Raw genomic sequence first — 57081 nt, 5'->3', positions numbered from 1 at the left:
ATCGAACCGTCCTTCTTCCCACAAATCACGAACAACTGCTGAAACTGATTCATGAAGACGCTGAAGGCCCTGTTTTTGTACTTTGCGCCAGCTTAGTAATCAACGTAATGTCTTGATCGGTTAATCGATCAAGGAAATGTTTGCGTATTGCCTTTGCGACTATGGGCCGGGCATCATCCAGCGCTGATTGTCCGGCGGAAGTGATGCTGACTTGAACACCGCGATCCGTGTCTATTGGTTTTCTCATCACAAGTCCGCGTTTTTCCATCCGCGTCAGATGGTGTGACAATCGGCTCTTATCCCAGTCCATTGAGTCGGCCAATTCCTGTTGGCGAAGGCTGCCGTTCCCCAAAAGGGCTAACCGGTCCAATACCCCGTAATCAGCCTCTGATAGTCCTGTGTGCTCGGACATCTCTTTGACAACGCGGCCGAAGATGCTCTGAAAGGTGCCTTTCCACATATGCCATATTCGCATTTCCTCTTCGTTCAGCTCGTTTTTATCCATAGGAACATAATATCACGGTTGACACGTCAACCACAACATGATACAGTAGGCCTTGGTTGATATGTCAACCAGAAGCTGTATTGCAAAGTTTGCTTGACCGCTTCTTTCAGAAACGGTTTAGCCAATCTCTCGTAAAGAAAGGAACATTTATTATGGATATCAAAGTTAGTGCACCCACTCCAGTCGTCTCGGTAAAACCGGTAGTGCTATCGGCTCCGGGCCGCGGTGAGGATCTGCAAGTGCGAGTGTCCGCGCCTTCGATTGGAAGCGAATTGCCTATTATTGTTTTCTCGCACGGTTTTGGCTGGTCGTTGGACGGTTACAGCCCGTTGGTCGACTTCTGGGCTGCTCACGGCTTCGTGGTCATTCAGCCCACCCATCTCGACTCGAGGACGCTAAACCTTTCTCCTGACGATCCCCGTACACCGCTGATCTGGCGTTTCCGGGTTGAGGGCATGAAACGCATCCTCGACCAGCTTGATCTCATTGAAGCTTCCGTTCCCGGTCTCAGCGGGCGCCTCGATCGAAGCCGCATCGCCGTTGCCGGACACTCCTGGGGCGGCCAGACAGCAAGCATGCTGCTCGGCGCGCGAGTCCTCGATGCCCATGGCGAACCGGGAGAGGACATGTCCGATTCGCGGATCAAGGCAGGCGTGTTGCTTGCCACAACCGGCAAGGGGGGAGCCGACTTGACTCCGTTCGCGGCCGAGCACTTCCCCTTCATGAATCCGAGCTTCGCGGACATGAACACGCCGGCCCTCGTGGTCGCGGGGGACCATGACCAGTCCCAGCTGTCCACTCGGGGGCCGGACTGGTTCGCCGACCCGTACTTCCTGAGCCCGGGCAGCAAGAGCTTGCTTACCCTCTTCGGGGCCGAGCACTCGCTTGGCGGAATTCCCGGGTACAACGTTACGGAAACGACGGACGAGAACCCCGAACGAGTCGCCCTGATCCAGCGGCTCACGTGGGCTTATCTCCGCAACGCGCTCGATCTCGACGATTCCAGCTGGCCGGCAGCTCGCGCGGCTCTGGAAGAGAGCGCCCATCCGCTGGGCCGCATCGAGTCCAAGTAAGGGACTGAGGAATGGTATCAGATTATAATTGACATCATCGTTTTGCTGATATAACATTAATTCTAATATTTAAAATACGTTGAGAAGGAATAGTACGGTTTTCCGAGCGAACAGAGAGCTGTTGGATGGTGTGAAACAGCCGTGGGGGAAATCGGAACTCGCCTTGGAGTTGCTCGCTGAACCCTAAAAGTGCGAGTTCAAAAGGTTGGCTTTTCAGCACCGAGAAGGTTGGATGAAGCTAGGGACTGAGTAGCGGAGCGTACGTTTTGGGTACGTGAGCAACTGAAATGTTTCCGTAGGAAACATTCTTCGGAAGCATATGCTTGGCCCGGCTGAATTCAAGATTCGATGCCGAGTTACTTCTTGATTCACTTCGTGATCAAAAGACGACTTTTTGAACAACCTCTTTAAGTAGGCGGAGCCGGAGCCTGACCGTTATCATCAGGAGGATGCCAGGTTTGTCCGTTTTGGCAAACCCGTATTCGTAGAGGGCATGCCAAAGGGTGGCATGAATTCGGAGTGGTACCGCGTAAGATGTCAAAGTCTTTCGTCTCTGTTAATGGAGATGAAAGGCTTTTTTTGCGCATCCGATCTTGGTTAGATAAGCACGAAAATTGATGAAAGGAAGGATATCTATGAGAAATGTTGAAAAGTACGCCAGAGGCTATTTTATGCCGCCGGAGATGAGCTTGAATTGGACCAAGAAGGAATACATTACAGAGGCGCCGATTTGGTGCAGCGTCGACCTTCGCGACGGGAATCAGGCCTTAATCGTTCCGATGAATTTGGAGGAAAAGCTGGAATACTTCAAAATGCTTGTAGATATCGGTTTCAAGGAGATCGAAGTCGGATTTCCTGCGGCATCGGAGACGGAGTTCACCTTTTTGCGCACATTGATCGAGCAGGATTTGATCCCGGACGATGTAACAATCCAAGTGCTTACCCAATCAAGGGAGCATATTATCCGTAAAACGTTCGAATCGCTGAAAGGCGCCAAAAAAGCCGTAGTCCATTTATACAACTCAACTTCCGTGGCGCAGCGGGAACAGGTATTCCGCAAATCCAAACAGGAAATTATCGACATCGCCGTAAATGGCGCCAAGCTGCTCCAGCAGTGCGCGGAGGAAACGGAAGGGAACTTCCAGTTTCAGTATTCTCCCGAGAGTTTTACGGGGACAGAGATCGAATTTGCGCTGGACATCTGCAACAGCGTCCTCGACGTATGGCAGCCGACGGCGGAGAACCCGGTCATTATCAATCTACCCGCAACGGTATCGATGTCGATGCCTCACGTCTATGCCAGTCAGATCGAGTATATGAGCAATCACCTGAAATTCCGGGAGCATGTGATCTTGTCGCTCCATCCGCATAACGACAGGGGAACGGGTGTGGCTGATGCCGAGTTGGGGATGCTGGCCGGCGCCCAGCGCGTCGAAGGCACTTTGTTCGGAAACGGGGAGAGAACAGGGAACGTGGACATTGTGACGCTGGCTCTGAACATGTATTCCCACGGGGTGGACCCGAAATTGAATTTTGAGAATCTCCCGGCGATTGCCTCCGTTTATGAACGGCTGACCAAAATGAGAGTCAGCGAAAGACATCCGTACGGAGGCGAGCTGGTGTTCACCGCTTTCTCCGGCTCGCATCAGGATGCGATTGCTAAAGGGATGAAATGGCGCGAGGAAAAAGAACCCCGGCATTGGTCGGTCCCTTATCTGCTCATTGATCCCAAGGATATCGGCAGGGAGTACGAAGGCGATATTATCCGCATCAACAGCCAGTCCGGCAAAGGCGGGATCGGATACGTGCTGCAGCTGAAGTACGGACTCGATCTCCCGGCGAAAATGCGCGAAAACTTCGGTTACTTCGTCAAAAACGTATCGGATCAGCAGCAAAAGGAACTGATGCCCGATGAAATCTACGATATTTTCTTGCAGGAATATGTGAACATAAAAACGCCAGTCGAGTTTGTCAAATACGGCATTACGGACAATGAAGATTTTCAAACCATCGTCACGATCCGGGCCGGCCATGAAATCAAGGAAATTGCAGGCACCGGAAACGGAAGACTCGATGCGATCAGCAATGCTCTGCAAACTGAGCTTGGACTGAACTATACCGATTTGATCTATACGGAGCACGCTCTGGAAACAGGCTCTAAATCCCAAGCGGTCTCTTATATCGGCATCACGGCTGCCGACGGCAGCGTATATTGGGGTTGCGGCATTGACGTTGATATTATGACCTCCTCCGTGAAAGCCCTGTTTAGCGCCGTGAATCGATTTAGCAGTAATACCCTGGTATAAGTCTAATCAACCGATTTTAGCCGTACGGATGATCATCCGTACGGCTAAAGGCATGTGCCGCTTTTACTGTTCATTCGAAGGCTTATAAAAAAATGGAACTCCATCGGGGGGTTATTTCGTATAACATCTCGTATACCCATTGCTGTACAAGTCAATATTATTTACGTATGGCTTTGTCGGTTGATAAAACTTATCTTACAAAGGGGAGATGGAGTTAATGTGGTTGGAGTATGCGTGGGCACTACTCATTCTTATCGGTTTGGAAGGATTGTTGTCGGCCGACAATGCGCTCGTGCTTGCGGTCATCGCGAAGCACCTGCCGGACGCACAGAAGAAACGAGCGATCAACTATGGGATCATGATGGCCTTTGTCTTTCGTTTTGCCGCGTTATTTGCGATTTCCTTTATTGCTAACGTCTGGCAGGTGCAGGCGATTGGCGCGGCTTATCTCCTATACTTGGGCTTAAAGCACATCATCCAAGCGCGGTTCGGCAAGAAGAATGAGGATGTGCACAAGGACACGAAACAAGAGTCGGCAGGGAAAGGTTTTTGGCCTACAGTAGGAAAAATTGCGCTGGCAGACCTTGCTTTTGCGATCGATTCCATCTTGGCTGCGGTGGCGCTTGCGCTAGGGCTGCCGGACTCGCCGCTTGGCGATTTCGGGGGGATGGACGCGGGGCAATTTATAGTCGTATTGCTCGGCGGAATTGCGGGCCTGGTCTTAATTAAATTTGCAGCTACTTGGTTTGTAAAACTGCTGGCCCAGCGGCCGGCGCTTGAGACGACGGCTTATGCGATCGTTGCCTGGGTCGGGGTAAAGCTTGCCGTAATAACGCTTGCCCATGAGGATATCGGGGTATTGGATCCTCATTTTCCTCATAGCACGGGCTGGACCCTTGTTTTCTATATTGTCTTGGTGGCGATAGCCCTTGTCGGGTGGTTTGCACCCGGCAACAAACCGTCTAAGGCAGATAATGCCCCGCAGTAATAAGGATGTTTTCAGTTTTAAGAGTTACCGTAGGATTTTAAGTCCTACGGCTTTTCTCTTGTCTTAAACCCTACCCGCAAAGTTGAAATATACATCAATCTGCTACATGGGCTTATTTCGTCCAGCACTCAATCACTTTTACGCTGTCGCCGTCCTCCGCGAAGTGCAGGAACTGCATCACGTCACCGGCAGTCTTCTCGCCGGTCGTTGCGTCCTGATTGGTGATTCTGTAATGAATGGCTGCCCAATCTCCGCTGATTAGCATATTATCAAAGCTAATACGCTTTACATCGGTCGATTCAGCAGTGTTCTTTACGGAAGCCTTGTATTCCTCGAGGGTCATGGTGTCGTCATTCGTATGATACTGCAGGTTGCTGTCATAATAGGTATCTGCCCATACCGTCCAAGCATCGAAGCCCTGATTCCAGTTTTCAAAATCGTTCAATATGGCGTTCTGAATTTTCTTGGCCATATCGGTATCAATCGGCGTGGGATGGGTAACAGGATACTTGGCTTCAAGATCCGTTGTAACAGGGATCGTCGCATTGACGATGGCATCCAATGCAGCCTGCTGTGCCGCTTTCGCATCGTCGGTCTGGAAACTTGTCAAACCGTCAAAATCTGCGCCCTTTGTTCCGGCCCAGCCTTCCACAACCCGAGTGCCCAGTTCATCTCCATAGTCCTTGAAGTGGACAAACTCCATCACGCTTCCGTCCGAAGATTTTTTGGTCTGTCGGTCGGTCGTTGTAATGTCATATCGAATTGCAGCCCAGTCGCCACAGATGATCATATTATTGAAGTTGCCCATCTGAATATCGCTGGACTGCAGCGTCGCATTCATGGAAGACTGATATTCCTTCAAGGTGAGTTTCACGCCGTGGACGTTATATAGGGAATCTTCGGTGTACAGAATGTCGCCCCAGGCTTCCCAGGCATCATAGCCTCTGTTCCAGTTTTCAAACCCGTTCAGCAGTCTATTCTGAATATTCTTTTCCATTTCCGTGTCGATGGGGGTGGGATTGATGATTGGGAAAATAGCCGCAAGTTCTTCCGTGTTATCGTAGGAATCAGAAATACTGACTACGGGTTCAACCGGGCTGGAATTTGCTGCATCTTCGGCAAGGCCTGAATCCGTATTGGCTCCACACCCCGCAGCAATCACCCCGATGGCCAAGGCTGTCATGCTCGCCATCAACATCTTTTTCATATTCTTTTTCATGTTCTCAATCTCCTTCCGTGTTATCGTTGTTAGGATTGCTGTGTTATGAGCATATCTTAATGGGTGAAGGTTGAGCGAAGGTAAAAAGAAATCATAAATAATATGAAAGCAAAAAAGAAGCGCAAACCGAACCGAAGTCCGATTTGCGCATTCTATTGTATTTCATACGTTAGACGGGTAGTGTGATAATAAAGGTGCTACCCTCTTGAGGTTTACTTTCCACGCAAATTTCACCGCCACACAGGGAAATGATGCGGAAAACAATGGAAAGTCCAATGCCGTTGCCCCGCACAGCGGAGGTCGTGTCGTGCTGATAATATTTCTCAAAGATATGCGCGGCGGTTTCTTCGTCCATGCCCACACCGCTGTCGGAAAATTTAAGCGTAAGCTGATCTGATGTGCATTTGGCGGAAATTTTGATTTCCCCGTGTTCAGGGGTGAATTTGATGGCGTTGCTAAGCAGGTTGATCCATACCTGTTCCATCAGTTCCGCATTGCCCACATAAGATATATCGTCTACATCCAGCTCCAGCTCAACCTTCTTCTGTTCGACTTTCGGAAGCAGCAGGATTGCACACCGTTTTATTTGCTCGGATAAATCGTATGCTTCTTTTTCGGTGATGATTTCGCAGGCTTCGACCTTGGAAAGCAGAAGCGTGTTCTGCGACAATGTGGACAAACGAAGGGATTCATCGGCAATGACCCGAAGATACTGAATCCGTTCCGGGCTCTCAATGCCATCTCCTGTGTCAATAAGGTATTGGGCAAATCCGGAGATTGAAGTAATCGGCGTTTTGAATTCATGGGAAAACTCGTTGACAAAGTTTTGCATCTCTGCCTTCGTGTTTTTCAGTTCTGCCGTCATGCGATTAAACCCATCATAGATGGGTGCATATTCTTCCGCCTTTCTGCTGTCTAACCGCACCTCCAGATTGCCGTCGGATACTTCTTTTATTCCAATCAACAGATCACCCATTTTCCGGCGGACGGATCGTAGCGTAAAAAATGTTCCCAAACCGACAGCAATAATCATAAGCGGGATGATAGCCAGCATGGAAAGAGCGTTATCCCTGGTCATGCCCAGCCAGTATGTAGCGATAAGCCCGTAGGCCATCACTGCGCCGACAACTACGATTGCGTCTGCAACAAAAACCCACCGGAATTGAACCAGCTTAAAGGTTGCGTCTAGTTTATACTGTTTCATGGCCGCCTCCCATCTTATGGATGACCGCTTTATATCCAAGTCCCCGAATGGATATCAACTCGAATTCTTTGCACATCGAAAACTTGTTGCGCAGACGGCTGATGTAGGTTTTGATGGTATCGTACTCTGTCTCGGAATCGTAACCCCAAATCTCGTCCATCAACTGCTGTTTGGTGAACACGACATTGGGATAGGAGAGAAACTTGTACAGCAGGTCAAATTCCTTGTTTGTCAGCGGAATTGTTTCTTCGTTATATTGAGCGGAAAAGGTGTTCTGATCCATGGAGAAGCCGCCGATCACAATACGCTTTTCGTTGGCAATCTGTGCTCGCCGCAGCAGGGCCTCAATACGCCAATTAAGTTCCTCATAGTCGATGGGCTTTGTCATGTAATCATCCACGCCCGAGGCAAATCCATCCTTTTTGTGGGAAAAGGTGTTCATGGCCGTCAGCATGATGACAGGCGTCATATCGCCGGCATCCCGCAGGGTGCGCACCAGTTCATAACCGTTCATGTTCGGCATTTGAATATCCACCACGAGCAGATCCATATGTTCGCGATCGAGAACTTCTAACGCTTCTTGGCCATCAGCAGCTTCTTTGATTTTATATAATGGGCTGAGTTTCGCTTTCGTCAAAAGACGCACCATCTGGTCATCTTCAACGATAAGAATTGTAATCATACATTCCCTCCTTTCAGAGTTAGTATAAAGTATATCTGCGAAGGGTTGAACGAAAGTAAATAGAGTAAATCATCAATGAATGTGATGATTTGTGAGCTATGGTTTTAAACGCTTGGGGTATATTTGTCCGCATTTTATTATACCGCATTTTGCACTACCTAAACTGATAAGTCCCTCGTATGATTTGCGGGATAACCATCACAAGCCGTCTCTTATATCAGGATCACGGCTTCGGACGGCTGCGTATATTGGGGTTGCGGCATAGACGTTGATTATAATGACCTCATCCGTAAAAGCTCTGTTTAGCGCCGTGAACCGATTTAGCCGCAATACCCTGGTTTAAGTCTGGTCAGCAGAGATTAGATGAGATTCTTTACAAACTGACGTAGGTCAGATAAAATGTTTCCGTACTCGAAATTGAATCTTGGAGGTAAGTATGGAAACGAAAGTGATAGTTGCCAGCAAGGCATCATTATGGGGGAGATCTTTTCTTTTTATAATGGCTGCGAACGCCCTTTTGTTCATGGTGTTCGAAATGATGCTCCCCACGCTGCCGCTGTTTGTTTCGCATCTGGGCGGCGGGGCTTCGCAAATTGGACTGGTAACGGGGGTCTTCATGTTTTCGGCCATTCTGATTCGGCCGTTTACGGCGAAACTGGCAGCGCGTATTGATAAAAAGTATTTGTTGCTGATCGGGGTGGCCATCTGCGCGGGAACGACAGGCGCATACTACCTTTCGTCAGGTACGGCGATGATTTTGATATTTCGGATTATCCATGGATTGGGTTTTGGTTTGGCAACGACTTACTTCGCTACGCTGGCGGCGGAGAACATTCCAAAGGAACGCCGCGGAGAAGGAATGGGCTATTTTGGAGTGGGGGAGACGGTGGCCGTCTCGGTTGGACCGCTGATCGGGATGAGTGTGCTGGTGAAGCATGACTTTCACGGTCTATTCTTCAGCGGCATGTTCATTCTGCTTTTGGCCCTTCTAATGGCGGCGTTCGTCTCCCGTAAGCCTCAGGTTCCTGATGCGGCTGAGCATACGGAAGTGCCCTTTAAGCTGATCGAGAAAAGAGTGCTTTTTCCTGCGCTGCTCATTATGCTGGTAGGCGTTGCAGCCGGTTCAATTATGTCGTTTATTGCTTTGTATGCTGCCGAAAAAGGATTTACTACGGTAGCTTGGTTCTTCTTCATTGTCGCCTTCGCCAGCTTTGCGGTCCGTCTCGTGTCCGGCAAGATATTCGATCGGCTCGGTCCGGGTTTTGTACTCGTACCTTCGGCCGTGTTCATCGGCGCCGGCATCTGGCTTTTGACATTGGCAGGAAGCGACGTGATGTTTCTCTTTTCGGCGGTCGTGTACGGCTTAGGGTTTGGTGCAGTCTTTCCGGCGATTCAAACCTGGTGCATCAACCTGGTTGGCGAGTATGAACACGAAAACGCTATGGCATCCTTTTTAAATTTCTTTGACCTAGGAATAGGAGGAGGGGCCATGCTACTGGGATTGGTTGCTTCGGCATTCTCCTACGAAGTGGTGTATTATATAGTTATAGCTATCATGGCCGTATACTTGCTTCTGTATGCTGGTTATATGAGAAAAAAGAGGGGCTAATCCACCCTATGGGGGGAAAGAGTTGATTAGAGAGAAAATTAAAGAAATTGCGATTCAGCACTTTAACCGTTACGGGTACGAAGGCACCCGAATGGCGCAAATCGCCGAAGAGACGGGCATCCGGAAGCAGTCGCTTTCTTATCATTTTTCGAGCAAGAAGGAGTTGCTGCTGGAGTTGTATGAAGAAGCGGTTCGGAATGAAATCGAATTTGTACGTCATTATTTTCAAACTGGTGGCGGATTATCCTGGGAAGGTCGGCTGTATGCCTTCCTTATTGAGCATAAGAACCGCTTTTTGACGCACCCCCACGTAAACTTAATGTTTATGTTTTCGTTTATCACGCCGCTTGAAGTTAACGACTTTATTTTGTCTCAATACAGGAAATACCTTGCTGTGTTAAAAGCAGAGCTGACTGCAGTGTTTAACGAGGCTGGACAGTCATCGCCGGAAGAATGTGCGGTAGCTTTCGTTACCCTGCTGGACGGACTTGATGTGCAGTTAGTCTACGAGACACGCCAATCTTATGAACGCACACTGGCGATTGCCTGGAAAGTATTTCTCGATGGAGTTCGGCATGCTTAGCTGAGCGTTGTATTGCTGATGAAACATGGAAATGTTTTATCATTTTTGCAAGAAGCGGCCAGCGGGACGACTAGCCAAAGCGGAGGAAAGCGAACCAGATCGACCTTCGAGGCACCGCCAGGCCTGACATAGGTAACTGTGCACCTTAAACATTTCCAGGGCCAAGCCGATCAGGTGGAAATATAAATATCGTTATAAGGTGAGTTCTATAAGTAAAGCCCGGGCGAATGGCAAAGATTATCTCATTGACAAAATATTTCACAGCGAGTAGTATTGAAAAATATTTAAATCGTTGTAGTTGTTATCAATAATTGAATAACTAGCAAGCTATGATGGCTATGGATCGTACTATAGCAGGAGCAGCTTCTGGAGAGACCGCGGAATTCCACGGCGCCGAAGGGTTCACAATCTCAGGCAAAAGGACAGAAGAGTATTAAATATTTATTTGTTATATTTATTATTCTTATGACCAGGAGATTGGAGCGCATCCAGTCTCTTTTTTTATTGGCGTTAATCATTGTTCATCTTTTCACGTGCTTGAATTTAATTGATTAAGGGGGAGCTAGGCTTGGCACAACAAGAATTGAAGAGAGATTTAGAAAATCGGCATGTTCAACTCATCGCCATTGGCGGTACCATTGGTACCGGATTGTTTTTGGGATCAGGCAAAGCCATTCAACTGGCGGGTCCGTCCATTATCTTTGCTTATTTCATCGTGGGAATCGCCATATTTTTTGTGATGAGGGCGCTAGGGGAACTCCTGTTGTCTAAAACAGGTTATCAATCTTTTACGGATATTGCCGAAGATTATCTTGGACCGCGTGCCGCTTTTGTAACCGGATGGACCTATTGGTTTTGCTGGATCATGACGGCTATGGCCGATGTGATCGCGGTTGGGGTATATGTACAATATTGGTTTGATATCCCGCAATGGGTGCCTGAAATCATCTGCTTAATCATTTTATTAGGACTCAATCTGTTAACTGTAAAAAATTTTGGCGAATTGGAGTTTTGGTTTGCGTTAATTAAGGTAGTGACGATTCTCGCGTTAATTGCCATTGGGGTTGTCCTGCTGGTCATAGGATTCAAAACGGATGCAGGAATGGTCACGGTTCGTAATATTTGGGGACATGGCGGCATATTTCCAAACGGAGTTCCGGGTTTCTTGCTTTCCTTCCAAATGGTTGTGTTTGCCTTTGTTGGTGTAGAGTTAGTGGGGGTATCGGCCGCGGAAACATCCAATCCGGAAAAAAATATCCCCTCGGCGATTAATAAAATTCCTCTTCGAATTTTATTTTTCTACGTTGGCGCCATTATTGCCCTATTGTGCATTAACCCCTGGACGGAACTAAGTCCGGCAGAGAGCCCTTTTGTTAAAACGTTTAGTTTGGTCGGGATTCCGATTGCCGCGGGAATTATTAACTTTGTCGTATTAACTTCAGCCGCTTCCGCTTGTAACAGCGGGATGTTCTCAACAAGTCGAATTTTATACAATTTGAGCAAGAATCGTCAGGCTTCATCCCATTTTGCCAAGCTGAATAAAAACCATGTGCCCAGAAACGGGCTGTTGATCTCTACGCTTGTCCTGTCCGGGGGAGCTCTTTTGAGCAAGCTTATTCCGGAGCAGGCGTTTGGTATCGTGACCACCATCAGTGCCATTTGTTTTATTTGGGTTTGGGGTGTGGTTCTCGTTTGTCATATAAAATATAAGAAGACACAGCCGCAGTTGCAGGCAAAATCGAAATTTAAAGCACCGTTCACCCCCTTTATTAATTATGCAGTTTTAACGTTGTTTGCTATAATTCTTGTAATTATGCTGGTTGCCAAAGAAACACGCTTGGCCTTATTATTGACACCACTATGGTTTATTCTGCTATTTGTTTTGTATTATTCGAATAGAAGAAAAGCGGGTAAATCATCATAAACAGTGTTATTCCAGAATCATTAATAATTGGGGAGAACAATATGAAGACGATCACGGTGCAAAGTCTTGCGGAAAAGTTTCATATGGAAGTGCTTGCTGGGGCGGGGCGTATGGATCGCGTGATTACCCGTCCACGGGCGCACAGACCTGGGTTGGAGTTCGTGGGGTATTTTGATTTTTTTCCGATGGAACGGGTGCAAGTGCTTGGCCGTAAGGAAGTTAACTATCTATTGACATTAACCGTAGAAGAACGCAAGCTGCATATCGGCAACATCGTCAAATATCATCCGCCGTGCTTTATTGTGACGTCAGGACAGCAGGAGATCCCGTATTTGACCTTGTTCTGCGATCAGGAGGGGATTCCGCTGCTAAGGACCGAGGAGACGACAACGGAGTTTATCGCCAAGCTGGACAGCTATCTGGTCAAGGCACTTGCCCCGGAGATCTCGATCCATGGGGTATGTGTGAATGTATCGGGCATAGGCGTCCTGCTCCGCGGTAAATCCGGGATTGGCAAAAGCGAAACCGCCCACACGCTCATCAGAAGGGGCCACCGGTTCGTTGCGGACGATATTGTGGTGTTGAAGAAGCTGGGCCCGGCCACTTTGCTTGGAACGCATAATGAAACCACGCGCGAATTCCTCGCGCTGCGCAGCATCGGCCTGATTAATGTCGTACGCCAATATGGGCGCAGGGCTTTTCAGGATGAGACGCGAATTGTACTCGACATTGAATTGGCTCCATGGAGGGAAGACGCTCTGAATAATGAGCTGGAACTGGAACCTCAGTTCACGGAATATCTAGGCGTCAAGATTCCGCATATCGAAGTCCAGCTCCAGCCGGGGCGGGATGTGGCCGGTCTGATTGAGGCGGCGGCCAACAATTGGTATCTCAAGCAGTTCGGCTACAGTGCCGCCGAAGAGTTCATGCAGCGGATCGAGAACAAAATGCAGTAAGTGGCCACCAAATCGTGAGAATAGATCCATAAAATTCCTTTATTTCACGCAACATGGGGATATCGGCTGAAATAGCGCCCTTTTTTCCCTTTATGTTGTCACCCGAGATCGGCCGCCTCTATTCATTACCATGATACCGCCCTTTGGGTACCACCAACGGGGAGCCCGAAATGGGGTCTTTGATCACCGTGCAGTCGAGCCCGAAAATGTCTTTGACCAATGTGGTTGTAATCACTTGTGACGGCTCACCTTCAGCCACGAGCTTTCCTTGATGAAGCGCAAAAATATGGTCTGCATAACGCGCGGACAAGTTGATATCATGTAGAACCATGACAATCGTAGTTCCATGTTTTCGGTTAAGGTCTGTGAGCAGGTCAAGAATTTCGACTTGATAGGTGATATCTAAAAAGGTTGTCGGTTCATCGAGAAATAAAATGTCGGTTTGTTGCGCCAGAGCCATGGCAATCCAGACGCGCTGCCGTTGACCGCCTGAAAGCTCGTCAATATTGTGATTCGCAAACTCCGTTATGTCCATAATTCGCATCGCTTCAGCAACGGCCTCATAATCCTTTTTAGTCCATCCGCCGAACAATGATTGGTGCGGGAACCTTCCCCGTCCAACCAAATCCGCTACAGAAATGCCCTCCGGAACGATAGGGGATTGCGGCAGCAGCCCGATCACGCGCGCCAGCTGTTTTGGCGGCATTTTGCCGATGGGCTTGCCGTCTATCGTGATTTTGCCCGACGTAGGCTTTAACAGCCTTGCCAGGGTTTTCAGGAGCGTAGACTTTCCGCAGCCATTGGCTCCGATAATAACGCTTATTTTATGACTGGGGATAACAAGGTCTACTCCTTGGATAATCGTCTTATGATCATAGCCGGCTACGAGCTGTTCAGCTTGAAAAAGATGTGTCGGTTTCATTATAGTTCTCCCTTTCGATTCATTCGGATGAGCAGGAAGATGAGATACGGCGCTCCGAGTATTCCGGTCATGATGCCCACAGGGAATCTGTACTCGAAAGCAAACTGTCCGATTAAATCTGCCGCCAAAACCAAATTAACGCCGACAAGACCCGCTGGAATGACGTTCGAGAAGCCGGCTCCGGCCAGTCTTTTCGCGATCGGTCCCGAAAGGAAGGAGACAAAAGCGATGGGGCCCGTGGTAGCGGTAGCAAGCGCAATCATGCAGACTGAACTCAAAATAAGCGCCATTCTGGTCTTGTCCGTGTTCACTCCAAGCGAAGTAGCCGATTGTTCTCCAAGTTCCAATAGACTTAGATGTTTTCCCAGCACGATAACGATAGGCGTAAAGATCAATACCGTTAGGACAAGAGGCGGAAGTTCGTGCATTTGCGAACCGTTCAGGCTGCCGCTAAGCCATCTGAGGGCTGCGGGAATATCTTGTTGCGCACCAGCCAGCAGCAGGTAGGATATCAGGGCGTCAAGCATGGCCTGTATGCCGATTCCGACGAGGATTAACCGCCCGACCGCAAATGACTTCCCCCTGGATAATATATAAATGATGATAACTGTAGCAAGACCGGCAATCACCGAAGCAACGGAAACCACCGCTCTGTTTGAATGAAGTATGGTGATGCAAAAAACAGCCGCCGCACTCGAGCCGGAGGTAATGCCGATGACATTCGGGTTCGCAAGGGGGTTGCGCAGCATAGTCTGGAAGACGTATCCGGCAACACCAAAAGCAAATCCGGCGAAAAGACCTGCCAGCATTCTCGGTAGACGTAGGGTATTCACCGCAAAAGACACGCCTTTAAGCGGCTCGCCCGAAAGCGCCCGGATGACATCTTGAACCGGATAAATGGTGTTTCCCAGTAACAGCATAGCGCAGCAAAGCACGCATGCAAGTACTGCAAGGAAGCCGGTGATCAGTATCCACCGGCGGCGTCTTTGACGTCGGCCCGCCATGATAAACTCTATAGTTTCATTTTTCATAATGAACGCACTTTCGATCTCATCGCTAATATGATTAGGATTGGAGCTCCTATAAACGCTGTAACTACACCGACTTCAAGCTCTCCCGGGCTGCCGATGAGCCTGCCGCATACATCCGCTAACGTCAAAATGATTGCTCCTGCAATAGCCGACATGGGGATAACCAAACGCAGGTCGGGCCCAAGCATGAGACGTATGACGTGCGTGGCCAAAAGCCCGATAAAACCAATCGGGCCTGCGAGGGCCGTAGCCGCCCCGCATAGAACAACACCTGCAAAAGCTGCAACAAACCGCAGTAATCCTGTGCGAACGCCCAGTCCGGTCGCGGCATCGTCCCCCAATGCCAGCGCATTTAGCGCTGGTGCAGTCATTACGGCGATCAGTAAGCCAACGATCAGAAACGGGGTGAACGTAGCCATAGCGCTCCAGGTTGCCGAGCCGACGCTGCCCACTTGCCAAAACCGGAATTGATCCATAACATAGGAGCGCGGAATCATGATGGCGGTGACCAGAGAAGAAAGCGCGGCGCTTGTGGCGGCTCCGGCCAAAACAAGCTTAATGGGCGTGGCGCCGCCACGCCCCATAGAGCCGATTCCAAATACGAACACTGCAGTAATCGCAGCTCCAACTAAAGCTAGCCATATATATTGGTTTGCGGTGCTTATATTCAAAAATGCAATACCGCAAACCACAAACAAGGACGCGCCTGTGTTCACTCCCAGTATACTCGGGTCGGCAATCGGGTTACGGGTGACCGATTGCATCAGCGCTCCGGAAACGCCAAGCGCCGCACCGCAAAACAAACTGAACACGGTTCGGGAAATTCTTTTGCGAACCACGTTAGCCCCGAAGGATTGTACGTCTTGATGAAATAAACCTTCTATCAGTTCATTAAACTTTACCATCCGAGAGCCAAAGACCAGAGATGCAACTACGCACACGCCAAGCAAGACTATACAAATCACCAGAACCGTCGTAAAGTGCTTCGGCATATGCAAGCTTGGCTGTTTGTTTTTTGAAACCGAAGAACTATTCATTGATCTTATCAATAGCTCCTCCTATTAAAGCCAGATATTCATCAATGGTATAAGCTATCGAAAGCGGGTTTGGAGTTCCGGCAGCCACTAAAGGGGTATCGCTGTCGATAAATGCAACAGAACCTCTCTTGATCGCAGGGATTTTGCCAAGTAGTGAATCGGCTTGGAGCGTCTTCAACAATTCGTTATTCCCATATCCAACGATGAGATCGGCATCGTAAAGGGCCTCGACATTCTCAGCACTTAAATTCAAAGAGTAGCTATTAGGGTCCGTAATCTGTTTCGTAACACTTTCAGGATAAACCATGCCCAGTTCATACAAGAAAGCGACGCGAGAGTCTACAGGCGTATAAATATGCAATTGCGACAAATCTTCTGCGGAGAAGTTAACCCAAACCACTTTTTTGCCTTTAATTTGAGGATATTGGCTTAGTTTTTCGTTAACCATATCCTCGGTGTCCTTGATAAGTTGTTCCCCTTCCGCTTTCATGCCCATGCCTTCCGCATTCAACAGGACCTGCTCACGCCATGTGGTCGACCAAGGAGCGGTCGGATAGGCCACAACCGGAGCGATTTGACTAAGAAGATCGTAGTCTTCCTGAGTTATACCGGAGTAAGCGGCAAGAATGACATCCGGGTCCGCATCGGAAATCGCCTCAAAATCAAGGCCGTCCGTATCCTGAAAAACATTAGGATCGCTTACGCCAAGTTCCTTGAGTTTTTCCGCGGTCCAAGGCAAAAGTCCGCTGCCATCCTGAACGCCGAAATTCGCCGCCGAGAAGCCTACAGGAACAACACCGAGAGCGAGGGCAACATCATGATTCGCCCATTGAATGGTAACTACCCGTTCAGGTTTGCTTTCAATGACACTTTCGCCAAAAGCATGCTTGATCACGATTGGATATTCAGAATTCGCATCTTGCGAAGCGGGTGTTTCTGTTTTAGGCGTTTCAGCCGAAGTTGGTGCAGATGTTGAACTTGATTGCTGGCCTGAACAACCAACCAGCGCGATTATAAGCACAACCGGAATAAGCAATGTTCCTAATGAGGCTTTTCGTTTTGCATTCATTGGTATACCCTTTCTTATCATGAACTGTATTTTTAAATAGCGCGGATAGTTGATAATGATTATCAAAGTCAATATACTGTCCCATTGCCGGGTTGTCAATGAAAAATTTGTAAGTGCTTATCTTTTAATTGCTTTGTTATTTTTTATTTTTTGCTTGCACCTTACGTAACGTCATCTTTTATACTTAAGCTACCGGTAAACAGTTAGCGCTAACGAAGGAGTTTCTATGAAACGACATTGGAAGGTGGGGGATCTTGCCAAACTAGCGGGACTCACCGTGCGGACTTTGCGATATTACGATCAGATCGGCTTGTTCTCGCCATCGGGGCAGACGGAGTCCGGTCACAGGCTGTACAATGAATCCGACCTGTCACGCCTGCAGCAGATTTTATCGCTTAAGGAATTGGGCTTGTCTCTGGAGGAGGTCAGGTCCGTCCTAAACGACGAACAGATCAGCCCGTTGGAAATTGTCAACCTGCAAATGGCCCGAATTAAAGAACAAATCAAACAGCAGCAAATGCTCCTTGATCAGCTTTATCATGTATCCAAATCGATGCAGGGGAAGGCGCCCTTAGCGGTTGAAGACTTCACGAAACTCTTGCAAGCGATGAAAAAGAGCCATGAGAAGCTGGTCGTCGAGCGCCGGATGAGCTGGGAGCACCGTCTGGATTTACTGGGCGATTTTCTTGCCGGGGAAGAGAAAAAACCGAAATCTAAGGAGGACTAACATGACCGAACGATTTGTTAAACACGCCACCTTCGTCGTCGAAAAGACTTATGCCGCATCGCCTGCGAAGGTCTACCAAGCTTGGGCCGATCCGGCCGCCAAAGCAAAGTGGTTTTCAAAAGCCGATACTTTCGAATTCCGTGTCGGAGGACGCGAATACAGCAGCGGAGGTCCGCCGGAGGGGCCCGTCTTTACTTTTGATGCTTGCTACCAAGAGATTGTACCGGAGCAGCGCATCGTCTATAGCTACACCTTGGATTCGGATGATGTACGTATCTCCGTTTCGCTCACAACAGTCGAGCTTATCCCGGTCGAGGGCGGCACGAAGCTGGTCTTCACCGAGCAAGGGGCCTTTTTCGACGGGCACGATACGCCGGAAATACGCGAGCATGGCACAAATGAGATGCTTGATGCCCTTGGCAAAACACTTGAATAGGGGGGAGTCCATGACGGCAACCTTCGAGGAGCTGGGCGGCCGAACAAGAGTTATTTTTCGCCAGCTATTTATGAAGACGGCGGAGTTCGAAGACTAAGAAATACTGCACCGAGGGCAATGAACAAAACTTGGATCGGCTGGAAGGTCTGTTGGAGCAAACCAAGGGGCGTCCTTTAGAATAAAGGCATTTGTCGTCCTTCAAAATAGCGGAACTTTATGTTCTTATTATCTGGAACCAGGCATGTTCATCCCCGTTAGTGGAATTTTTTGTACTTATTTTCCTGTGGATGGTTCAGAACGTGGGCATTTCCTTGCGACGAGAGGGAATAGCGACCTAAATTACCTCTATTTCTCTCAAACGGACGGATACCGCCGAGTTAACGACATTTTTTACCCTTATGTGACGCTGGAGTTTCTGCCGCAGTTAACAGGCAATAAAAGGAGCCCGGGAGGACCGGGAGGGGGACTCGTTTTTGTACGGTACCCGGGAAACCCTCCAACTGGGCATGTGGGAAGCGGGGATAGAGGCAAACTCGGTTTATGTCACTTATTTACTGAAATGCCGGCCGATGCGCTTACAATAAACCTGAGGCCAGAGCGGCATGTCTGCCCCATCTGCAGAAAAGCGAGAGGGAAGTCATATATCTTCCCTCTCGCTTGCGTGAGGCAATACTCTACTATTACCCGGTTTACTCCGGAGTTCCTTGCGTTACCCCATGGACATAAGTTTGCCAAGGGGTATCCAATGCTCCTTGCCCGGGGTTATAGGTAAAGAAGTACTCGACGGTATCCCCTTGTTTCAGGTTATTGACCGCGTAGGTATAGTTGCCGTTCCCCGCCCCGGTCATGGCTACGTTTAGCTGTACGCCGTTATTGACCTTGTAGTGCAAATCGGCAAAGGTTGCGCCGTTTACATAGAACACCAAGTTATCGCCTGTTTTCTTCAAGCCCTTCACCTCATCGCCGATGACGATCGTGGAGGGGGGCGTCGGTTCTTCAGGGTTCTGCTGGCCGCCGCCGTTATCTTTGTAAACACGCACATAATCTACCTGCAACGTTGCCGGGATATCGCCGGGATTCGGAGTAATACCGCCGTCAAAGTTCCCGCCGATCGCCAGATTCATAATCAGGTAGAACGGCTGATCGAAAGGCGCGTTCGGATTGTTCGGCGCAGCTGTGGAATACCATTGATCCCGGGTAGCTTTAAAGAAGAATTTGCCGTCCACATACCATTTAATGTTGTCCTCTTCCCAGACTACGGAATATACATGAAAATCATTGGCAATGGTTTGCCCTTCCGGGAAGTGATATTCACCGGAGACATGGGTGTTCGCCGGCCATTGTCCGCCAAAGTGTATAGCGCCGCTAGACGTGCCGGGCAAACGTCCTCTCGCTTCCATAACATCAATTTCACCGGATGCGGCCCACGAGCCGTAGACATTATCTTGCGGAAGCATCCAGAATGCGGGCCAGATGCCATTCCCTGTAGGCAGCTTGGCACGAAAATCCACTCTGCCGTATTTGAGCGAAAAATGATCTTTGGTGTTAATCTTACCGGAGGAGTATTGTGCATACCGGCTTGGATCCTGCGGGAAGGATTTTGGCTCGTTCAAGGCCCGGATATTTAATTTTCCATCTTGGACAAATACATTTTGCGCGCTATTTGTATAGTGCTGCAGTTCCGCATTGCCCCAACCCCAGGTACCGGGATCGTCATTGAGAAAATAACCGAGTTCATAGTTCCATTTGCTCGTATCCAGCCCGGTTTGGTTAAATTCATCCTGCCAGATGAGCTCCATCCCCTCAATGGCCGGGTTGCTTGGCGTTCCGACAGGAATATCCTCACCATCAGGTACATCCGGACGGGGAGCGTTCGGGTTTCCAATAAAGGTATAGTAGACGAAATTATCCCCGATATTTCCGCCCGCCTGCCCATTTAATGGATAGCCGATACGGATCTGCATATCTTCCTGGATGGGCTGGAACCACAGCCCGTAGATGTGGTCGACCCAATATCCCCACTGATTGGCAGAGGACATGTTGTTGTAACCATTGGCGGAGTATGCAAATCCGCTTTGACCGGAATCCCCCAAATTTATCCATTGCCCATTGATGTTAATCTGGTACACGAAATTTCCAAGCTCATCGGCTATTGGCGCGTTTCCGTCAATTTTAGGCAGCGGCACACCGATCGCACCGCTTTCATTGGCCGTAAAGGTCGTTCCATCATAAGGAGTAATGACATATGAATTTCTTACGGGTTCATTAAAGATGATGGTATAAACAACGTTAACCAGAGAGGTTTTCGATTCTAATTTGACGTTGATCGACTCTGTGACGTTAAACCAGTAGCCGCCGCCTCCATCGGTGAAATGGCCGAAGTTTTTATCGTAGATCCAGCCGCTGGCCGCATTGTTGTCAATATCGATCCATTCGCTGCGGTTTACAGGTTTTACATATACCTTCAAGTCATCAGCCACAGCTGAAAAGGGGATCGCCGGATCATTGTTGAAAACCGGATAAGTAAAGCCGGCACCGCCCGTAACTCCCGCTGTGATCTCCGGCCCTTGAGTAGGTGTCATCGCCGTAATGGTTGTTTTGTTGATGTTTTGAAAGACCAGTGTGTAATCAAGCGTAACTCCATTCGCTTTGGAGTACAGCTGAATCTCCGTCGTTGCCGAAAGGATGAACCAATAGCCGTTAAAGCCGCTGTCGCTCCAGTGGCCCCAGTTTTGGTTGTAGACAAAGCTGCCGACACTGTCAATATCGACCCAGTTGCCGCCCACTTTCACATTGACCCCCAAGTCTTGGACAACCTCATTCCATGTGGCGGAGCCTCCATTGAATTTAGGCATCACAAATCCGTAACTGGCTTGTCCAACCCCTGATTTTGTGATGACAGGTCCGTCTGCCGCTGAAAAATAATCCATCGCGGTAATGGTGGTTCCTGCAGCTTCAGCGGCCTGAACCTGCGAAGTTGATAGCAGGCTGACGCTAGCCACCATAACTATCGCCAGGAACAAACTCAAAATTTTTTGTTTCATGAATACCCTCCCTTAATCATAGTGGTTTCTCCTATCCTATGCACAGACAGGAAAATACTAACATTATAGTACATCTTTATTCTATCGAATATGAGCATCCGATGAATAGGTGCTATTTTTTTGGTCGAGTCCCATTTTTTCGGGTTCGAACCGCCTAATTCATAGATTTATATGCCGCCCAGTGATATTGCCCGCTTCCTATGTCACCGCCGTATACATAGTGAACATTGCATTCTCGTTAATGTTGGTAAATTGGCGTCGTTAGTCAAATAAAAAAGCTAATAGGGTCAAAATATCGGCTTCGGCTTCGTTCGGTATGAACGTCATTTCATGAGGCCTCTATCGGATGGTCTGACTATTTTTAGTTCTATAGATTTAAATACAAGCTATCTGCCGAAATTTTCATATTCTGTACTAGATTAAGCAGAAGGGAGGTATCGTATATTATGGCTAGATCTAAACGTTCCATTCTTTCGCCTGCAAGCAAAGCTAAAGGAATTTCTAGAAACAAAAATAAGAACAAATCCAAAAACATTGCAGCTAACAAAGCAAAAGTCATTCAACGTACAATTGTTAAAGTAGTTGTGCCTGGTGAAGAAAGAAACATCGAGAAACACAATTGTTGGTGATTATTCCACATTAGATCAAACAGAAGGGAGTGCTGAATTGTTATGGCTAGATATAGAAAATCCATTCTTTCGCCGGCAAGCAAAGCAAAGGGGATTTCTAGAAACAAAAATAAGAACAAATCAAGAAACAAGGCTACTAACAAAGTAAAAGCGATTCAACGCACAATTGTTAAAGTAGTTTTGCCTGAACAAGAAAGAAGAAATATGTTCATGTAATTATTACTATGAATGAGCGGTAACTTTACAAAAAGCCGGATCCTATAGCAGTCCGCTATGGTGACCCGGCTTTTTTAAAACCATTAAAATACTAAAATAACTCCTTGTACGGCTGCCGGCCCTGCACCTACATTGGTAATACGCAGACGGAACGTGCCTGGAGGCACGAGTAGTTATTCAATCATGTTCTTCGTGGCCGTGTACATCTTTTCTGTGTACTCGTCGATTTCATCCCGCGACATGCGCAACCGATTCACAGAAGTACCATAGCCAATTTCCTGTTTGCCCTCTTCCAATCCTTTGAAAATTCCATCCGTAAAGGCGTCCAATGGTTCTCCTTGTACATGCAGCCCCGCTCCGCCTAGATCTGTATTTACTGCTGGAGGAGCAACTTCAATGACTTCTACAGAGGTATCGGAAAGTTGGTGTCTTAAACTCATTGTAAATGAATGCAGCGCCGCTTTGGTTGCCGAATAAATCGGAGCAATCACAAACGGGGTAAAAGCCAGCCCGGACGTCACGTTGATGATCGCCGCCGCTTCTTTTGCCGTAAAAAACGGAGCGAACAGCATAGAGAGGTGGAAAGGCGCCTCCATGTTGGTTGTGATTTCTTTGTTGAAATAACTCCAATCGTTCTTCGCATCCACTGTTAATACATTAAACCGTTGTTGAATCCCTGCATTGTTGACCAACACATTCACTTCCGGATAGTTCGCAGTCACCCAATCAAACAATGCAACGCGCTCGGATTCCATATTCAAATCACATACATGAGTAATAAGGCTAGGGAACTTTTCTTTCGCATTTTCAAGGGCATCTTCACGCCGTCCGCAAACAATAACCGTATTCCCGGCTTTAATAAAACGCTCTGCAAAAGCCAATCCTATTCCGGTACTTCCGCCTGTAATAAGTATGGTATTTCCTGAAAGTTTCATTATAGCGCCTCTTCTCTATTATTATTTTTATTGCTTTCCTGAATACGTTTTGCATAACGGGAAATTTTTACGTCAATTCCTTCTAAGGCTTTGGTCATCAACGAAATTTCAGCCAGCACCGCTTGCTTGTGATTTTTCAACATTTCCAGCCGGAGTTCGGTGGTCCGATCTCCTTCTACTACCCACGCAATATACTGCTTGATGCCGCGTATGGACATGTGCGTGTTTTTTAAATAAGTAACGATTTTAAGGAGCGTCATTTGATCTTCCGAAAATAACCGCCTGCCCGCTTCATCGCGCTCGATCAGCGGGAGCAGTCCCTTTTTTTCATAATAACGCAACGTCGATTCCGGAATATTGAACTTGGCTGAAACTTCGCTAATGGAATAATACTTCATCTGGAGACCTCCAAATTTGATCTCATTGCCGACAGGAATAGGATACGACTTAAACCATGGTTTAAGTCAACACATGATATTTTGAGATTTTATAGGTGCCCTTCAATTTCAGGCCATCGGCAACCGGCTTAACAGGCGACGCGAGGATTTAGACCACCATTGGCTTTGACGTCGAGCACAAGTCTATTTATTGTTCAGATATCGTTGTTAAACTGGTATATTAGGAGTTGGATTCTGCTTTTTTAACAATGGAGGTGGAAAATTACTTTATGCAAAAACAAGCGGTAACGGACGAACTGGTTTTCAGAGCGATGGAGAGGAATCTGGCTATTATCCGGTTTGACATCGATCGAAAGGTGACCTATGTAAACGAGGTATTCGCTGATACGATGGGATATTCAATTGACGATATACTGAAAATGCAGCATCGGGACTTCTGCTTCGACTCATTTGTTAACTCGCCGGCCTATGAGCAGTTCTGGGGGGCTTTGCTGTCCGGGCAAAGCTTTCAGGATAAGATTGAACGGAAAAATGCCCGCGGTGAAACGGTGTGGCTGGAGGCCACCTATATGCCGATATTTGATGAACAGGATTCTGAGATCATCGGCGTCTCCAAAGTCGCAACGGATATTACCAAACGCCAATTCGGCCTGTCCACTGTGGTTAAGGAGTTGGAGAAGACCTCCCAAGGCTTAAACCAGCGTGCCGAGGAGGGAATTAGCCGGAGCAGGGAACTGCTGCTCAGTGTGGACCGGATTGCTGAGTTTTCAGAGGATAACACCCTCACCCTTGAGGGGCTGCAGGAACAGGCCAAGTCGATCCAGGGGATCGTGCAGACCATCCGTGATATTGCCTCACAGACCAACCTGCTCGCTCTAAATGCAGCCATCGAGGCAGCCCACGCGGGTCCATACGGTAGAGGGTTTGATGTAGTAGCCACGGAGGTGCGTAAGCTATCGGGCGAGGTGTCGGAGTCCATCACCAAGGTGCAGAGCGCCATTAGCGGCATTACAAAGGAGATCACCGAGATTTCAGACGGTATCGGCCGCGTCCAATCTTCTATCGTGGAGAGTCAGCAACAGATACGAGTGACTATGGAAGACTTCAGCAGCATCGTTGACTCTGCCCAAAAACTAGATGAACAGGCCCGGAACGTTGCTGAAAATATATAAATATGGCATAGTCCATAGTCCCCCCCGATCAAGGGGGGGATTTACATATACCGCGCGCGTGTTGAATAAATAAGTCACTTCACGGTGTGCTGATGATACCACTCACCCGCTTCCTGCAGAACCTCGGTTCCGCCGGCCGCCATAAACTCCTTAACGAAATCGTCGAACTCCTCCAAGGGCCGGCCGCCGGTGATGAAGGAAATATAAGCTTTGTTTCTCAGCGTAATGAGCTCAGGTCCAGTTTTGACCAGGGAGGGAGTCGCCACCTCCAAGGCATTGTAGATGCCGTCCCGATCAAGGCCCAAGGTCGAAGCCCATTGCTCTCTTCGCGCGGTGGGCATCAAGGGGATCGTCATGCCCAGATTGGCGCCGATCGCATTTTGATAGCTGAACATTTGGTCATAAGGAGGCAGCACAATGACATTCTCCTTCGCGGCCCCTGCCCATGTCCAGTGCTTTCCCTTAACCCCGTATTTCATCGAAGTATCTTTTTCCGGATCAGGATTGGCGCTAACATAGTCAAGGATTTGCAGGATCGTCTCCAGCTTGCCCGGCTCTTTGGCGGCGTCCGCGCCGATCGCCGTGAAGCTCATCAGCATATCATAGGCTTTGGAGCCCCGTTTACCGCCCGGTCCGCTAAAGGGCTGACCGAACACAATCCGGGCCTGCGGATTTTTGGCGGTTAATTCCTTTGCGTTATAGGCGGCTTCGACAGGCGTCTCTTCGCCGCCCAAGTGGCCATCGTAAGTCCACGTTAAATAATCGGCGTTTTGAATCCAGTGGTAGTAGTTGCCCATCGAGGTCATGCCGACTCTTCCATTAATAAAAGCATGCGACAGGTGCTTGTAGCCCCCTTTATTCTCCCCGGTAATAAACTCCGGATCGATGATGCCATCCTGATACCATTTGCGAAGGTACTGCAAAGCTTGCTTCATTTCCGGCTCCAAAGCGCCGATGACCAGATTCCCGTCCTTTTCCCCGAAATAGATCTGGTCCGCGAAAACGATCTGCCCGAAGGCGCCGAACACCACATTCATCCCTTCGAGGGATAGACCGTAGGTATCCTTGATGCCGTTGCCGTCCGGATCCTCATTCGCGAACGCATAGATGACCCTTTCAAAGTCGGATAGCGTCTTAGGCACAGGCAGGTCCAGCTTATCGAGCCAATCCTTTCTGTAGACGACAGGGATGCGATAGATGTTCGTGGGATTAACGACAGGAATGCCGTAATATTTCCCATCGATTTTTCCATAATCCCGATAAGCAGGCGCATGTTCCCGGATGGCCTTCATAATATTAGGGGCGTACTTGTTCAGCGTGTCTTCGGGAATTTCGGCCAGGAGACCTTGCTGTTGATACTTGAGCAGGTCTTGCGGCTGCCTGATCCTAAAAAGATCAGGGATCGCGCCTTGGGCCAACTTGATGTCCAGGAGCGCTTCATATTTATTATTTTCCAGATTCCAGACGTCCAGATCCACGTGAAATTGGTCTTCAATGTACCGCACCATCTCGGCATCCTCAGGCACCGGCAGATTCTGATGCATCGTCCAGGAAATCTTGTACCGCGGGATAACGGAAGCCGCTTCTTCCTGAGCATCCTTGGCGGTTGACAGATTGTCTGGCGGTGTCCCGCAGCCGCTGACCATACCTAATGCGATCACAGCCATAAGGAGTGTAAAACGCCGTAATTCCTTCATGTTCATGCTGAGTCCTTCCTTAAATCATGATCTGCTTCCAACCGGCCGGCCGTAGCGGTTACACCTGTTTCGCCGTATTCCGCAAGTAATTCCCCGGCGTACAGCCGTACATTTCCTTAAATCTCTTAATAAAATAGGCCGCAGTTCCATAGCCGACCGTACTCGCTATTTGTTCGACCGTCATATTATTGTTCTCGATCAACACCTTGGCCCGTTCCATGCGCCGGCCGGTGATATAATCGGTGTAGGTGACTCCGAGCTCCTCTTTAAAGAGTTTGCTTAAATACTTAGGGCTGATAAACACTTTGGCGGACACCGCTTCCAGCGACAGATCCTCCGACAAATGGCGCTCGATATACAGCTTGGCCGACTCGATCGTGGAGATGGCTCTTTCGCTGTTCCGCTTTTCCGTTTGATGAATGAATGTGGTGACCGAATCCGCCAGCCAATCCCGAAAATCATCGATATTGCGAATCCCGATGTACTGATTGTACAGATCCAAATGTCCTTGAACGGGGGGGTTATAGCGGACGCTTTTCAAATAATCGGAGTAGACGAACACGATATTCGCCAGCACAAAGTGGCAATAATCGGCGGGGTACACGCCTTCCCGCATGGCAGTAACAAGCTGCTCGACAGATGTTTCGATCTCGCGAAGCTGGCGTGCCTGCAATTTTTCCCTAAACCTCATAAGTACCGATTGCGGAATTTCGTCAAGACTGTTCTCCCGCTCCAAGAGGCGCAGGTCCTTAAGAATGGAAGTCTCCGGCAGGAAATAGGCGTATTTCATTAAGGTCCGGGCCACGTTGTAGCTGATGTGGACATCGGCCATCTTCCGCACCCAAGAACCCCACGAGAGTTGAAAATCCAGATGGAACTGCCGCTTGCTCTCCGCTAACACCCAATGGGAGAACTGTTCCAATAAAGCGTCGGACGCTTCACGGGCACAAAGTATCACTGCAATCTTCTTATCCGGCAGCTCTTCGGCAATGATCCGGGTTCCCGGGAGACAAACCGCCTCCAATTGATTGATCATCTGCTGCATGACAACCTGCATATTTCCAGAGCTTAATGGGGCAAAGGCGTCCCCCGAATTCAGGAGCAGGCAGCAGTAATGATTGAATTCCCGGGAGACACCTAAGTATTGCAGCTCTTTTGCCAATGCTTCGCGGTTAAAATCGTTGTGCAGAATGTTCAATACCACATTGCGCTTAATAATCGGGCTATTGGCCTGGAGAGTCTCCTCCAGACTACTGACTTTATCGCTCAGCCTGATGAAGGCGGAGTCAATCATCCGATACTCATTTGTTGCGTGATCAGGCGTATGGCCGGTCAGGTCTTTGATCTTCAAGGCCAACCGTTTGATCGGGCTGTAGTTCATTCTGGCCAAAATCCCGGATAGCAGCGTGCCTAACAAGATGGCAACCAAACATACCCCAAGGGTCAGCTTTTGTACAACCACCGATTTTTCATAGAAAAAGCTGGAGGGCATGGCGCTGTACATCTTCCAGCCGGTGGACGGAAGGGTTTGATAGGAGACCACATAGGAGGTGCCGCCGATCTTGTCGAGAAAGCTTCCGGCACCTGCCCCGAACTCCAATACCTTGGTGATGCTGGAGTTAAACTCGTCCTGAAGCCCTGATGTACCTTCGTCTGAACCTTTGATCATGCGTCCGGACCGGTCCAAAATAAACGTACTCTCATATTGCGAAGGCATCATATTCCGAATAATCCCGTTCATCGCGCTTTCCTTCACATCGATGGCGATGATCAGGTCGCTGTTTTCGCCGGAGGACTGAAACGGATAGCTGTGCGCATAGGTGATCAAGGTATTGCCGTTGCCGCCCGGGACACGGGAGAAAATATCTTCCGGGATCCACCTTGCCGGAGTCCACAGGTCGTTTTGCTTGTACTTGCGCATCCCGTCCATCCAATCCGCCCAATATTCGGCGCCATCCCTTTGATCGGCATGGTAGTTTAGCCCGTAGCGCGATGAAAGCATGACATTCCGCTTGGGATCATACAGATGCACCGCCTGTACGATGTCCGAATGGGCGGCTGCCTCCGACTTCAACAGTTCCTGGAGATCGATTACGCTGCCTGGATGCATTTGATTGGAAGAATCGGCAAATAAACGAAGATCGGCGGTTTTGTCCAAGGACAGTTCCAGATAGACCTGCTGAACTCTTTGAAGTACCGTAGTTTCAATCGTTTGGGCTGTATTCTCAAGAATCAGCTGATTCTTGGCGCGCAACTCCTCTTTGTATTTGCTCGAGAAATAGATATAGAAGACAGAGCAGAGCAACAGGACAATGACGAGCACCATGGATACATATGAAATCGCCAGGCTGGTAAATGCTGAGTTCCATTTCTTCAAGGTTTACTCTCCTCCCCGGCGGCATTATACACCACACAATGACAAATTCATTCATGGTTTATGTTAAGCGAATGTTAAATCACCCAATTCGGCCGAAATGATCCCAAATTGATAGAATTGAGAAATTGTCATATTGAAGGCCGGCGCGGCCTGATGCTACATTAGGACCGATTCGAATCGAAAAAAATGGGATAAGGGAGCAGAGAAGTTATGAAAACAAAGCTCACAAACAAGTTATTATCGGCTGCTGTGGGTCTTGCGGTCATTTCCAATTCCTTTGTGGTTGGAAATCCTGCAATGGCCGCATCCGCCGCATCCTCTACCCGGCTGCCGGCAGCTCCGGAATGGGGGCATTTTGTGGATAGCTACAAGAACAACACTTCCGTGAATGATGCGGTCTATTCCAACCCGGCGATCGGAATACTCTCCGGGTACCTGGATCTCTGGAACCCCGGGTCTTCCTGGGATAATGGCACCAAGCTGAATGACGAGGTGCTGGACTACAACATTCAATATGTGGCCGATATTGCGGCCGCTCGTACGCCTGAAGAGGAAGATGCGGCCTATTACGATGACCGGAGAAATCAAACCTATGGGGCGGCTGATGGTCTTGGTTCACTATCCGAAGTGTACCGCTCCATGTCGGGAACGTACACCACGATTACCGATATTCCGGATGATGCCACTGCGGTAAAATATAACGACGGTAATGGTCAGAATAATGGCGGTGATGCAAATTCCCAGCTGGGCAGCATGGTGGACTTGATCGGAAAGCTGCGGGGCAATTATGCTTCAACGAACCCGGCTAAAAAATATTATAGTTATCCTCGCCCGTACCGTTGGACGGATCCTTCCATTATTGTGCCAACCTTGCTTCCGGCCAGAAGCAGTACGCCTGAAACGGATGGCGGTTTCCCAAGCGGCCATACCAACGCTTCGTATCTCGCTGCGTTGTCTCTGGCCTACGCCGTGCCTGAGCGGTTCCAGGAGCTGTTGACCCGGGCTTCGGAGATGGGAAACAACCGGATTGTAGCCGGCATGCATTCTCCTTTGGATGTCATGGGCGGACGGGTCATGGCAACGGCCTTGGCGGCAGCTACCCTGAATGACCCGGAGAATACCGCGCTTAAGCAGGCTGCTTATGATCAGGCCCATGACATTTTGTTGACACAGGCCGGTACAGCCGAAGACCGGTTCAGCGATTATGAGAAAAATAAAGCGGAATATACCAAGCGGTTGACCTACGGATTCTCGCCGATCCAGTCCACGGCGGAGCCTATGGTTGTTCCTAAAGGGGCCGAGGTATTGCTGGAAACCCGCCTGCCTTATTTGAGCGCTGAGCAGCGCCGTACGGTTCTGGCTACGACCGGCCTACCGTCCGGCTATCCGCTGCTGGATGATCCGGAAGGTTGGGGGCGCTTGAATCTGTTTGCCGCCGCAGACGGATATGGCGCTTTTGACGGTGATGAAATGGTGACGATGGATGCCGGCAAGGGCGGTTTCCATGCAGCGGATCAATGGCGGAACGACATTTCCGGCACAGGCAAGCTGACGAAGGAAGGAACCGGCACTTTAAAGCTGCTGGGCAATAATACGTATTCCGGCGGCACCCGGATCAACGACGGCACGCTTGAAGGCGGTTCGGCAACGGCATTTGGCAGTGGCGATGTGGTGAATACCGCTGGTTCCGTTGTAGAGAGTGTATATGGAAAAATGACCATCGGCGGGAATTTCGCACAATCTGCAGACGGTACCCTTGTGCTTAACCTTACCGGCGCCGATGACGTGCTTGAAATCAAAGGCACGGTTCAAACGGATGGGAAGTTGCGCGTAAATTTTGCAAATAACTATGTGCCTGGCAGCGGCACCATCTCCCTGATAACCCATGGTGCGAGTCAGCGGAGCGGAGAATTTGCTTCCGTTGAGGTTGCAGGGTTGCCAAGCAAGTATAGCGCCCAAGTTATCTATCAAAACCAGCGGATTGCGCTGTCGATTACGGATAAGACGAGTGGCGGCAACTCGAGTTCGGGTAGCAAAAATTCCTCCAAGGGCGGGACGGTAAGCAACAATACGGACTCCGCGGACACGTCGGAACAGCAGGCCCCGGGCGCTCAAAAGCCGGATGCCAAGCCGGAACAGCCAACCACGGAAGATCAGGCTGCCACAGTGAATCCGTTCCAAGCGAATGCGGTTAGCCGGGAAACGGTTCTGAAGACGGTCAGCGACGCTATCGCCGCAACGAAAAATGCGAACAAAACGTTCAGCGATACGAATGGTCATTGGGGCGGAAACTCCGTTGCCAAAGCCATGAAGCTGCGGATTGTCACTGGGTATGAGGATGGTACATTCCGTCCGGATGCACCAGTAACAAGAGCGGAATTTGCCGCCATGATTGCCCGTGCCTTCGGGCTGGCCACAAGCCCTGCTTCCCCTGGATTTAAGGATACGGGCTCGCATTGGGCTGCTGGCTACATCGGCGCATTGGCGGAAAAAGGGATTGTGACCGGCTACGCCGACGGCAGCTTTAAGCCGAATGCCACCATTTCCCGCGCCGAGATGGTGACGATCATCGCGCGTGTTATGAATCTTAGCGCACTGTCAACAGGCGCACAGTCCAGCTTTACGGATGTGATCGGCTCGCATTGGGCTGCGGAAGCGATTAAGCAGGCCTCGTCGGCCAAGCTGGTGCAAGGAGTATCCGCCTCTTCCTTTGCACCTGATAGTAAAGCTACCCGCGTTGAAGCGGTAACGCTCATGATCCGCTCTTTGGAGAGCGATAGCGCCCTCAAGGAGTTAATCGAAGGCTTGTAATAGCGAAGAGAGAGCGTGAACATAAAACGTGAGGCTCTATTTACGGGGTTAATGGCAGGCCCTTCTGCGACCAATGCAGAGGGGCCTTTTCCTTGCTTTAAATTGGCTCAATCTAGAAATCGATGCTTGACAGACGTTGGCAGACAGCTGCTGGTACGGCGAACCGTCGGCCTCCAAAATAGCGGAAGTTTATGTTCTTATGATCCGAAACCAGGCATGTTCATCCCCATTAGCGGCATTTTTTGTACTTATTTTCCTAAGATTGGTCCAGAACGCGGGCATATCCTTGTGATTCGAGAAAATAGAGACATAAATTTCCTCAATTTCTCCAAATTGACGGATATCGCTGGAATAACGACTTTTTTTGCCCTTATGTTATTCACTGGAGCTTTTCGGGCAACTGGTTTTTTCAGGTAGCCGTAAGCATCGATGGAGGGAAGCGGCAGAAGGATCCCCTCCGTCCTCTACCCATGTAAACTGTGCGCTTTAATTTCTTTCAGCCTTTCGCATTCCTCCGCTACATCCCCAAGCTCCGAGTCGGATAACGCCATCCGCTCCGCTTCTTGGACAAAAGCATTTGCTATAGTCCATTCATCCATGGAAAAGGCGATATCGGCCCGTAATACGTACGCTCTATACCGAAGCGTTGCCGATGCCTCCTCCGCTATTGAAAGAACACAATCCAGCACTTTGGCTGCCGCCGCCGGTTCGTCTTTGGCGTACATCAGCCGGTATGAGGTTTCAAACGCACTGGAAAATTTGGAGGTTTCCTTCGTTATTAATTTTGTGACGGTATGTTTCGTACCTATCAACAAGCGGTTGCCGGCAGGATCGATGAGGTGGAATCTGCGGTCTTCCGTCAGGTCGCTTGGCTTGGAAATTCTGGGAAACCCCTTAGCAGGGATTTTCCCGTATGCTGTTTTCAAATTCTCGCTGAATTCTTTGTACACGGCATCCACGTCAGGCACGTGAACATAACACATGCTATAAGATTTCGCCGGATCCAATGGCCTCAGCACAAAGAAATGCAGTTCCACGATGCGGTGACGGACGCAAGCGTATAGGTTTGGTTTGGCTTGACGATAGGTTACTTCAAAGCCTGCCGCTTGATAGAAATCCAGTTGTTCGTCAATGGATTTGCTGGGAAAAATGGGGATCGCGGTTCCAAAGCTTTTTGTGGACAAGTGATCAACCTCCTCGTTCATAGGGCTTCTTAACCCACTTACCCCTCTATCGTACAACATTCGTGCAAATGCTAAGGTTTCACCGCATAGACCCGCATATGCCAATCCGCGAAACCAATAAATACTTCATGTACTTTAATGTTTTTGTTAGAGGTTAATGGCATACCGGAGTTGAACGACGCCGCCGCCGAGGGGCTTGCAGTCCAGCAATTCCACCTGCTTGTATCGGTACTGATCTTTATCGATTACAAGATTTAACCCTTTACCTTCCAACACAGGCGCCACATTGAAGATCACCTCGTCTACCAGCCCTTGGCCCAGAAACGCATTGTGGATGTCCGCGCCGCCGCTGATGAAAGCGGTTTGATGGCCTTTTTGCTGTAAGTAATTCAAGGCCTCCTCAGGCGATCCCACAACGATCACTCCCGGGATTTCCGGGGCGCTTTTTGAAATCACGACGATATCGAGATCAGCAAAGGGCCCTCCGCCACCACCGTTTCCAGCCATACTTTCGAAAGTCCGGCGTCCAACGATGAAATTTCCCGCAGCTTTGGCGTGTGCCGCGAAGTCGGCTAGAGCTTCCTTTTTCGGCGGGTTTTCAGGACCCGATTGCGCATAATTGCCGTTAGCGGTTAACGTTGCCCATAGAATAGTTTTCATAGTAATGTTCCTCCTCAGGATTTGTGTCTGCCTTCGATTCACATCGTAATGGATCTATGGTACATTTGAAAAGTAGTTACATTTAAGTGCAATAGTTTCAAAAAATGAACTATGGAGTGATAGTCATGATGGATGAATCCTGTCCAGGCACCGTTGAGCCTATTTTGGAGATTTTGGATAGCAAATGGATGCTTCTTCTTTTGTTTGAGCTGTTTAATGGAACCCGCCGGTTTGGGGAATTACGCCGTAAGCTGCAGCCGATTAGTCCGAAAACGTTGACAGATCGCCTGCGGCTGTTAGAGGAGAAGGGAATCGTTACACGGACGATTTTCCCCGGCGTACCGCTGCATGTCGAATATGAACTCACCGAGGCTGGGCAAGGTCTGCAGCCGATTTTTGCGGCCATGTGGACGTGGACTCAGGAGTATGGGGGATATCTGCGAAATTAATCCTGTTTACAGACCGCATTTAGTACTGTATAGTAGCAATATGAAAAACGATAAATTGAGCCTTTCGAACAAAGATATTGTCCTGCAGACCGCAGCGGCTCTATTTCTGACCAAAGGGTATCTAATGACAAGCATGGACGAAATCGTTGCCCTCAGCAAAGTTTCCAAAACGAATATTTATTACCACTACAAAAGTAAGGAGGAGCTTCTGCTTGCGATTATCGACCAATTGGTCTCGCACTATGAACAACGAATAACCCGCGTCTTGGCGCAAGACATGTCCATTCCTGCCAAATTGGAGCGATTATTTCAAATCCTCACGGAGGATCATGAACAAGACGATTGTGTTGGAGGATGTCCATTTCTTACCCTTTATACTCAGACTTCCAATTCCTCTTTGGAAGCGAGAGCCAAAATAAGAACATTCTTCGATAAACAATTACAAGTTGTGGAGAAGCTGCTGGAAGAAGGAATTGCGAAAAAAGAACTGAGCCAGGATCTGCCCGTCCGGCAGACGGCAGCTTTGATCGTCACCTCGATCGAAGGAGCTTTATTCCTAACGAAGGTTTCCGACAACCCGATGTTAGTACAGAATCTGTTCCAATCGTTAACTTCGGTGCTTAAGTAATTTATTACTTAAGTCATTTTTTTAACCCAATTAGTACTGATTAGTACTATAACATTGATGGAGCAGAAAGGAAGATGATTGTTTTGAAAATATTTCTGACTGGCGGTACTGGTTATCTTGGTCGCCATATCCTTGCCGAGTTAATTGCTGGGCAGCACGACGTTTTTGTACTCGTACGCAGTGTTGACCGTTTCCATCATACGCTCCGCCGGTTGCGATTGCCTGAAACGCAGTACGCCAATACCGTAATCGGAGACTTGACACAATCGCGGTTAGGCCTTGCCCCAAACGATTATGAACAAGTGCTTGAATCGGATATCATCATTCATGCGGGCGGTCCCATGGACATTGAGTTAAGTCAGGCTGGAGCCGAGCGAGTATTCCTTCATCCTGCGGTTGAATTGGCTGCCATTGCGGAACAAATACATGCGAAAAAAGGATTGAAACAGTTCATTCATATTGTCGGCTACATGAGCCCATACAACGAGGAGAACGCTTTGAACAATCTGGATGCCGTTCTTGAGGGGGCCCCTCCGTATGAGAAGATGAAATTTCAAGCGGACTCCTATATACGAAAAGCCCTGCATCCGCTAGGCATTCCGCTGTCTACGGTTAATCCCAGTGTTGTCATCGGCCACTCGTTCTCGGGAGTCACGGAACAGATTGGCGGTCTTAGCATATTGGTGGATTCCGTCAGAAGGAAGCTTATGCCGCTCGTTCCGGGAGGCAAGGACTACTGGTTGCCAATGGTGCATATCGATCATGTCGCATCGTTTATTGCGGGCTTAGTTCAAACTAAGGAGGTTGCAAGCAATACGTATTACTTGTTGGATTCCAAGCGGGATAGTCCGCCGATCCGTTCATTGCTCGGGACGATTGCGGCGGAAATGGGGGTGTCGCCGCCTTTCGGCACGATTCCGCTTGCACTATTGAAGACGATTTTGGGGCTCGGCATAGGGAAGCTATTGGGAGTTCCCAAAGAATCGATGAATTTTCTCGTGAAATCGGATTTTCCGGTTAGCACGAAGCTTGAACTTGAGCGCAAATACGGGGAACAGACATCCGTTGTCCCTGCTACGTTGCCCTATGTCATTGCCGATCTCGATTATCAACTGAGTCACCCCTCAACCGAGACGTTCGAAGGGTTTATACAACGCAGAAGCTCCAAATTGATTTCGCTTGAAAAAGAGAATCCCGGCACACCGGTCATTTTCCTGCACGGTACATTCAGCGGGGCGGATAGCTTTGTTCCGGTTGCGAAACAATTGCATGATGTAAATACGTGGCTGGTTGACCTTCCCGGATTTGGACGTACACCGCGTCACCATAACCTCTCTCTGATGGACGGATACGTGGAGACCGTGATGGAAATGATTCAAGAACTTAACCGCCCCGTCATTTTGATTGGTCATTCGTTCGGCGGACTTATCGCTGCTAAGGTCATGGAAAAAATGGAGCATCGGATTCGGCAAGTTCTGCTCTTACAGCCCGTACTGCATCCCATTCATGGTAAATATAAGTATGCAGGGGCCACAAAGCCGATCTTGAAGCTTATGCCACGCTCCGCATTCAGAAAAACGCTGCTGAAAGCCAGTGACTTTATCGCGGAAAGCGAACAACTAGACGACTACGTGGACTACGTTTTGCGTGATCTACAGTCGCCGCGCATTCGTTCAACAAACGCAAGTGTCATGTCATCGCTGACCCAAGACCGGTCTATCCAGCTAAATCCTGAATCATGGAACGCAAATAAAGTACGAATCCTTTGGGGAGACCGGGATGTTGCCCATCATATACCGGAACGATTCAAGCACTTGAGCACAACCCGCATCCCTTACGGTCATCAATACCCCTTGGAAGCCCCTGATTTGGTTGCTGAGTGGATCCGCAAAAATTTGGAACCTTAGTGCCTGACACATGCCGTTTCCATGTTGCCTTTCGGCAAAAAAATTAGCCGGCCGTCAAAGTATTGCTCGTTTCTTATAATGTATGACCCGGCTTAAAACGTTTCTCTAGACCCACTCGGAATCCGTTTGCTATTCTTTTTAGGTATTCATTATTCGGATGTTTGAGCCAAGAGTGGGGGAACACAGTGAACGACTTGAGATACAGCAATTTGCAGCTTGGAGAAAAAGGTGCCGTCATCAGCATTATCGCCTATATTTGCTTATCGGCGTTAAAGCTGTGTATTGGATACGCGGCGGATTCGGAGGCTTTAAAAGCGGACGGCTTAAACAATGCCACGGATATTGTCGCTTCCATCGCGGTGCTGATCGGTTTGCGGGTGGCCCGGCGTCCCGCCGACAGCGACCATGCTTACGGGCATTGGAAGGCGGAGACCATCGCTTCCATGGTCGCTTCATTCATCATGATGGCGGTGGGGCTGCAGGTTTTATATGGGGCAATCTCGTCCATTTTTGCGGGAAAAAGCGAATCACCCGATCCGATAGCTGCGTGGACGGGCGTTTTCTGCGCGGCGGTCATGTACGTGGTTTACAGATACAACAAGAAACTGGCCCTTAAAATAAACAGCCAGGCGGTGATGGCGGCCGCCCGGGACAATATTTCCGATGCCTGGGTCAGCATAGGGACGGCGATAGGAATCATCGGGGCAGGGTTCGGCCTCCCCTGGCTTGATCCCGTAACCGCCGTTATCGTGGGCGCGCTGATCTGCAAAACCGCCTGGGACATTTTTAGCGAGACGACGCATCATCTGACGGACGGATTTGACGAAGCTTTAATCGAGTCCTACAAAGAGACGGTATCGAATGTCGAAGGGGTGCAGGAAGTCAAGGACTTGCGGGCGAGGCACTACGGCAACAACATCGTTGTCGATACGGTGATCCTGGTTGACTCCGAGCTTGATATTCACCAAGCCCACGATATTTCAACCCATGTGGAAGAACATTTATGCCGGACCTATGATGTTTATGCGGTACACGTTCATGTGGAGCCTTTGTTTGCCGCTCCGTAAAGCGGATGGCGCCGGAACGGACCAAGGACACCCTTCGGGGTGTCCTTAATTTATTTTAGTCGTTTAAAAAGAGGCGCATCTTCATAAAAATATATAAGTTCCATTTGTTAAAGGAGAGAGATTCCATGAACAAAGCACAATTTTTAACCCCTGTTGTCACCGCTTTTGATGCTGAAGATCACTTGGATCGGCAGGCCAACCAAAATATTTATGATTTTCTAATTGACGGCGGAGTAGACGGTTTGGTCGTGATGGGCAGTACCGGCGAGTTTTTCGCCATGCAGGACGCCCAAAAGAAAGAATTAATCGACCTTGCGGTGGGCCACGTGAATCATCGGAAGAAAGTGTATATCGGGACCGCATGTATGACCGTTGAGGATACGATTCAACTCTCCAACTACGCCTTGGATGCCGGCGCGAACGGGGTCATGATTGTCAGTCCGTATTATTTTGCGCTTTCGGACGAAAGCATCGAATATTATTACGATCAAGTCGCAGAGGCGGTGAAGGGCGATATTTATTTGTACAATTTCCCCGCCAGAACGGTCCATGACTTGTCTCCGGAAGTAACGCTTTATCTTTTGAGAAAACATAAAAACATTAAAGGTTATAAAGATACGGTCACGGAAATGGCGCATACGCGAAAATTAATTCAAACGGTACAGAATGAGTTCCCTGACTTTATGATTTATTCCGGATTTGAAGAGAACTTTGCCCACAATGTGCTTAGCGGCGGAAATGGATGCATCGGAGGGCTGTCCAACTTATATCCGGAAGTATTCGCCGAGTGGGTGAATGCCGTCAACGCAAATGACCTTCACAAAATCGCTGCGATTCAGAAAATTGTTGATAAGATGATGGAGCTTTACGATATCGGCACCCCATTTATCCCCATTATGAAAAAAGCGATGATGCTTAGAGGTGTCCAATTACAGGGGTTTTGCCATAAACCGTTAGTCCAGCCCGATCCCAAACAAACGGATTCCATTCAAGCTCTTTTAAAAGAAATCGATGCATTGATTGCTTCCTCCATTGAATAATTCATCGCCTCCGATGGAATGCTATGGCACAAAATGCTATCGCTTCATGCGGGAGGTTATATGAAACGTGAAACCATTAAGAATGTTGGCTGCTTGTCTGCTTGTAGTGACCCTGTGCCAAGGATGTGCACAGAACCAGGAAAAAGGCAACAACCGTCCAGAGGCTAAAACCCAAAAGATATCACAGGCACGTTTAACGCAACAGAATCAACAGCCTAACCGCACGCCTGAACTCCAAGGCGGCCCGGAGGGCCGTGTCCGTATGCCTCACCCGATGTCGCTTGCCGATCTGCACGCTAAGTATCCCACCTACTACGTGCTGAACGGGCCCCGGAGTAAACGGCAGGTTGCACTTACGTTCGATGATGCGCCGGACGCCGTGTTTACGCCGCAAGTGCTGGATGCGCTAAAGCAGGCTGGGGTAAAGGCCACCTTTTTTGTCATCGGCAACCGGGTCGAGGCCCATCCCGACATCATGGCCAGGATCGTTAGAGAAGGGCACGAGGTCGGAAACCATTCATACAGTCATCCGAACTTGCCGAAGCTTACCGATCCCAAGTTCCGGAGCGAGGTAACCCGGACGGACGAGATCATCCGCAATTACACCGGTTCCGTGCCTGCCCTATTTCGGCCGCCCTACGGCAATACGGATGAGAATCAGATTCTCTGGCTTGCGAGCAAAGATAAAAGGATTGTCGGATGGAACGTCGATTCACTGGACTGGAAAGGGCTTAACGGGGATCAGGTGTGCATCAATGTGCTCGGCCATATCCTACCGGGCTCGATTATTCTGCAGCATGCTGCCGGTGGACAAGGCGAGGATTTGGGCGGTACGATCGCTGCGATCCCCCGGATCGTAAAATCTCTAAGAAATGACGGCGTCGAGTTTGTTCCGGTTGGCGTCCTGCTGGACCTGAAGAAGGATACGGAAGAAAATATCCGGGCCGGGTCAAATCAGTAACACGGCCTCGCCAAAGCCAAAAGCCAAAGCCCCCTCTCACAAGGGGGCTTTAAGTTTTTTAAGTTAAAGCGGCCTTTAAATCGTTGTCATAATACAGTCCCAGATGATAAGCTCGCATCAGGAGATTTTCGAAAATTTCCGGCCTTGAATCCATGGTGTCATACAGGATCTCAACCTTGCTGTTAGAGATTCCGCAGTATTCGGCAATGGCGGTGTTTAGAAGGTGGGAGAGCATTTTATCGTACTGTCTCTTCTCAAAGTCTTCTTGCGGAGCTCCTCCCAGACCGAGCCATAACACTCGTTGATGATGCAATTTATTGGAGCCGTACGCAAAACCATTGTTCCAAACCCGGTCGATATATCCTTTCAGCATAGCCGGCAAATTGTACCACCATATCGGGAAAATAAAGGCGAGCGCATCGTGATTGTTCATTCGTTCCATCTCAGCCTGCACTTCTGGTGAATAGATCTTGCGATCGGATGACCAATCGGGTTCGTCCGCTTCCCACATGACGGGATTAAAGCCGCTGCGGTGCAGATCCAGCATCTCTGTTTCATGCCCCGCATCAGTGAGCCCCTGTATGAATCTGTCTGCGACAGCAAAGGTTAAGGAATTCACCCTGGGGTGCGATACAACGGTCAAAATTTTCATAAACGCCACCTTCCATGTTTGAAATTTTACTTCGAAATAAGCTACGATGAAATTATCTAACAGGCAGTAAAAAATAGGAAGTACTTACTTTAATGTGATATAATCACTCGGAAGTGATATAGTCACTTAAAAGTAACTGTTCATCCTGATGGGCGAGAGGATGGTTATCCCATGGAAAAGCAGACAACAAGGACTTATAACATCCCTGCGGAAGCGACGCTGGAGGTCATAGGCGGGAAGTGGAAGTTATTGATTTTATGCCATTTGAACTGCGGACCCGGCCCCATGAGAACGAGCGAATTAAAAAAGGCGATTCCCGAGATTACGCAAAAAATGTTAATTCAGCAGCTTCGGGAGCTGGAGGAAGACGGCATCATCACGAGAACGGTATATAATCAGGTGCCGCCGAAGGTGGTCTATGAAATGAGTGAACTTGGATTGTCGTTGACATCCATATTGGACCAATTGGACGAGTGGGGCGAGCAATATATTCATCAACGGGAATGGAAGCCCTCCTGCTCCGGATGAGGGTAAAATTTCGTGCCCAAGTAAAGGGCCCCTCGCAAAAGGGGCCTTTGAGCTTATTAAAAAGGAATTCGTCTAGGTAGTGAACAAAATCGACGTCACCGCCGATACGCAGATTGCAATTCCCGTCATTCTGGATTTAGTGGAGCGTACGGTCATCTGGACGGATTTATCGTTAACAAGACATCCTTATTACTACAGACAATGTCGAGGGAAATCAAAAAGGAATGGTCTTAATGGGCAAAGCCATGACCGCCTTACGAAAGCCGGCCCTGCGTGACTTATTTACGCTCCATGCCGAGGCTCGCGGAGAACTGGTGAATGATCCGCAGAAAGCCGATACGATTTTTTCAGTGGACAAAGGGGTTACCCCATTCGATATCGAAGAAATTATGGCTGAATATTTGGTTTGAGTTTAGGTAAATGTGAATCTTGTGGTTATAGGAGAGCGGCTTAGTGCTGCTCTTTTCGATACGGCCTAAACCAGTCGAGAAAGCGAACTACCTGGTATGATGCGGGAGGGTTATTGTATATGCCTATGCTTCAATAGCACTGATATATAAAAAGCTTCTTTTTCTACAATTAGCTCTGTATGGACCACACTATAATTATTCCCTTCCATTGTTATTCCGTTTACTAATTTTGTAAGACGAAGAAACTCTCCAATTTCGCTAACATAGATATCCGTAGTTGAGTTGTCGGGGAAAATACATTGTACTTTAATGGGACTCATTCCTTTCGTAATGCTCCATGGGCGTCCTTTCGTGGACTTTGAGTTTAATTTAAAAAAAGGAGGACAATCTAATTATATCAACAATAATCCCTTTGGGATGTATTTATGTAAAATAAATTCTATAGTATCTTGGAGTGATCAAATGGCTGGTCTATGGTTTGCATAGGGTGATTGCTGTGAGTGATTTGATGAAGATGGTGGGAGAAGGCATTCGGCACTTCCGAAAGCTACGTGGACTAAGCCAGGAGGAACTTGCAAATAAAGCTGAGATACATGAAACTTACATTGGTAAACTGGAGCGTGCCGAAAAAGTATGTTCCGTCGTGGTACTGGCTAAAATTACGAAGGCGCTCAACCTTTCGATGGTGGAGTTCTTTAATTATGTCCAGCCTGTAAGTGGGGAGAAGAGTGAGTCTACACTTGCAGAAATTGTAGACAGGCTCCGAGGCAAAAGTGAAAATGAGCAAAAGAGGGTATTGAAAGTCATTGACGTTATGCTGGACGATCCGTTGAATTGAGAAGAATCGAAAATATACGGTCTTAATAGCGAAAGGAGCTGCCTGCGGCAAGCTCCTTTCGCATTAACTAAACCCCTTTTAAAATCTCTTCCGTTGTGCGAATCCGCCCAATCCTCGGGAAAATAACATCCCGTACATGCTCATGCTCGGACTTAGTAAATCCGGTCATGGCGTCGATCGCGAAAATGATATGATAGCCGTGTTGAAAAGCTTCTCTGGCGGTTGTGTCTACACCGATCCCTGAGGCTATACCGCATAATACGATCGTATTCATATTCCGGCGGCGCAGCTGCAGATCAAGGTCTGTTCCGTGGAAAGCTCCCCATTGCTTTTTGGAGACGATATGGTCGGTTTCGGTCACGCCGAGCTCAGGAACAAATTCATCCCAGCCCTCTTCCAGGTTCAGTTTAGGAGGTGCGGTATCGAGTTTAGGACTAGGCATATCTTTGAAGTCTTTACTGGATACATGCACGAGTGTCACAAAAGCCCCTTTATTGCGAAATTGATTGGCCAGCTTGGCTGAATTGGCAATCACCATTTCGAAAGTGTCAGAAGTGTCGGTGCTGGCAGCGTTTGCGCTTCTGACGGTACTTTCGCTTCGTAGCGTTCTTCATCCAAATCAAACGCTTTGGCTACCCGATCGACTTCAAAGCCTGCCATTGGGTTCGTATCATACCCATGCGCACGAGCTACCAGCATGAATTGCATGGCAAAAAGGTTGCTATCGATTTTTGCAACTTCAACTTTCGTTTCTTGAGGGAGAGCCGGGTACATCGATAGAATGGTTTTAAGTTGGTTGTCCCGTACTTCAGCCGGCATCTTTCCTTGTTCCACTGCCGTATTGTAGATTTCTTCAGCATTTAAATAGCATTGGGTATCACCGAAAATTAACAACATGGCCGATGAAGTGTCGTTTTGTAACGTATTGAACCGCACAAGAGGTCTTAGCTTTTCTTTTCCCTCCGGAGTGTCGACCACGACTACGCGCCAAGGCTGCATATTGGCAGAGGACGGAGCCAAGCTGGCTTCCGAAATCATTTCGTTCATCTCTTCTTTCGATATTTTAAAGTTCTCATCATAATTACGAACGGAACGTCGTCCCTTGACGATACTGGCGAAATCGTTAGTTTGGATATGGTTGAACATAGAATCTCTCCTTTGGATAACCTTATTTTTTGACATGGCGTACGTCATTCGTTATCCTATTCGCATTATGAACTATAAACTTAGGTTTATAGCAATAGAGGATGAGAGGTCCCATGATGAAAATAAATGACGTTTCAAAATTAACGGGTCTGCCGATATCCACCTTGAGATTCTACGAACGCAAAAACCTCATTCCGGACGTATTTGTTCAAAGAGATGCGAATAATTATCGTATTTACACTAAAGAGATTGTTGAATATCTAAATGATGTGAAGACACTTTTATCCGTGGAGTTTTCTATAGAAGAGTTAAGTTTACTGGTTAATCAAGAACTCCATTTATCCTACGAGGAAAAGAAGAAAATGGTGGAGCAGAAGATCAAAGAAATTGAAGGTATTCAGAAGCAGCTGAGAAAGTCGAAAAAATTCCTGAAGGCTATCTTGGAAGGGAAAGCGAATTTCCAAACCATGTGTTAAGGACAGATTGCTGGCTAATGTAAATGAATTAAGTGAGCCGCTTCCGGTTTTACGAAGTGCGAGCAAGAGCAGAGAATGTTCGGCTTGAAGCTGATTCTGTTGGGGATTGAGCAGGTGATAAAGGAGGAGAACCGTAACATACATCACTGAAAAATAGGTAACTGATTAAGTAAAATAAGAAGCGTAACCAGTTGCTTATTTGCAAGGAGGTTTAGAGCTATGAATCAAGAGGAGAAGCAAGCATTCATTTTTGCTACTATGCTGACACTAGCGAATCGGATGCAAATTGTAGGGGATAAATTAGATAAAAACATCACCTTAAAGCAATGGCTCCTTATCGCCATCATTTTAAAGAATGGAAACCCATCTCCCACACTAGGTGAAGTTGCGGGCATCTTCGGTTGTTCCAGACAAAACATAAAGAAACTTGCCATTATTCTTGAGAAGCAGGGGTTTGTCACCCTTAAGAGAGATGAAAAGGATGCGAGAGTGGTTCGGTTTCAGTTGACATCCAAGTGTGACGCTTATTTTAAGGAACGAGAAGATCTTGAAAATGAGTTTATACAAGATTTATTTCATCATTTTGACGAGAAGTTAACGAACGGTTTATTTTACGGCATTCAACAGTTAGCGGACAATCTGGGACGAATAGAGGAGAATTACCGATTAAAGGGGAGCTAAAGGATATGAGAATAAGGAGAGGAGTACGAAAACCCATGTTGATCGGATTGTCCTTACTGGCTTTAATAGTTGTTGCCGTCGTCGTTTATTTTATTATTCCGTATTCGCCCCTGAAGGCGAAATTTAATCGAGATGTCAAGGAGCGCATAGAGCGTTCGAGCCAAGTGACAGGGGTGCTTACATATGAAGAAGTCGAATATTTACCCCTTCCTGTAAAGAGATATTTAGAGACCTGTGGTTATATGGGCAAACCGAAGAGTTCACACATGAAAATCAGTTTTAAAGATGCGGATTTTAAGCTATCGCGGGAAAAGCAAATGATCAAAATTGATTACTCGCAGGTTAATTTTGTGCAGAAACCAGATCGAGTTGCATTCATCGATACACGGATGTACGGAATTCCATTTCAAGGATATGACTCTCTTCTGGACGGTGCAGGAGGCATGAAAGGTGTTCTGGCCAAAGGGATTACCTTGTTCAACGAAACGGGAGGGGATATGGATCAGGCGTGCTTGGTGACCTTTTTATCCGAATCGTTATTGATTCCTGATGCTGCTTTGCAAAACTACATTACCTGGAAAGAGGTGGACAATACACACGTAAAAGCAATCATTACTTATGATGGCATAGAAGCTAGCGGTTTATTTACTTTCAGCGAAACCGGGGAATTACTCTCGTTTTCAACGGATGATCGGACTTATACTTCGATGAATGGCGATCGACAGCAAGTGAAGTGGACGGCATTATTTAGCGACTACCAAACTAAGGATGGCCGTAAGCAACCCTCTCGTTTACAGGCGATTTGGCATGTTCCAGAAGGCGACATGATGTACTTTGATGGTCGTGATTTTCGAATCGACAGATTATTGTAATAAATATATAGTATATATAAAAAAGTAACCAATGAGCTGCCGAGGTGGCTCATTAGTTACTTTATGCAGAATATAGCTGCCCGTTCCGAAAGGGAGCCTTTAAAGTCCCTTAAGAGGCGATACGGGGGAACCGCACCCTAGTGTGCAGGCGAAGGCAGGCCGTTATATTTTTCAAAAAGGCACCCCAACCTTATAATTGTTATATATATTCTATAGCGGCACCGACTAGGAGGACGGCATGCAATTTCAGCCAATCTATTATAATGGCAAATTGTTTCTACCGAAGATCGAATTAAATATAACATCGAACCAATCGATGGGCATTATCACGGACTTGAAGCGAAAGCAGCTTATCATGAATCAATTAACGGATCATTCCCAATATTATTTATATCGAGCCGGGCAAAGCGAGTATATGCGTTTAACAGTGGAAGAGCTGATCACTTTTTTAATCAAAGTAACGGAGCGGAATGAGCGTGTCGCTTTGTTAATGGATTATTTTGCTTTAAAAGAAGAACGAAAGGTAAAAATCAAGGATCTAAGCTCATCGAAAAGGATGTATGTGACCTTGCTGCGTGCCTTTTTTGCGTATCAGCCTACCCTTGTATTGGAGGAGCCCTATTTTTACTTGGAAGAAGAAGATCGCCGTCAATTTAAACGGATTTTAGATGATCTTTCGAAAGAAAAGCAGATTTTAATTTTAACTTCGAACTTAGAGGATGCCATGATTTCCTGTGATGCCATTTATCGATTGAACGAATTCGGACTTCATCCATTGGATATTCGGGACTCGGAAGAGGATAAGCAGGAAGTGCAGGAACAAGATCGGGCCAATATCACCTTGCAGAAGATTTATACGAAAAGAAATGACAAAGTGATTTTATTTGATCCGCCTGAAGTCGATTACATAGAAAGTATGGATGGTTCGATCCTTGTTCATGTGGGTGGAGAAAATTATGTCTGTGCTTTGACGCTCACCGAGCTCGAGCAGAGGTTGTTGAATTTTGGATTTTTCAGGTGTCATCGATCCTACATCGTTAATCTGCAAAAAGTAAGAGAGATTATTACATGGACGAAGAATAGCTACAGCTTGCGGTTAAATACAGGTAAAGATGCCGTGGTTCCGTTATCCCGATCAAAATTGCATGAATTAAAAGCACTTCTTAAGATTTAAAATGTTTGCGAAGCAAACATAACTTCGTAAGCGTATGCTATTTCCGGGGCAATATCGAACAGGTCAAGCATTCCATGGTACCATTCAGGCGATAACAGCTGCATTTCGGCGGGTTTTGATGGCTGGAAGCAGGCAATCTTTATATGCTTAAGGCATCAACTCTAAGGAAGTGGTGTTCATGGATGTGATCCAAGTAGAACATATTCGAAAGAGATTTGGGAATAAGGATGCGTTATCAGACGTGTCCTTTTCCATTCCGACAGGAGAAATTTTTGGTTTCCTGGGTCCGAGTGGTTCGGGAAAAACGACATTAATCAAGATTTTAACGGCACAATTAAATCCGACAAGCGGACAGGCCAGGGTGTTTAACCAGCCGGCAGAGATGATGCAGCATTCAACACAGAAGATGCGCTTTGGCATTTTGACGGATAACAGCGGTCTATATGAGAGATTATCGATTGAGGAAAATCTGGACCTGTACCGTAAGTTATATGATCTTCCTAAATCTTCGATCGATAAGGTACTGCAGTTTGTAAACCTAAGCGGAGAACGCAAAAAGAAAGTCAACCGCTTATCGAAAGGGATGCGTCAGCGTGTCATGTTGGCATGCGCGATTATCCATGAGCCGGAATTATTATTTTTGGATGAACCTACTTCGGCTTTGGATCCAGTAAACTCAGCACATATTTATAAGGGCTTGCGCTGTTTAAATGAGAAAGGGACAACGATTTTTTTAACTACGCATGATATGGCTGAGGCGGAATTGATATGTAACCGTGTAGCGATTTTGTATCAAGGACAAATCCAAACCATCGGCTCACCTAAGGAACTTAAAAAACAGCATCGGGAAAACGTAGTTTGTGTTGACTTAATCAATGGGGAAGCCCACGAGCTCCCGATCGATGAGGGAACGGCCGATCAAATCGCGGATTGGATGAGACGGGGGCTAATTGACCGGATAGAAACGAAAGAGCCAAGTCTGGGTGATATCTTTATTAAAATGACAGGAAGTGAGTTACTATGAGTATCTCATTAAAACGTGCCGGGGCGATATTTGTGAAGGATTACAAAGAGTTTTCACGCAATTATGCGGTCTCTATTATGCTAGTTTTTCCAATTATCTTCGCATTTCTCTTCCGAGGTGTAGGCCCGTTACTGCCCGGAGCTATCGGTTTTGTTCTAAATTTTTCGTTTGTGTTACTAACGAGTTTTGCACAAGCATGCTTGATTGCGGAAGAAAAGGAGCGTAACACCTTACGATCATTAATGATGACTCCAGCCACAACCATAGATGTTCTAATAGGTAAAAGTGCTTTAGTCTTTGTCATGTCTGCTGTTGTACTGGCTATTGCTACGTATATAATGGGCTATAAACCAGTGAGTATAGGGGCGTTTGTGACAGCAATTATTTTTTCAATAATTTTATACACCGCTGCAGGTACGATATGCGGTTTATTCTCCAAGACGTTACTTGATGCGTCTCTATCTATAATTGCTTTATCGATAGTATTCACCGGGGTACCCTATGGAGGAATGTTACTGGCAGGTGATTATCCAATTTTCAAAGTTATGGAGTATGCGCCAAACATTCAACTTGTGCGTTTGCTGGATATACCCCATGTAGGCTTTACGATGAGAGATTTATTAAAACCCCTTGTCATTATTCTGGCCTGGACGGTTGTAATGACGATTGTGTCTATTGTTTTGTATCAACGACGGTTAAAGGACGAGTAGGAAGAAGGGGGCAAATTCCGATGAATTTAGCCGTCAAGTTGATGCGGGAATGGAAAGACCGCGATAACCGGCTTAAGCTGAGAGGCTATCGGGACAAAGTGGAGCTCGTCAGGAAGCGGAATTTGGAAGCATGGGATGAAAAGCAGTTGCAGGCGGAATCTCTCCGGCTGAAAAAGGAAGCAAAAGCGGGTGCGCCTTTGGACGAGCTGCTTATCGATGCCTATGCGCTAGTTTGCGAGGCAGCAAAGAGAAAGCTCGGATTACAGCCTTACGATGTCCAGATCATGGCTGCTATCGCTCTGCATGAGAGATTTTTGATCGAGCAGCATACCGGTGAAGGAAAAACGCTCTCTGCGGTTATGCCTGCTTATCTAAATGCGCTGACCGGCGAAGGCGTGCATGTGCTGACTTTTAACGATTATTTGGCAAATCGGGATGCGGAGTGGATGGGCCCGATCTATCGTTTCCTTGGGTTAACGGTAAAATCGGTTCAAGCGGGCATGAGCTTGTCCGCGAAACGGGAAGCGTACGCCGCGGATATCACCTATGTTACGGCCAAAGAGGCGGGATTCGATTATTTGCGCGACACGATCGCATTGGACGAAGCCGATACCGTACATCGTACTTTCCATTACGTCATCGTCGACGAAGCGGATTCGCTGCTTCTCGACGAAGCGCGGGTACCGCTGGTCATTGCCGGCGAGCCGGGCTCTTCCAAGAGCGACGGCATTCGTTTTGCAGAAGTGGCCAGGCAGCTTAAGCAAGATGTGCATTACGACTTCGACGAGTTCCAGCGGAATGTTTATTTGAATGAAGTGGGCGCTGCGAAAGCGGAAGAGCTACTGGGATGCGGCAATTTGTACGATAACGATAATAGTCATTTGTTAATGTCGTTAAATTGCGCGCTGCATGCGGAATTGTTATTGAAAAAAGACGTCGATTACATCGTCCGGGACGGTCAAATCGAGCTGATTGACGAATATACCGGCCGGGTGGCGGAGAACAGGCATTTGCCGGAGGGGCTGCAAGCCGCGCTTGCGGCCAAAGAAGGGCTGCAACTGAAGGCCGGAGGGAAAATTCTCGGTACGATCACCCTTCAACACTTCCTTAGCCTATATCCGAAGATTTGCGGAATGACGGCGACCGCGCAAGCTTCCGCAATGGAATTCGAAGCTATTTATGCACTGCAGGTCGTGCAAATCCCGCCGAACCGGCCAAACATACGGATCGACCATCCGCACCGGATTTATACCCATAAAGAAGCCAAATTTAAGGCGCTTGTACAAGAAATCTTGTCCGTCCATAGGGCGGGACGCCCAATTCTCATTGGTACGTCAAGCGTCGAGGAGTCTGACATGCTGGCGGAGGCGCTAGCGGCACGCGGCATACCTTGCCAGGTTCTGAATGCGAAAAACGACGCAAAAGAAGCCGAGCTCATCGCCAAAGCGGGAGAAATCGGCGCCGTAACGGTGTCTACGAATATGGCGGGACGCGGCGTCGACATTCGGCTCGGCGGCGGAAACCCTACGCAAGCGGAAGTTGTCGCCAAGCTGGGCGGGTTGTACGTGATTGGTACGCATATGCACCAAAGCGTGCGGATCGACAACCAGCTGCGCGGGCGGTCCGGCCGCCAAGGTGACCCGGGAGCTTCCGTATTTTTCGTAAGCTTGGAGGACGAGTTGTTGCTTCAGTTCGGCATCGATAAAGCGATTCGCGCTCCTAGGCAGGATGAGGCCCTCGAAGAGCCGGTGCTCCGCAGAAAAATCGAGCATATTCAGCGCGTTATTATGGGCCAAAACTTCGATATCCAACAGGAGCTGAACTGTTATTCGGATATGGTGGAGGAACAGAGGCGCATGTTATACGAGGAGCGGCTCGGCATTTTGAAGGGCGAGACGCCGATGAGTCCTTCGGAGCGGCGGGTACGGCTTTATTATATCGACAAGTTCTGGGCTGACCATCTGGCATACGTTTCTTACATTCGCGAAGGCATCCATTTGACGAGCCTTGTTAACCGCAATCCGATCGACGAATTTCATACGCAAATCATCCAAGCCTACGAGCAAATTCCGGCTAAAATAAATAGAGAGACGGCGAATATGCTCGCAAAGCTCGGAGGTTCAAATGATCCGGCGATATGGGAAAAGTTCGGGCTGAAGAACCCTACTTCCACTCGGACTTATATCATCAACGATCAATACAAGGAGTACTTGCAGAATCCCAGTTCATGGAGCCCAGGGACGATAATCGCTTATTGGATGCGTAAGATTTTGAGACCGGTATTCGGGTGGTCAAAATTTTAAGCGGAACGAATACGACCAAAAGGTCGAGTACGGGTATAAATGTAACCCCTAACTCGACCTTTTTCGATTCTAATGGCCGCCTCACTGGTAGTAAAAACCTATTTATGGGAAAACCTCTTTTGTACACAAATCATCGGCTAGTGAAGTACGCCTCCCTGTCGATATCCGGAAGAAGCCGATTCTGGAAATAACATTAGCATGATGGCAAGTGAAGACTTGAGAAAACGGAAAAATAGTCTATTGAAAATCCCGGGTGACAACATAAAGGAAAAAAAGAGCGCTATTTCAGCCGATGTCCCCCATGGTGCCTAATCTAATTGTCTACCGCTTCGTCGGGCCTCTGAGACAATCCGCTTCCGCTGCAAATGGAGTCGCGGCTATCCTTGCCAATCGCGGGCCGCTGCTCTTTGACTTGCTTCAATGCGGCGACGATCAAAAAGCTGATGATGACGAGGAGAAGCCAGGAACTGATCTTGCCGACATGGACAAGATGCCAGGCGTCGGATTGATCCGGGTATTTCCACGCGCTAAAGAAGGTGGCGACATTCTCCGCAATCCAAATAAAGAAGCCGATCAGCACGAAGGAGAGAGTTAGCGGCATCCGGTAGCGGTGGCGCCCAACCTCATAGGTCACCCAGGTTCGCCAAAATACGATCAGCACCAACGCCGACATCCACCAGCGAACGTCGATCCAATAATGGTGGGTGAAGAAATTCAGATAGATGGAAGCGGCGAGCGGGATGACCAGCCAGAGCGGCGGAAAGCGAACCAGATCAACCTTCAGACGCCGCCAGGCCTGACACAGGTAGCTGGCCACGCTGGCATACATGAATCCGCTGTAGAGGGGGACCCCGTTCACCTTCGTCCAGCCTTCTTCCGGGTAAGACCAGGACCCCATGTGAACCTTGAACATTTCCAGAGCCAAACCGATCAGGTGGAAGACGGTGATCACCTTCAGTTCGTCGCGGGTTTCAAGTCCGGAACGCAGCATCCATACTTGCATGGTTAAGCAGATGATCAGCAGCCAATCGTACCGGTGCAGCCAGGGAAGGGGAATGAACTGCGTCAGAGCCAGCGAAGCAAAGATGACCACGGGAAATACGCAGGACAAAGCTTGCTGCCAGCCGAAGCGGACCAACTGCTGCAGGGCATGCCATAAGCGGTTTTTCATAAGTGTCTCCCCCATCTATCCATTTGATTCTTTAGTCTCTTCATCGTTTCTATATTCCAAAATATCTCCAGGCTGACAATCCAAAGCCTTGCAAATCGCCTCTAACGTGGAAAATCGAATCGCTTTGGCTTTCCCATTTTTCAATACGGAAAGATTTGCCATCGTGATGCCGACCTTTTCCGAAAGTTCCGTGACGCTCATTTTCCTTTTCGCCAGCATCACGTCAATATTGATGATCACGGCCACGTTATTCACCTCAGATCGTTAAATCGTTTTCCGATTTTATGTCGATGGCATTTCTTAATAGCTTTTGAAGCACAGCCGCAAAGACGGCAATCACGATGGACGCAAAAACAATGACCAATCCGAGCGCGGCGAGCCCCGGGGCGTCGTCTTTCTCCGCGATGATATAAAGAATCGGCAGAATTGCCGCATACAAGATGCTGATGGAGATTGCACAATTTCTAATATTTTTTAAAGCCTTCACCGACGATTCCGAGAAAGCGATGTTCTTGTCGATATAACTTAAAAGCTTCAACGTCTGATACAGCGCAAAGAAAAACGGGATCGCCGCTCCATACACACCAATTAGAATAGGCAAGTAAACCATCGCGGGGTAATATTCAATCAATTCCTTGGCGATCCCGGGCACCCCAACCAGGCACGAAGCCAATACCACAATGCCCATCAGGAAAACAACAGCTTTTAAAAACAGCGTTGAACCTTGTTCGCGTTTCATAAAAAGCACCTCACATAGTTAATGTCGACTTAAATTTAACATGTAATTTATCGTTTTACAATAAATTTTTATCAACTTATATGATATACATATCGTTTGGCGCTATATTGTCTTGGTGGCTATAGCTCTAAAGGGGATGCGATTAGTTGATATTTAATCAAAGTTTAATAACAAGACGCGATTATAGGCACCCCAAGGGTTTGCTCTCCCTGTGGTAAGTGTTGGTTAAAATAAATATGTTATGGTTTTCGTGGGGCCCCAATCCCACTAATCAAGGAGGACATTATGAAAATCCATAACGAATTCAAGATAAGCCGGATCGGCAAAAAAATGCAGGGAGTCGGACTCTGCCTTTCAATCGTCTTTTCCGGGAGCGTGGCGTTAACGAGCCAGCCTGCCCAAGCTGCGGCGGCTTCGTCCAACACATCCATTGCAGATAATATTGCCGCCACAGGCGAACAATTTATGGGCGTTCCTTATCGCTTCGGAGCCAAATCGGGAAGAACCGATGCGTTTGATTGCTCCTCTTTTGTTCAATATGTGTACAAGCAAAACGGCATCAACCTTCCGCGTTCGTCGAGACAACAGGCGAAGGTAGGTACCCCGGTGTCCAAAGATCAACTGCAACCAGGCGATTTGGTCTTCTCGGATACGAATCGGGACGGCGTCATTAATCACGTAAGTATTTACATCGGGAACGGCCAATTGCTGCACACGTATCGGGTTGGCATCGGTGTTACGATTTCCAAATTCGCGGGCAGCGCCTGGGATCGGACGTTTGTGACGGCTCGCCGCGTTCTTCCTAACAACGGATAAGCTCCTGCAGCATCCTGCACCGGGAATGCCCAGACAAATGTCCGCTTCTTCTCTTTTTTGACAATCGTTCTACTGCCCAATTCGTTTTGCTTGACAAGATGAAGGACTTTATGCAATGTTACTGATGTCGAGCAGGCAAAAAGAACGCGAAAAGCGAGAAAAGGTGAACCCTCTGAAAGCGAACCGGATGGAAGCATTTAGCGATGGCGTACTGGCGATTATCATTACAATCATGGTGCTGGAATTCAAAGTGCCTGAAGGCCACGATTGGTATGCGCTAATCGGACTTGGCCCGAAACTTCTTAGTTATATCTTCAGTTTCGTCTATGTCGGCATCTACTGGAACAATCATCATCATCTGCTGCACATGGTTAGAACGATGAATGGGCGGTTGATGTGGCTCAATTTGCTGCTTCTCTTCTGGTTATCTCTTGTGCCGTTCACGACAGCTTGGATGGGAGAAAGCCATTTCGCGGCTACTCCAACGGCGTTGTACGGGATTATTCTGCTGTTAGCGGCGTTCTCATACCGGCTGCTTCAGCGTGCGATTATTAACCAGCACTCCGGTGATTCCTCCTTCGTCTTAGCGATGGGAAGAGACTGGAAGGTGAAGTTATCTCCTTTGCTCTACTTGGCCGCAGTTTTGACTGCGTATGTGAGTACTTGGATATCCGGCTTCTTTTTCGTGCTCGTTGCCGTTATCTGGTTCTTGCCGGATAAGCGAATCGAACATGCCCTGAGAAGCCGCTAAGAAAAGCTCTTCGATTCTCGCGTACAGGCGGACTCGAAGAGCTTTTTTGGCTATAAGAAATCTTCCAAGATCGCTCTTAGCCCGTCCGGATCCTTCATCATCGGCAGATGCCCGGTTTCCAGGCTGCGAACCGATTGCGGGGAAAGGTTTGAGATCATTTGATCTTGCAAGGACAGACCGAGTTCTTTATCCTGGGTTAGCTTCACATATAGTTTTGGTACATCCGGAACGGACACGTGGATTCGATCGGTATATACGCGTACGGCCTCGGGGGTAAATCCTCGGGCGATTTTCGCGGCTTGATCCGGTGAGAGATCGCTGCATAACCCCGCCCGGATGGCGGACTCCGGAGGTTTCGTACCTATGGTTCGGAGGATCGCCGACATGATTATTTTTTGGGGAAATGGCATTACGGACAAAAATGAACCGCCATTCTTGGGAATTACCGCCCCAACTGCGATAAAGCCCGCCAAACGATCGCTCAGTTCGGAAGCAAGCTTGAGCGCAAGAACTCCCCCAAGTGAATGCGCCACGATCACGAATTTGCGAACCCCCCATTCATCCACTTGTTTTTTCATATGCGTCACATAATCTTCCAAGGAAAGCCGGCGCCTGGATTCAACCGGACTATTCCTTAGAGGGTACTCAACAAGTAAACAAGGATGTTCCATTCCCTCCACAACTCTACTCCAAATTTGGCTGTCCAAGCCTGCTCCAGAGACGAATACCAAGCCGGTCTTTTCTTGCGGATTCTTGTGCATTTTAATTATGCTCCCCTCTTAAGGTTGTCAGTTCGGATAACTTATGGGATGATAATATCATTTAAACAAGACAATTTATGTCTTATTTGCGGAAATGAGGGAGAGCCATTGCAAAAGTCACAGCGTCTCATCCAATTGATTATGCGGATCAACGCCAAACGATCCTTTACCGTCAGGGAGCTGGCCGATGAATTCGGGCTGTCCACGCGGACGATAACGAGGGATCTGCAGGAACTCAGCGAACTCGGCATTCCCATTTATTCCGTTCAAGGAAGGGGAGGAGGGTACAAGCTTCTTCAAGAAAGGCTTTTGCCGCCCATCAGCTTTACCGAAGGTGAAGCGCTCGCCATGTTTTTTGCGTGTCAGACGATGGATTATTTCGGTTCCTTGCCTTTTGGCGAGGGGGCCGATTCTGCGCTTCATAAGTTTTATCATTACTTGCCCGCCGATATTAAAGAGCAGATCGACCGGCTCAAGAACCGGATCATGTTCTGGAGTCCCTATCGCCCGATGTCTGCGGAGATTCTTCAAACCCTGCTGCAAGCCATTATGATTCGCAGTGTAGTTACCGTAAAATACAAATCCAGCGGCGGAGTGTCGGAGCGGAATATTCAGCCCATCGGCCTCTATGCCAGTTCCGGCTATTGGTATTGTCCCGCGTACTGCTTCCATAGAGAAGACATCAGGCAGTTCAGGGCCGATCGAATCCTCTCCGCTGCGCTGAACGAAACGATTCCTTGCCGGGAAGATATAAGCCCCATGACCTTATTGGATAAGCCCAATAAAGACCATCTGGAACAGACGATCCTTCAACTGGAGATGACGAAAAAAGGAGTGTGGCTGCTGGAGTCCAACCCCCGGTTTGCTCCATTTATCCAGCAGAACGAAGACGGCAGTGGAATGGCAGCCGTTAAAATAGCGGCGGAGGACTTGAATTTTTACGTGGACTTGATCTGGCAGTTGGGAGGAGAGGTCAAACTCGCAGCACCTGCGGAGGGAATTGCCTACATGAACCAAAAAATCGAATCCATGCGATTACTTTATCAAACGGGCCTTTCATAAAAAAAGCGCCAGACAGAAAAAATATACTGTCTGGCGCATTAGCAAAGTAATTACTCTTTGCGTATACACTTACAATTCAGAATCTACACTTTGTAAATTACCTGCATTAAGCGTTGTTGTATCCAACTCTTGATCTCCCTCACTATTCGGCATTTGTGTTGGCTTTGATATTTCTAAGCTCATTGTCGTGTTCATTCCATTAACATTAATGGTAATCATCAAAACCCTAGAACCATCTGCTTTAACTACTACTTTAGAATCAGTAGTTGACTCAGTTGCCCCATTCGTTTTATTGTACACACCGCTATTGTCCAACCCGTTTAATTTCTCTTCAGGTATGTATGTATCAAGCTTCGGGGCATTTTTCATTACAGTATCTAAAATATTTTTAAAGTCAGACATTTCTTTCCTTTTATATATTCGCTCAATTCCGTTACCTACCGTATTACTAATCCTGTAAATATTCATAGCGCCTCCCTCTAAAAAGCGGTGTTTCCTTATTTTCCCTACTACTTTTTTACATTAGTACTAAATTGTACTTCTTGCAAGCATATATTTAACAATTAGTAATGAAGCGAAAAACCGCGTCTCCATTGTGAATCGTGCTTAACACAACGGAGACGCGGTTCATTTTAAGCCTTTAAAATTCTCTCTTATGCGGATTAATCCTCTTTCGAGTGCCGCTTTTTATAACTCAACTTTCACAGTAAAAAAATTGGCAAACAAGTCTTGATTTAGCTGGGTAAAGCAGCAATCCATTGCCGGAGTTGACGCTGAATCAGAGGCGGACAGTGTCTTTCCTAAATTGGGCAAGCAACTCGACCGCTTTGCTACGATTCTGCTTAAACATGGAAGCATAGAAGCGTCAACGATGAAGAGGGCGTCACGATCCGCCGAGGTCAGCACATCTACCTTTTGCACTGTAGCCGTTTCGGGCATTTTCACAAATCGACGCCAGGTGAGGTGGCTGTCTAAAGGGTTCGTGTCTTCATGTCTTCGTGTCTTCGTGTCTTCGTGTCCCTGCCTGCAGCCTTTGCACGATTATCCCTTTCGTTAAGGGAGCAGGGGGTGTGGGCTAGAGCAAGAGTTCCAAAAAAAGAGAGAAGAAAAAGAGATGGGGGAAAAAATGAGGCCGTTCAGGTGAGATGTTCGACTTGAAAAGGGAACGTGTGTTTGGTATGATGAAATAAACAGAACACACGTTCGCAAACTCTTGATTCGGGGGCGAGTAAACATGGGGGTCAATGCGGGAACGGAACTCCAACCATTCACCAGCCGTTATAACAGCGAGCAGGCCTGCATGGAGGCGGTGATCGCGATGAAGTGGCCGAACGGCTTCGTCTGCCCGCGCTGCGCTCATACCCGGTGCAGCCGTCTGACTTCCCGGCATATCCCCTTGTTCGAGTGCGGAAAGTGCAAGCATCAAACGTCGGCTTTGGTCGGCACGATTTTTGAAGGAACGCATCTGCCCCTGCTCAAGTGGTTCAATGCGCTGGAGTTGTTCTTGCTTGAGGACGGCAT

Annotated in this window: 55 protein-coding genes, 4 pseudogenes, 1 riboswitch and 1 other annotated feature; of the genes and pseudogenes, 35 read left to right on the top strand and 24 right to left on the bottom strand. The window is 48.1% G+C overall.

Translation table 11 applies throughout. The annotated features are described in order from the left end of the window. Positions 1 to 49: 49 nt before the first annotated feature. On the bottom strand, positions 50 to 505 hold the full coding sequence (locus EHV15_RS07620) for a MarR family winged helix-turn-helix transcriptional regulator (RefSeq protein WP_128630707.1): 456 nt from the start codon (positions 503 to 505) through the stop codon (positions 50 to 52). A 152-nt stretch (positions 506 to 657) separates the two neighbouring features. On the opposite strand from EHV15_RS07620, the gene EHV15_RS07615 reads away from it, so the two are divergent. From EHV15_RS07615 to EHV15_RS07605, 3 genes are all read left to right on the top strand, one after another. Beyond that, the gene (locus EHV15_RS07615) at positions 658 to 1578 is read left to right on the top strand and encodes an alpha/beta hydrolase family protein (protein WP_128630706.1); all 921 of its coding nucleotides are present in this window, start codon (positions 658 to 660) and stop codon (positions 1576 to 1578) included. Positions 1579 to 1648: 70 nt separating this feature from the next. Continuing rightward, positions 1649 to 2136: a binding site (T-box leader), on the top strand. A gap of 77 nt (positions 2137 to 2213) precedes the next feature. Further along, positions 2214 to 3884: a 2-isopropylmalate synthase gene (gene leuA, locus EHV15_RS07610; RefSeq protein WP_128630705.1), complete on the top strand. Its 1671-nt coding sequence runs from the start codon at positions 2214 to 2216 to the stop codon at positions 3882 to 3884. 208 nt (positions 3885 to 4092) lie between these two features. Further along, positions 4093 to 4872 carry a TerC family protein gene (locus EHV15_RS07605; RefSeq protein ID WP_128630704.1) on the top strand — a complete coding sequence of 260 codons (780 nt, stop codon included), beginning with the start codon at positions 4093 to 4095 and terminating at the stop codon, positions 4870 to 4872. A gap of 112 nt (positions 4873 to 4984) precedes the next feature. Here EHV15_RS07605 and EHV15_RS07600 read toward each other — a convergent pair whose 3' ends face one another. The 3 genes from EHV15_RS07600 to EHV15_RS07590 form a co-directional block, all read right to left on the bottom strand. Continuing rightward, entirely contained in the window at positions 4985 to 6091 is a 1107-nt protein-coding gene (locus EHV15_RS07600; protein ID WP_128630703.1) for a nuclear transport factor 2 family protein, read from the bottom strand. 169 nt (positions 6092 to 6260) lie between these two features. Then, on the bottom strand, positions 6261 to 7295 hold the full coding sequence (locus EHV15_RS07595; RefSeq protein ID WP_128630702.1) for a HAMP domain-containing sensor histidine kinase: 1035 nt from the start codon (positions 7293 to 7295) through the stop codon (positions 6261 to 6263). After that, complete coding sequence (locus EHV15_RS07590) at positions 7282 to 7977, bottom strand: response regulator transcription factor (RefSeq protein ID WP_128630701.1); 696 nt, start codon at positions 7975 to 7977, stop codon at positions 7282 to 7284. Before EHV15_RS07590 ends, EHV15_RS07595 begins: the two co-directional genes overlap by 14 nt. 198 nt (positions 7978 to 8175) lie before the next feature. Here EHV15_RS07590 and EHV15_RS38240 point away from each other — a divergent pair. From EHV15_RS38240 to hprK, 5 genes and pseudogenes are all read left to right on the top strand, one after another. Beyond that, a pseudogene (locus tag EHV15_RS38240) lies at positions 8176 to 8320 on the top strand (alpha-isopropylmalate synthase regulatory domain-containing protein); the annotation flags it as partial. Positions 8321 to 8413: 93 nt separating this feature from the next. Next, a complete protein-coding gene (locus EHV15_RS07585) occupies positions 8414 to 9586 on the top strand; it encodes an MFS transporter (RefSeq protein ID WP_128630700.1) in 1173 nt (390 codons plus the stop codon). A 22-nt stretch (positions 9587 to 9608) separates the two neighbouring features. Then, complete coding sequence (locus EHV15_RS07580) at positions 9609 to 10169, top strand: TetR/AcrR family transcriptional regulator (RefSeq protein WP_128630699.1); 561 nt, start codon at positions 9609 to 9611, stop codon at positions 10167 to 10169. A 356-nt stretch (positions 10170 to 10525) separates the two neighbouring features. After that, positions 10526 to 10605: riboswitch (glycine riboswitch) on the top strand. Between the two features lie 132 nt (positions 10606 to 10737). Continuing rightward, positions 10738 to 12093, top strand: a complete 1356-nt coding sequence (locus EHV15_RS07570) for an amino acid permease (RefSeq protein ID WP_128630698.1) — start codon at positions 10738 to 10740, stop codon at positions 12091 to 12093. Between the two features lie 41 nt (positions 12094 to 12134). Further along, positions 12135 to 13049 (top strand): HPr(Ser) kinase/phosphatase, encoded by a 915-nt coding sequence (hprK, locus tag EHV15_RS07565; RefSeq protein WP_128630697.1) that lies wholly within the window; start codon positions 12135 to 12137, stop codon positions 13047 to 13049. Between the two features lie 118 nt (positions 13050 to 13167). On the opposite strand, the gene EHV15_RS07560 is transcribed toward hprK, so the two are convergent. From EHV15_RS07560 to EHV15_RS07545, 4 genes are read right to left on the bottom strand one after another with little or no spacing between them, the layout of a single operon-like run. Next, positions 13168 to 13971 (bottom strand): ABC transporter ATP-binding protein, encoded by an 804-nt coding sequence (locus EHV15_RS07560; protein WP_128630696.1) that lies wholly within the window; start codon positions 13969 to 13971, stop codon positions 13168 to 13170. Then, a complete protein-coding gene (locus tag EHV15_RS07555) occupies positions 13971 to 15002 on the bottom strand; it encodes a FecCD family ABC transporter permease (protein ID WP_128630695.1) in 1032 nt (343 codons plus the stop codon). Before EHV15_RS07555 ends, EHV15_RS07560 begins: the two co-directional genes overlap by 1 nt. Then, positions 14999 to 16039, bottom strand: coding sequence for a FecCD family ABC transporter permease (locus tag EHV15_RS07550; RefSeq protein ID WP_128630694.1), 1041 nt, complete (start codon positions 16037 to 16039; stop codon positions 14999 to 15001). The genes EHV15_RS07555 and EHV15_RS07550 overlap by 4 nt, the downstream gene beginning before the upstream one ends. Beyond that, a complete protein-coding gene (locus EHV15_RS07545; protein WP_128630693.1) occupies positions 16032 to 17108 on the bottom strand; it encodes an iron-siderophore ABC transporter substrate-binding protein in 1077 nt (358 codons plus the stop codon). The genes EHV15_RS07550 and EHV15_RS07545 overlap by 8 nt, the downstream gene beginning before the upstream one ends. A gap of 226 nt (positions 17109 to 17334) precedes the next feature. Here EHV15_RS07545 and EHV15_RS07540 point away from each other — a divergent pair, with 226 nt between their 5' ends. The 3 genes and pseudogenes from EHV15_RS07540 to EHV15_RS37210 all read left to right on the top strand — a co-directional run. Continuing rightward, positions 17335 to 17835: a MerR family transcriptional regulator gene (locus EHV15_RS07540; RefSeq protein WP_128630692.1), complete on the top strand. Its 501-nt coding sequence runs from the start codon at positions 17335 to 17337 to the stop codon at positions 17833 to 17835. A gap of 1 nt (position 17836) precedes the next feature. Further along, positions 17837 to 18271 (top strand): SRPBCC family protein, encoded by a 435-nt coding sequence (locus EHV15_RS07535; protein ID WP_128630691.1) that lies wholly within the window; start codon positions 17837 to 17839, stop codon positions 18269 to 18271. Positions 18272 to 18711: 440 nt separating this feature from the next. Next, positions 18712 to 18892, top strand: a pseudogene (locus EHV15_RS37210) (uracil-DNA glycosylase); the annotation flags it as partial. A gap of 68 nt (positions 18893 to 18960) precedes the next feature. On the opposite strand, the gene EHV15_RS07525 reads toward EHV15_RS37210, so the two are convergent. Beyond that, a complete protein-coding gene (locus tag EHV15_RS07525; RefSeq protein WP_128630690.1) occupies positions 18961 to 21315 on the bottom strand; it encodes a glycoside hydrolase family 16 protein in 2355 nt (784 codons plus the stop codon). Between the two features lie 446 nt (positions 21316 to 21761). On the opposite strand from EHV15_RS07525, the gene EHV15_RS07520 reads away from it, so the two are divergent. Continuing rightward, complete coding sequence (locus EHV15_RS07520) at positions 21762 to 21944, top strand: hypothetical protein (protein WP_128630689.1); 183 nt, start codon at positions 21762 to 21764, stop codon at positions 21942 to 21944. A 42-nt stretch (positions 21945 to 21986) separates the two neighbouring features. Beyond that, positions 21987 to 22160, top strand: coding sequence for a hypothetical protein (locus EHV15_RS36380; protein WP_178075790.1), 174 nt, complete (start codon positions 21987 to 21989; stop codon positions 22158 to 22160). A 173-nt stretch (positions 22161 to 22333) separates the two neighbouring features. On the opposite strand, the gene EHV15_RS07515 is transcribed toward EHV15_RS36380, so the two are convergent. Then, complete coding sequence (locus EHV15_RS07515) at positions 22334 to 23095, bottom strand: SDR family oxidoreductase (RefSeq protein WP_128630688.1); 762 nt, start codon at positions 23093 to 23095, stop codon at positions 22334 to 22336. After that, positions 23095 to 23493 (bottom strand): MerR family transcriptional regulator, encoded by a 399-nt coding sequence (locus EHV15_RS07510; RefSeq protein ID WP_128630687.1) that lies wholly within the window; start codon positions 23491 to 23493, stop codon positions 23095 to 23097. Before EHV15_RS07510 ends, EHV15_RS07515 begins: the two co-directional genes overlap by 1 nt. A 269-nt stretch (positions 23494 to 23762) precedes the next feature. On the opposite strand from EHV15_RS07510, the gene EHV15_RS07505 reads away from it, so the two are divergent. Then, the gene (locus EHV15_RS07505; protein ID WP_128630686.1) at positions 23763 to 24665 is read left to right on the top strand and encodes a methyl-accepting chemotaxis protein; all 903 of its coding nucleotides are present in this window, start codon (positions 23763 to 23765) and stop codon (positions 24663 to 24665) included. 74 nt (positions 24666 to 24739) lie between these two features. Here EHV15_RS07505 and EHV15_RS07500 read toward each other — a convergent pair whose 3' ends face one another. Together EHV15_RS07500 and EHV15_RS07495 are read right to left on the bottom strand one after the other, a co-directional pair. Next, on the bottom strand, positions 24740 to 26368 hold the full coding sequence (locus tag EHV15_RS07500; protein WP_128630685.1) for an extracellular solute-binding protein: 1629 nt from the start codon (positions 26366 to 26368) through the stop codon (positions 24740 to 24742). A 52-nt stretch (positions 26369 to 26420) separates the two neighbouring features. Further along, the gene (locus tag EHV15_RS07495) at positions 26421 to 28739 is read right to left on the bottom strand and encodes an AraC family transcriptional regulator (protein WP_128630684.1); all 2319 of its coding nucleotides are present in this window, start codon (positions 28737 to 28739) and stop codon (positions 26421 to 26423) included. A 210-nt stretch (positions 28740 to 28949) separates the two neighbouring features. Here EHV15_RS07495 and EHV15_RS37860 point away from each other — a divergent pair, with 210 nt between their 5' ends. Continuing rightward, complete coding sequence (locus EHV15_RS37860) at positions 28950 to 31550, top strand: S-layer homology domain-containing protein (protein WP_128630683.1); 2601 nt, start codon at positions 28950 to 28952, stop codon at positions 31548 to 31550. 464 nt (positions 31551 to 32014) lie between these two features. Here EHV15_RS37860 and EHV15_RS07485 read toward each other — a convergent pair whose 3' ends face one another. Both EHV15_RS07485 and EHV15_RS07480 read right to left on the bottom strand, forming a co-directional pair. Continuing rightward, positions 32015 to 32734: a bleomycin resistance protein gene (locus tag EHV15_RS07485; RefSeq protein WP_128630682.1), complete on the bottom strand. Its 720-nt coding sequence runs from the start codon at positions 32732 to 32734 to the stop codon at positions 32015 to 32017. Positions 32735 to 32881: 147 nt separating this feature from the next. Continuing rightward, complete coding sequence (locus EHV15_RS07480) at positions 32882 to 33394, bottom strand: dihydrofolate reductase family protein (protein ID WP_128630681.1); 513 nt, start codon at positions 33392 to 33394, stop codon at positions 32882 to 32884. A 125-nt stretch (positions 33395 to 33519) separates the two neighbouring features. On the opposite strand from EHV15_RS07480, the gene EHV15_RS07475 reads away from it, so the two are divergent. The 6 genes from EHV15_RS07475 (at position 33520) to EHV15_RS07450 (ending at position 39446) form a co-directional block, all read left to right on the top strand. After that, positions 33520 to 33843: a winged helix-turn-helix transcriptional regulator gene (locus EHV15_RS07475; RefSeq protein WP_128630680.1), complete on the top strand. Its 324-nt coding sequence runs from the start codon at positions 33520 to 33522 to the stop codon at positions 33841 to 33843. A 40-nt stretch (positions 33844 to 33883) separates the two neighbouring features. Continuing rightward, positions 33884 to 34471 carry a TetR/AcrR family transcriptional regulator gene (locus tag EHV15_RS07470; RefSeq protein ID WP_128630679.1) on the top strand — a complete coding sequence of 196 codons (588 nt, stop codon included), beginning with the start codon at positions 33884 to 33886 and terminating at the stop codon, positions 34469 to 34471. A gap of 74 nt (positions 34472 to 34545) precedes the next feature. Next, positions 34546 to 36378, top strand: coding sequence for an alpha/beta fold hydrolase (locus tag EHV15_RS07465; protein WP_246061393.1), 1833 nt, complete (start codon positions 34546 to 34548; stop codon positions 36376 to 36378). Positions 36379 to 36563: 185 nt separating this feature from the next. After that, on the top strand, positions 36564 to 37445 hold the full coding sequence (locus EHV15_RS07460; protein WP_128630678.1) for a cation diffusion facilitator family transporter: 882 nt from the start codon (positions 36564 to 36566) through the stop codon (positions 37443 to 37445). Positions 37446 to 37570: 125 nt separating this feature from the next. Continuing rightward, a complete protein-coding gene (locus EHV15_RS07455) occupies positions 37571 to 38485 on the top strand; it encodes a dihydrodipicolinate synthase family protein (protein WP_128630677.1) in 915 nt (304 codons plus the stop codon). Between the two features lie 262 nt (positions 38486 to 38747). Beyond that, entirely contained in the window at positions 38748 to 39446 is a 699-nt protein-coding gene (locus tag EHV15_RS07450) for a polysaccharide deacetylase family protein (protein ID WP_342773959.1), read from the top strand. A gap of 58 nt (positions 39447 to 39504) precedes the next feature. On the opposite strand, the gene EHV15_RS07445 is transcribed toward EHV15_RS07450, so the two are convergent. Further along, the gene (locus EHV15_RS07445; protein WP_128630676.1) at positions 39505 to 40098 is read right to left on the bottom strand and encodes an NAD(P)H oxidoreductase; all 594 of its coding nucleotides are present in this window, start codon (positions 40096 to 40098) and stop codon (positions 39505 to 39507) included. Positions 40099 to 40269: 171 nt separating this feature from the next. Between EHV15_RS07445 and EHV15_RS07440 the strand changes: the two genes are divergently transcribed. The 3 genes and pseudogenes from EHV15_RS07440 (at position 40270) to EHV15_RS07430 (ending at position 41874) form a co-directional block, all read left to right on the top strand. Beyond that, a complete protein-coding gene (locus tag EHV15_RS07440; RefSeq protein WP_128630675.1) occupies positions 40270 to 40626 on the top strand; it encodes a winged helix-turn-helix transcriptional regulator in 357 nt (118 codons plus the stop codon). 76 nt (positions 40627 to 40702) lie between these two features. Then, positions 40703 to 41036, top strand: a pseudogene (locus tag EHV15_RS07435) (cytoplasmic protein); the annotation flags it as partial. 496 nt (positions 41037 to 41532) lie between these two features. Beyond that, complete coding sequence (locus tag EHV15_RS07430) at positions 41533 to 41874, top strand: helix-turn-helix domain-containing protein (protein ID WP_128630674.1); 342 nt, start codon at positions 41533 to 41535, stop codon at positions 41872 to 41874. A 67-nt stretch (positions 41875 to 41941) separates the two neighbouring features. Here EHV15_RS07430 and EHV15_RS07425 read toward each other — a convergent pair whose 3' ends face one another. Next, the gene (locus EHV15_RS07425; RefSeq protein ID WP_128630673.1) at positions 41942 to 42412 is read right to left on the bottom strand and encodes an isochorismatase family protein; all 471 of its coding nucleotides are present in this window, start codon (positions 42410 to 42412) and stop codon (positions 41942 to 41944) included. Beyond that, positions 42406 to 43020 carry a nitroreductase family protein gene (locus EHV15_RS07420; RefSeq protein ID WP_128630672.1) on the bottom strand — a complete coding sequence of 205 codons (615 nt, stop codon included), beginning with the start codon at positions 43018 to 43020 and terminating at the stop codon, positions 42406 to 42408. Before EHV15_RS07420 ends, EHV15_RS07425 begins: the two co-directional genes overlap by 7 nt. Before the next feature lie 113 nt (positions 43021 to 43133). On the opposite strand from EHV15_RS07420, the gene EHV15_RS07415 reads away from it, so the two are divergent. The 7 genes from EHV15_RS07415 (at position 43134) to EHV15_RS07385 (ending at position 50260) form a co-directional block, all read left to right on the top strand. Then, positions 43134 to 43496, top strand: a complete 363-nt coding sequence (locus EHV15_RS07415; protein WP_246061391.1) for a MerR family transcriptional regulator — start codon at positions 43134 to 43136, stop codon at positions 43494 to 43496. A gap of 219 nt (positions 43497 to 43715) precedes the next feature. Further along, positions 43716 to 44177, top strand: a complete 462-nt coding sequence (locus tag EHV15_RS07410; protein WP_128630671.1) for a MarR family winged helix-turn-helix transcriptional regulator — start codon at positions 43716 to 43718, stop codon at positions 44175 to 44177. Between the two features lie 35 nt (positions 44178 to 44212). After that, positions 44213 to 45049: a DUF6544 family protein gene (locus EHV15_RS07405; protein ID WP_128630670.1), complete on the top strand. Its 837-nt coding sequence runs from the start codon at positions 44213 to 44215 to the stop codon at positions 45047 to 45049. Positions 45050 to 45287: 238 nt separating this feature from the next. Beyond that, on the top strand, positions 45288 to 46223 hold the full coding sequence (locus EHV15_RS07400) for a LytTR family transcriptional regulator DNA-binding domain-containing protein (RefSeq protein ID WP_128630669.1): 936 nt from the start codon (positions 45288 to 45290) through the stop codon (positions 46221 to 46223). Positions 46224 to 46401: 178 nt separating this feature from the next. After that, a complete protein-coding gene (locus tag EHV15_RS07395; RefSeq protein WP_128630668.1) occupies positions 46402 to 47247 on the top strand; it encodes an ABC transporter ATP-binding protein in 846 nt (281 codons plus the stop codon). Beyond that, positions 47244 to 47957 carry an ABC transporter permease subunit gene (locus EHV15_RS07390; RefSeq protein ID WP_128630667.1) on the top strand — a complete coding sequence of 238 codons (714 nt, stop codon included), beginning with the start codon at positions 47244 to 47246 and terminating at the stop codon, positions 47955 to 47957. Before EHV15_RS07395 ends, EHV15_RS07390 begins: the two co-directional genes overlap by 4 nt. A 20-nt stretch (positions 47958 to 47977) precedes the next feature. Further along, complete coding sequence (locus tag EHV15_RS07385) at positions 47978 to 50260, top strand: preprotein translocase subunit SecA (protein WP_128630666.1); 2283 nt, start codon at positions 47978 to 47980, stop codon at positions 50258 to 50260. Between the two features lie 313 nt (positions 50261 to 50573). On the opposite strand, the gene EHV15_RS07380 is transcribed toward EHV15_RS07385, so the two are convergent. From EHV15_RS07380 to EHV15_RS07370, 3 genes are read right to left on the bottom strand one after another with little or no spacing between them, the layout of a single operon-like run. Further along, positions 50574 to 51431: a DUF817 domain-containing protein gene (locus EHV15_RS07380; protein ID WP_128630665.1), complete on the bottom strand. Its 858-nt coding sequence runs from the start codon at positions 51429 to 51431 to the stop codon at positions 50574 to 50576. A gap of 15 nt (positions 51432 to 51446) precedes the next feature. Then, entirely contained in the window at positions 51447 to 51677 is a 231-nt protein-coding gene (locus tag EHV15_RS07375; RefSeq protein WP_128630664.1) for a helix-turn-helix domain-containing protein, read from the bottom strand. 10 nt (positions 51678 to 51687) lie between these two features. Then, positions 51688 to 52170 (bottom strand): DUF2975 domain-containing protein, encoded by a 483-nt coding sequence (locus EHV15_RS07370; protein WP_128630663.1) that lies wholly within the window; start codon positions 52168 to 52170, stop codon positions 51688 to 51690. Positions 52171 to 52455: 285 nt separating this feature from the next. Here EHV15_RS07370 and EHV15_RS07365 point away from each other — a divergent pair, with 285 nt between their 5' ends. Both EHV15_RS07365 and EHV15_RS07360 read left to right on the top strand, forming a co-directional pair. Continuing rightward, a complete protein-coding gene (locus tag EHV15_RS07365; RefSeq protein WP_246061390.1) occupies positions 52456 to 52986 on the top strand; it encodes a C40 family peptidase in 531 nt (176 codons plus the stop codon). A 172-nt stretch (positions 52987 to 53158) separates the two neighbouring features. Then, on the top strand, positions 53159 to 53737 hold the full coding sequence (locus EHV15_RS07360) for a TMEM175 family protein (protein ID WP_128635239.1): 579 nt from the start codon (positions 53159 to 53161) through the stop codon (positions 53735 to 53737). 50 nt (positions 53738 to 53787) lie between these two features. On the opposite strand, the gene EHV15_RS07355 is transcribed toward EHV15_RS07360, so the two are convergent. Further along, entirely contained in the window at positions 53788 to 54498 is a 711-nt protein-coding gene (locus EHV15_RS07355) for an alpha/beta fold hydrolase (RefSeq protein WP_128630662.1), read from the bottom strand. 108 nt (positions 54499 to 54606) lie between these two features. Between EHV15_RS07355 and EHV15_RS07350 the strand changes: the two genes are divergently transcribed. After that, on the top strand, positions 54607 to 55560 hold the full coding sequence (locus EHV15_RS07350; RefSeq protein ID WP_128630661.1) for a helix-turn-helix transcriptional regulator: 954 nt from the start codon (positions 54607 to 54609) through the stop codon (positions 55558 to 55560). Positions 55561 to 55629: 69 nt separating this feature from the next. On the opposite strand, the gene EHV15_RS07345 is transcribed toward EHV15_RS07350, so the two are convergent. Then, positions 55630 to 56028, bottom strand: coding sequence for a hypothetical protein (locus EHV15_RS07345; RefSeq protein ID WP_128630660.1), 399 nt, complete (start codon positions 56026 to 56028; stop codon positions 55630 to 55632). Between the two features lie 331 nt (positions 56029 to 56359). After that, positions 56360 to 56517: pseudogene (locus tag EHV15_RS38235) on the bottom strand (IS4 family transposase); the annotation flags it as partial. Between the two features lie 277 nt (positions 56518 to 56794). Between EHV15_RS38235 and EHV15_RS07340 the strand changes: the two are divergent. Then, a partial coding sequence (locus EHV15_RS07340; protein WP_148101071.1) for a transposase occupies positions 56795 to 57081 on the top strand: 287 nt, incomplete at its 3' end.

Source organism: Paenibacillus oralis, assembly GCF_003863965.1.
GTDB lineage: Bacteria > Bacillota > Bacilli > Paenibacillales > Paenibacillaceae > Fontibacillus > Fontibacillus oralis.
Note: the sequence above shows the minus strand (reverse complement) of the source record. Positions and strands in the feature narration are given on the sequence as shown.

What these genes read in the sequence shown, in the direction of transcription:
- EHV15_RS07620 (WP_128630707.1), bottom strand. Translation starts at nt 505, where the DNA reads ATGGATAAAAACGAGCTGAACGAAGAGGAAATGCGAATATGGCATATG.
- EHV15_RS07615 (WP_128630706.1), top strand. Translation starts at nt 658, where the DNA reads ATGGATATCAAAGTTAGTGCACCCACTCCAGTCGTCTCGGTAAAACCG.
- leuA (WP_128630705.1), top strand. Translation starts at nt 2,214, where the DNA reads ATGAGAAATGTTGAAAAGTACGCCAGAGGCTATTTTATGCCGCCGGAG.
- EHV15_RS07605 (WP_128630704.1), top strand. Translation starts at nt 4,093, where the DNA reads ATGGAGTTAATGTGGTTGGAGTATGCGTGGGCACTACTCATTCTTATC.
- EHV15_RS07600 (WP_128630703.1), bottom strand. Translation starts at nt 6,091, where the DNA reads ATGAAAAAGAATATGAAAAAGATGTTGATGGCGAGCATGACAGCCTTG.
- EHV15_RS07595 (WP_128630702.1), bottom strand. Translation starts at nt 7,295, where the DNA reads ATGAAACAGTATAAACTAGACGCAACCTTTAAGCTGGTTCAATTCCGG.
- EHV15_RS07590 (WP_128630701.1), bottom strand. Translation starts at nt 7,977, where the DNA reads ATGATTACAATTCTTATCGTTGAAGATGACCAGATGGTGCGTCTTTTG.
- EHV15_RS07585 (WP_128630700.1), top strand. Translation starts at nt 8,414, where the DNA reads ATGGAAACGAAAGTGATAGTTGCCAGCAAGGCATCATTATGGGGGAGA.
- hprK (WP_128630697.1), top strand. Translation starts at nt 12,135, where the DNA reads ATGAAGACGATCACGGTGCAAAGTCTTGCGGAAAAGTTTCATATGGAA.
- EHV15_RS07560 (WP_128630696.1), bottom strand. Translation starts at nt 13,971, where the DNA reads ATGAAACCGACACATCTTTTTCAAGCTGAACAGCTCGTAGCCGGCTAT.
- EHV15_RS07555 (WP_128630695.1), bottom strand. Translation starts at nt 15,002, where the DNA reads ATGAAAAATGAAACTATAGAGTTTATCATGGCGGGCCGACGTCAAAGA.
- EHV15_RS07550 (WP_128630694.1), bottom strand. Translation starts at nt 16,039, where the DNA reads ATGAATAGTTCTTCGGTTTCAAAAAACAAACAGCCAAGCTTGCATATG.
- EHV15_RS07545 (WP_128630693.1), bottom strand. Translation starts at nt 17,108, where the DNA reads ATGAATGCAAAACGAAAAGCCTCATTAGGAACATTGCTTATTCCGGTT.
- EHV15_RS07540 (WP_128630692.1), top strand. Translation starts at nt 17,335, where the DNA reads ATGAAACGACATTGGAAGGTGGGGGATCTTGCCAAACTAGCGGGACTC.
- EHV15_RS07535 (WP_128630691.1), top strand. Translation starts at nt 17,837, where the DNA reads ATGACCGAACGATTTGTTAAACACGCCACCTTCGTCGTCGAAAAGACT.
- EHV15_RS07525 (WP_128630690.1), bottom strand. Translation starts at nt 21,315, where the DNA reads ATGAAACAAAAAATTTTGAGTTTGTTCCTGGCGATAGTTATGGTGGCT.
- EHV15_RS07520 (WP_128630689.1), top strand. Translation starts at nt 21,762, where the DNA reads ATGGCTAGATCTAAACGTTCCATTCTTTCGCCTGCAAGCAAAGCTAAA.
- EHV15_RS36380 (WP_178075790.1), top strand. Translation starts at nt 21,987, where the DNA reads ATGGCTAGATATAGAAAATCCATTCTTTCGCCGGCAAGCAAAGCAAAG.
- EHV15_RS07515 (WP_128630688.1), bottom strand. Translation starts at nt 23,095, where the DNA reads ATGAAACTTTCAGGAAATACCATACTTATTACAGGCGGAAGTACCGGA.
- EHV15_RS07510 (WP_128630687.1), bottom strand. Translation starts at nt 23,493, where the DNA reads ATGAAGTATTATTCCATTAGCGAAGTTTCAGCCAAGTTCAATATTCCG.
- EHV15_RS07505 (WP_128630686.1), top strand. Translation starts at nt 23,763, where the DNA reads ATGCAAAAACAAGCGGTAACGGACGAACTGGTTTTCAGAGCGATGGAG.
- EHV15_RS07500 (WP_128630685.1), bottom strand. Translation starts at nt 26,368, where the DNA reads ATGAACATGAAGGAATTACGGCGTTTTACACTCCTTATGGCTGTGATC.
- EHV15_RS37860 (WP_128630683.1), top strand. Translation starts at nt 28,950, where the DNA reads ATGAAAACAAAGCTCACAAACAAGTTATTATCGGCTGCTGTGGGTCTT.
- EHV15_RS07480 (WP_128630681.1), bottom strand. Translation starts at nt 33,394, where the DNA reads ATGAAAACTATTCTATGGGCAACGTTAACCGCTAACGGCAATTATGCG.
- EHV15_RS07475 (WP_128630680.1), top strand. Translation starts at nt 33,520, where the DNA reads ATGATGGATGAATCCTGTCCAGGCACCGTTGAGCCTATTTTGGAGATT.
- EHV15_RS07470 (WP_128630679.1), top strand. Translation starts at nt 33,884, where the DNA reads ATGAAAAACGATAAATTGAGCCTTTCGAACAAAGATATTGTCCTGCAG.
- EHV15_RS07465 (WP_246061393.1), top strand. Translation starts at nt 34,546, where the DNA reads ATGATTGTTTTGAAAATATTTCTGACTGGCGGTACTGGTTATCTTGGT.
- EHV15_RS07455 (WP_128630677.1), top strand. Translation starts at nt 37,571, where the DNA reads ATGAACAAAGCACAATTTTTAACCCCTGTTGTCACCGCTTTTGATGCT.
- EHV15_RS07450 (WP_342773959.1), top strand. Translation starts at nt 38,748, where the DNA reads ATGCCTCACCCGATGTCGCTTGCCGATCTGCACGCTAAGTATCCCACC.
- EHV15_RS07445 (WP_128630676.1), bottom strand. Translation starts at nt 40,098, where the DNA reads ATGAAAATTTTGACCGTTGTATCGCACCCCAGGGTGAATTCCTTAACC.
- EHV15_RS07440 (WP_128630675.1), top strand. Translation starts at nt 40,270, where the DNA reads ATGGAAAAGCAGACAACAAGGACTTATAACATCCCTGCGGAAGCGACG.
- EHV15_RS07425 (WP_128630673.1), bottom strand. Translation starts at nt 42,412, where the DNA reads ATGGTGATTGCCAATTCAGCCAAGCTGGCCAATCAATTTCGCAATAAA.
- EHV15_RS07420 (WP_128630672.1), bottom strand. Translation starts at nt 43,020, where the DNA reads ATGTTCAACCATATCCAAACTAACGATTTCGCCAGTATCGTCAAGGGA.
- EHV15_RS07415 (WP_246061391.1), top strand. Translation starts at nt 43,134, where the DNA reads ATGATGAAAATAAATGACGTTTCAAAATTAACGGGTCTGCCGATATCC.
- EHV15_RS07410 (WP_128630671.1), top strand. Translation starts at nt 43,716, where the DNA reads ATGAATCAAGAGGAGAAGCAAGCATTCATTTTTGCTACTATGCTGACA.
- EHV15_RS07405 (WP_128630670.1), top strand. Translation starts at nt 44,213, where the DNA reads ATGTTGATCGGATTGTCCTTACTGGCTTTAATAGTTGTTGCCGTCGTC.
- EHV15_RS07400 (WP_128630669.1), top strand. Translation starts at nt 45,288, where the DNA reads ATGCAATTTCAGCCAATCTATTATAATGGCAAATTGTTTCTACCGAAG.
- EHV15_RS07395 (WP_128630668.1), top strand. Translation starts at nt 46,402, where the DNA reads ATGGATGTGATCCAAGTAGAACATATTCGAAAGAGATTTGGGAATAAG.
- EHV15_RS07390 (WP_128630667.1), top strand. Translation starts at nt 47,244, where the DNA reads ATGAGTATCTCATTAAAACGTGCCGGGGCGATATTTGTGAAGGATTAC.
- EHV15_RS07385 (WP_128630666.1), top strand. Translation starts at nt 47,978, where the DNA reads ATGAATTTAGCCGTCAAGTTGATGCGGGAATGGAAAGACCGCGATAAC.
- EHV15_RS07380 (WP_128630665.1), bottom strand. Translation starts at nt 51,431, where the DNA reads ATGAAAAACCGCTTATGGCATGCCCTGCAGCAGTTGGTCCGCTTCGGC.
- EHV15_RS07370 (WP_128630663.1), bottom strand. Translation starts at nt 52,170, where the DNA reads ATGAAACGCGAACAAGGTTCAACGCTGTTTTTAAAAGCTGTTGTTTTC.
- EHV15_RS07365 (WP_246061390.1), top strand. Translation starts at nt 52,456, where the DNA reads ATGAAAATCCATAACGAATTCAAGATAAGCCGGATCGGCAAAAAAATG.
- EHV15_RS07355 (WP_128630662.1), bottom strand. Translation starts at nt 54,498, where the DNA reads ATGCACAAGAATCCGCAAGAAAAGACCGGCTTGGTATTCGTCTCTGGA.
- EHV15_RS07345 (WP_128630660.1), bottom strand. Translation starts at nt 56,028, where the DNA reads ATGAATATTTACAGGATTAGTAATACGGTAGGTAACGGAATTGAGCGA.